Source organism: Paenibacillus sinopodophylli (assembly GCF_005930355.1).
Lineage (GTDB): Bacteria > Bacillota > Bacilli > Paenibacillales > Paenibacillaceae > Pristimantibacillus > Pristimantibacillus sinopodophylli.
Genome location: NZ_VDBO01000001.1, coordinates 465,010 through 519,311, shown reverse-complemented (window position 1 = coordinate 519,311; position 54,302 = coordinate 465,010). Strand labels below are relative to the sequence as shown.

Below are 54,302 nucleotides of genomic sequence, written 5' to 3'. Positions count from 1 at the left end.
ATGTCCAATTCAGGTAATTCCTGCATAACATTTCGCGTCCTTCCTATGTCCTTCGTTTCATCTGTGTCATACTTCTCTATGTTCAGATATATAAGCACGAAGCTCAGCTAAGTGATTGCATACAACCGTTGGCTCGCAGTCTGCCAATTCCATATAATGTGAAAGATTATCCGCTGTAGTAAGTCCAGTTAATACTAGAATCGTGCCACAGCCTGCTGCGGCTCCGAAAGCGATGTCTGTTGCCATATTGTCACCGATTACCCACGTCTCATTAGCCTGCAATCCGATCTCTCGGAGTGAATAATCCATAAGAATAGATGAAGGCTTGCCAATTAGAATCGGCTCCATCCCGCCTGCTGCACGCAGCATAGCTCCAATTGAGCCTGCTCCTGGAATTAGACCGTCAGAGGATGGAAGCAACAAGTCCGGGTTCGTCATGACGTATGTCGCACCACCATGAATATGCCTTACTGCCTTCGTCAGACGTTCATATGTGAAGGAACGATCGATCCCTTGCAGCACATAATCAGGTTCTTCCTCCGATAGCACTAAACCCGCAGCCTGAACGGCTCTCACCAGTCCAGCCTCGCCAACAACAAACACGGAGGCCCCAGGACTCCTATTCGCTATATACTCAGCTGCAGCTTGTGCAGAGGTGCAAACGTCCTCAGCAACTGCAGCGATACCCATATGAATAAGCCGTTCTGCAACCTCTTCCGGTGAAGCAGAGGAATTATTAGTTACGAAGCGGAATGGAAGCTTCGTCTCTCGCAAATAGGCAATAAGCAGATCTGCGTTGTCGATACGATGTATGCCATGGTATAAGGTACCATCTAGATCAATAAGCAAACCTCGCATCGCAGGTAGTTTGTTTGTCATTGCTGTGAATCCTCCAAATTGGTAAGTAGCATCCAAGATCCCTTTCTCGCTGCTCGCTGTCCCATTACAATTCTTATCTATGTTTCGACGCCTTACGGCGAAGCCGTGATATTCGATTACGCAGTGCTTCAAGCTCAGCTCTTTTCTTACTATCTGTCCGCACAAGTGTCGAATGATTCAAAGCATGCTCGAAAGCCGTAACCGCGTGACTGAGTGCGGCTTCGTAGTTTTTCAGCTTATGCTCATAATACATCGCAAGTTCAATGCTGGCTTCTTGTGCCGCAGGTCCGAAATAACTCGCAGAATGGATAATTGCCTTCTGCCACAATAACACAGCACGACCCCAATTTCCAGCCTTCTTGTCACGCGCTGCCAGCATAAGAAGGGATGTCGGTTTGGCTTGGTCTTGATTCATGGCCGTTTCAAATAGTCGTGCAGGCAGCAGGGTATTCCCCATACGTTCCAGCCATAGCCCGGTTCTTACCATCTCTTCCACTTCATCAGGAAGCGGAATATAGGCTTCTATATCCCCATTCAATAAATGTCCGAATCGAATCGCTAGACAAGCAAGTGACAGCATATCCATTTCATTATGGCGAAAAACCCCTTCAAGCGGCGTTGGGTTGCCATCTGCTAAGTATTGAAAATAAAGCTGTGGTGCTAACGAACCAGGAACATCATCCTCTCGGTTAATACCGAGTCGCTCCTCTTCCACATGGCTTAACTTACAGGAGACCAGTGTATTCCGCCATATTGACCGTGCAGGATGCAAGAAATCAAGATGCTTAGGCGACCATGTTTGACGTCCAAAACCATTCATTATGAATCGATTCTCTACGAGAGGCCAATCGAATGTTTTCCCATTATATGTGGATAAATAAGTGAATTGCTGAAGCTTCTCCGCCAAATAGGAAAGCATCGCCCTCTCCTCAGCAGGATGACGGATTAAAGCCTGTTCAATGACAAAATGTCCCTTTGACATATAGGCTATGCCGACCATAAAGGGAACGTTCCCTGCACCAACGCCTAAACCTGTCGTTTCCAAATCCAGAAACAAAATCTGTTCTGCAGATGCCTGCTCGGCTTCCGGATGAAAAGCCGTTAATCCGGGAGCAGCTTCCTGCAGTTCCTTCAACGCGTGCAGTCCATGGCGATGATGGAAAGGATAGTGGACCACTCGCAGCAGAAAGCTGCCTATTTCATTTGTTGCCAGCTCGACACCAATTGCAGACCACTCTAGTAACTGCTGATCTTCTTCAAAGATATCATCATCCTCATGCTGCACGCTCGAGAGCACAATCGTATCCTCAGGCACTGCTTCCAATGATGTTGTTATCCCGCGCAGCTTGTTCATTCTATCACGCATGCCGCTCATCGAATGTCCTCCGCTTCGTTAATGACATCAAACCTCCATACCTTCAAGCTAGTTTACAATCCCGCAATTAACAAAAGGGATTTTTTCTTCGCGTTCATGCCTACTATTTCCGTACCGATACATGAAGGGCAGCCAGCTTCACAAGGGCATTTTTGAATTAAATTTGTAGCAGCAGCTTTTATATCATCGAATCTCTTATATACGTCTTCCGCTAACCCGATCCCACCAGGATAATGGTCATATATAAAAATAGTGGGCAATTGTGAATGTTCTGCTCTGATTTGCGAAACGACATGAATATCGCTCCTGTCGCACATCACATGAACAGGTACAATATGCCGTATTACATTTGATAACCCGATAAGTAACTGCTCTAACGTTTTTGTTTCTAGCGAGGGGTCAACCTCATTTAACTCTATCCAGGTTGCACTGGTGTGCAGTTCTTCTTCGGGAAGTTTCACCTGGCCATAACCGATGTTTTCAAAACTTGTCAATCGAATTTTAATGAAGTGGGGTACAGAACCATGAAATAAATGTGGAACGGCTATATGCTTCGCCGTCGGATAAGTAGAATAAATCAATACGGGGGTCATACTTTAATACTTCTAAACCAGCAGCTGCGGTATACTTCGCGGCTGCTTTTGCATTATCCAGGCCGATAAATTCGGCAGCAAGTGTAAGGGCTTCGTTCACTGGGGTTCCCTCCCATACATCTCAATATTCATAGAATTACATGGCACCTAATTCTATCTTCTTTTCTTTGTAATATTTTTCAAACTCATTATCTCTAAAAATTTCAATTGATACTCCATCTGGGGAATCGTGATCGGTAGCCCATCCAGTAATCACGCCACTCATAAAAGCATCCCTCAAAATATTTTTCAGAACAGCATTTCTTATATAAGGCAACCAAACCACTCCTTATGGACAATTTTATTCACTCAGATACTTAATGCGTTATTTTGTTTTTCTTTGGCTTTTTCAAGCAAAGGAATCAGCGCACTATTATCAATTCCATGCTTATCCTGAAATTCGATCATTTGCTGCAATTCCTCGATTAACCATTGATACGGTTTCTCCACATGTACACCGCCTATTCACTGAATTACTTGTGCTTCCCATGAAGGTATCCGGCGGAACTGAAACGGAAATATCGTCTGCCAATGTGTAAATATAAAAACCAATGTCCTTCTTCACGAAAGAAACGAATCTTCACCATGTACACCGCCTATTCCTTATGGTCAATTGCTATTTACTATGTTGTATAGCAGCTAGGCAGTTTCTTGTTCAGATTCTTCTTTTGCTGACTTGCCGCAAAACGGGCAATACGAAATTGTCATATTGATGTTTGTTGACTTCTTTCTTCCAATAGGCTCATGCGTAATGGTTATTGGTGTACTTAGAGTAGATTCAATACGATTACCATTCATCAGAAATGCAGCGTTGCTAAAGTCCACGGATATGATTTTCAATTTCGCATATTGATCTTGTTTTGGTAATTCGTCTTTCAACCTTGCTTTAATTTCGCTTAAACAGTTACAGTTCATTGACTCTCCTTCTTTCTGCTCTATTTGTTGATATTCATTGAAATACTTCGTATTCCCATTCGCAGCCTTGGCAAACGGCTACGGTGCTTAATTCCGTTTCTCCTGTAATGGTATGCTTCGTCGTTACCTTGAAGCGGTCGAAGATTTCCGTTTCCCGGCAACTGCGGCAGTATCCGGTAGCGGCTACCAGGTAGACGCGGCTTACTGGTTCCTGGTTATCGGTCATTGTGCCACTTTGACGACGGTAACAACGACCCCCCCGCCTTCCGCGTCGTACATTTCTTTAACTTGCCCTACCCTCAAATATGCGGGAACTTGTCGGTCAGCGCAGTACCCTTCATACATTAAGACTGGCGGCGCATTGTCCGAATCTTTTTCATAAATGATAAGTGTCGTTCTTAGCATTGGTTCCAGGTAATTTGTCAACAAATGCCCCAACGTACCTGTAGTGTAATCGTTAGCGTGTCCCATTAAACAAATACCCCCTTTCGGCAGTAGCGGCATTTCCCGCATGTAACCGCGTCGGCTTCCTGGTCAGTAATGCTTTCCGGGTCGATAGTTCCAGCCAGGCCACAGCCAGTTGAATTTTTGCTGCCTGGTTCGTACAAGTGTACTTTCGGGTTTCCCTGATAGCGAACCGTCTGTACGGTCTTCGGAAGTGTTACGCCCAGGTTCGCGGCTACCCGATTTTCGACTGCCGCGAAATCTACAGCAATTACGGGTGTAATACTTGCCGCCTGTTCCCCCCAACCCAGCAATTCAAGCAACGCCTTCGCCCTTTGTGCTTTATCCGGGTTAGCTGCCATATACAGAGGTATCATTTCTTCCAACAGTTCACGCTGACCGAATTCAGGGCCGTTTGCTTTTGCCAGCGCGTCCATCAGCGCCCGCGTTTCCGGGACAACCTTTGTACTGTATACAACTAGGGTCTTACCTTCCACAATTCGTTTACCTCTTGCCATCCCGTATTACCGCCTTTGCGTGTGGTTTATGTATCTGTCCATATTATACAAGTAAAGATAACTTGATGTAAAGACTTTCCATGACGACCAAGTCATTTATGATATATAAATTACGAGTTTCTACAGGGGGGTATCTTTATACAAAAAGAAAAAGCCGGGGAAGTGTACTAAAAAAGTACCCCCCAGGCAATTTACAGCATCCTTATATTATAATAGCAAAAGAGAAGAACAAAGAAGTAATACTATAAGTATTAGATACTAATAATAACTATATATATATAACTATATATTATTTATTATTTATATATTTATTATATATATATATATTAGTAGTCTTTTTTACGCTGCATGAATTTAGAGCCAGGTTTGCAGCTTTTCGAAGTCCTTGCCAGTCGCCTTTACGTATAAGCGCTGTCCGTCCTCAAAAGATATTACGGCTGTACTCGCGTCTGTCTTACGCCCTCCAATTGCGGCCCCTGCAATTAGCCCTAGCCCCCCAGTAAGTACGCCGCCGATTATAGCCCCCGCTGCTGCTTTTCCAGCGCTGCGGGTCGCGGCTTCCTGCCAGTCCAGGCTTGCAACTTGTAACATCGAAGACGAAAAAAGACCTGTTTTGAATTTTAGCGCACCGGGCTTACTCCCCTTATCTATGTAAACGTCGATCCCTTTCACATGCTTACAGCCTGTTACAATTTTTAATCTTAACGACATATGTACCCAGCCCCTTCCTATTATTACCTTATTCTACATCGAATGTCCTCTACGGACAACAGAAAACGACAAAAGGCCCACTGGGGGGCCTTCTACTATTAATATATACGTTTGAAATTATCCTCATCTACGGCTGCTGTACTGCGCCAGTTCCGGGCAGTCAACTGCTTGGCCTGGGCAACATCCCCAGCCCTTATTGCCTTCTGTATTTCCCCGATTCGGTAATGGCGCTGCTTATCGTGAATGGCAGTAAGCGCCAACTGCGAAAGAATGTCCAGATGGCCTTCGGCCTTATCGGCGGTAAAAAGTCCCTTTACGTAGTTTTCTACAGCCAGCTTTATATACTTGTCGATAAATTGTTCTGTTCCGCGCTTATTCACTTTAACCGCCCCTTATATTTTGATTATCTTTTAACATGCTGCAATTCCTGTGTATTCTTCCAGGCCTATAGCTTCTTTACCTTTGGTAAACATCGTATGCCCTATTGTCTTTTCCAGGGCTACATACTTCGCGTACAGTGCAGGGTTATGTTCTGCCCCATGACGAAGGTCGTTAAGGCTCCCCATGATACAAAAAACGCAAGAAAGACGTTCATTTTTTTCATAAGCCCAAAAAGGGCGCTGCCCGGCGTCGATGATTACCTGGAATACGTCGGCGGTCGAAAGGTCGAAGATCGGCAGCCAGTCGTATACCGTACGCTGTACCCGGCCTGACACGGTTAATCGCTTGTTAAGAGTAAGCGCCTGCTTCTTCGAACGCGCGGTAGATTCTGCGGCCCGAATTCCAGTACAGTTAATAGCGATAGTAGCGCCGCGCTTTTTCAAATCGGCGCGAATGAATGTATGGATAGGGTCGCGCTTTAGATCGCTGGTGCATTGGCGGCAGCTACTGGAAGGCCACATACCGCGTTTTTCTACCATCCCTAGGAAGGTCTTCGAAGCTGCCACTACGTTTACCGGGTGCGAAACATTGGCGCGAATATGGGATTGTACCCCAGTCCATTCTACTTCGCCCAGGTCGGCATGAACTACAGCCAGTTGATCGGATGGAATGACGTCCCGCAGCAGGGCGTACATAGCCTGGCTATCTTTCCCCCCGCTGTGTGATACGTAAAAAATCGCGCCCTGGGTAATAAGCCCCTGTATTTCGTCCGTAAGTTTTAGCATTTCGATTACTCCCCCATTCAATGTATAAGAAGGGGCCTAAGCCCCCGTTTACTATTTCGTTTCTGGCACAACTGGGACGATAAGCCATTTACCCGGTACAATGCGGTAAATCGGATTTGTGTCCAGTACTTCGTAAGCTTCCGGGTCAAGTCCCAGGGCTATTAAGTCTTCGGGGCGCTTTACGAAAGTGCCGTCGTTCAATTGGTTACGCGCTTTCTGTGCCAGTTGTAGGCTACCGCTAAAAGCTTTCGGCTTTACCATTTTTCCGCAATCGGATGCCCATACTACAGCATGGCTGTAAGTCCTGTCTGTCGTACGCTTTACTTCTACCCCGTTAACCACTGCTGAATAAATCGTTTTTGCCATTTTGTCGCCCTCATTCCGTATATTTGTTAACCATAGATAACATTATATACAAATAACATTAAGAAGTAAAGATTTCTTTATAACTTTACATTTAATAAGGTTGTTTTATATGTAAGTAAAGTGTACATAGTCGTCATGGACTATTTAGTAAATGTCGTGGGTACTATCTTTATTGCTATAGTCACACTTTTGACACATGAATGTTATCCCATAAATAGCAACCTTGCCCGTTTATGTCGAATCCATTAAAGCAAAAAAAGCCCACGCTGTAAGGACTGCCAGCATAGGCTTTATTTTCACTTGTCATTTCTGTCTTCATTTGTCGTTTAATGTCGGTAAAATATGGTAGCATCATGTCGCTTGTGGAAGTATTATAAGAGAAATGTTCTCTACGGAAGCGTAGAATATCGGTCGTAGTAAACCGTAAAACGGTTTACTTTACTACCTTCTCACCAAACAACAAAAAGCCGTGTTCATACAAAGTACGTGGATCGCAGTCTAACACATTAGAAACGATGAACAAGCTTCGTAAAGACATGACGCGTTCATCAGTCGCCCAAAAGGATATTTGCCGAAAATCAAAACCCGTTTCTTCGGCTAATTTCTGCTGATTCCAGCCTTTTTCGGCTAGTCGTTTATTGAGAAGGCAGCGTCCGACTTCACCAGTCATGACGGCCCTCCGTATGATTTATTTTCGTTTTTTAACTAATCTATCATAAGGTATTTTCGCTTAACTGAAAAGGAACAGGTATTTAGCAAGTATAAAGCCGCGTGGATTCTGGCTTTTAAAAACCACACCAGGAGAGAGGAATACAGATGAAATTCGAAGTATATAGCGAAGCACTTGCTGCTGCAAAAGCCCGCTTAGATAATGCTAAACGGCTATATGATACGGGAATAACAGTTTTGAATTGCGCTAAGATAAAATACGAAAAAGGAGTACAAGCCCTGCCCCCAGGGCATAGGCAGGAAATAAAAAACCTAGAAGAAGAGGTGGCTCATTATTTTTTGGCATCTCAATAGTAGTAGCTACAGGACTTGTGGCAATAACCCCTACTTGCAAAAAAAACAAGCCCCCAAGCATTAGCCTGGGGGCTTGTTTTACTGTACAGGTTGTCCACTAGCAATTCGTAATTCATTAGCAAGACGATTAGCTTCCAGCATTCCCGCAGAGTCGCCTTTCTTTTTTGCGTCGTTCCAGGCCGGACTTAAAAACCTTGTTATGATCTTGTTTGCGTCTACTGCCTTCATTTTCGCTTTTTCCTCCTTCGCTGGCGCGACTACGGGCGCTACAGCTTTATAATAGTCCTGTAGATACTGGGTAGGTTCCACAACTCCGGCTTCCGTGGCTGTCCAGCCGTATAACGGGGCAGCCGCTTTTCGAACCTCGTAGTGTAAATGATTGCCTGTACTTGCACCCGTCGTACCCTGTTTGCCTATCATCTGGCCCTTAGTAACCTTATCGCCTACCTTTACGATAGCCGCACTAAGATGGGCGTAAATGTGCAGACAGCCCTTGTTATCCTTTATTGCTACAACTATACCCATTTCGGCCGGGATGCCAATACCGGGTACACCTAGTTTGGCATAGAGTACCGTACCAGCTACAAAAGCATGTAGTGGGCCATTACCAGGTGTGACAACTAGATCGACCCCACGATGAAACTTGTTAACGTGCAACTTGGGATGCATTCGCATCCCGAACGGGCTTGTCAGGCGGTACTTAGGATCGTACGTCCAGTTACTCATCGCTCTCCGCCCTCTCCTTTGCCTGCTTGACGATCTGATGACCAAACACAGCAAATGACCCAGCCAAAACGCCTTGAATGACCGCTTCAGGGCTCCATCCAATTAACCACACTGTAACAGACACCGCGACAGAAGTGACGATATAAACGATGCTCCAGTTAGGTACTTTCGGTGTTTGCTTCAAAACAAAGCCAATAGCCCAGCAAGCAGCAACTACAATCAACAATTTCGGATCAATTAATTGAAAAATAACATTCCAATCCATTTCAATCATCCTCTCAAATTAGTTTGCTAGACCGCCCTTAACGATAAAGGCGATAACCGATAAAACAACTGCACCGATAACCGTAGTTCCACCCCAAAAAATGATCCTGTCTATTCCGTCCAACCTGCGATGCGCCGACTTTGATTTATCGAGCGCTTCACGAGCAATGTCGTTGTTCACCTCAAATTTCTCTACTAGACGCTGCACTGTTACGGTGAGGTCATTTATATTTTTAGCGCCCACTTCTTGCAATACTTCCACCCGCCCTACTTTGACTGATATATCGTTTAGTTGCTGCTCTTGCGTCACGCTAAACACCTCCTAAAATTGAAATTCATTTTATTGAATGTAAAAACCATTTCCGGTTGCACTGTACCGTAATGTATAAATAGCCCCGGCCACCAACGCCCCGGCGCCCATTGCCATGCTAGTAGAATAAATAGCCTTTCCACCCAAACCATTGATGTTTATTGTTGGGCTTGCCGCTGGGTTAGTGGTTGGTATTTTGATTGCAACAGCCATCCCATCGACATACCCACCCGCTGGTGCAGGGTTTAAAGTTAGGAAGTATGCGTTTGATGAAAGTACAGGAACCCCGTATCCCGGCTGTCTTACATAATCTGTTTTTAAGTTAAAATCGCTGGCATGGTAGCCATCCAATAAATCGGAATTTAGTGCGTTGTTCACTGTCCCGTTGCTCACTGGTATTTGACCCGTGGCATTTCCTGCACTGTATCCTCCATGGTATTCCACGTTCAAATTCGTTACCATCGTGGACGACAACACAAGCATAGGGGCTAAAGGCCCATTCGGTATTGTGAGAGATAGCCTGTTCATCACACCCTCGCCGCTCGCCCCTCGAAGTAGTATCGAGTTAGGATCGTCGCCATATTTTGCGTGTGCATTGTCTACCATGTCGGCATTTAACTTCGTTACTAGCGCGGATGACGAAACGTTAAAAGGCGGCGAACCTTCGCTCGCGGTTGACGCAAAGAAACTGGCCGTCATTGCTTGGAAAGCCACGGCACTACCCATTCTTAAATCTTGATCGAAATGGAAGCCATCAACCATATCGGCATTAAGGTTTGTGTTGACGGCTGTTGAATCGACAATAAACGGTGCGGCGGGGAATGAAGTGGAGATAAACCTGTTCGCCGTTAAGTTTGCGGAACCGTCACGGACTGCTAATGTATTTAAAGAACTTGTCAATGCCGTTTGGAATCCGTCCACCATATCGGCATTCAAGTTGGCAACAACCGTCTGGCTGGTTACCGTCAAAGGGGCCGTTCCATTCGCCTGAGTCAACGTTGCTCGCACAAATGAAGGCGAAGCGGTGCTCCTGACATTCTGATTAAGCCAGCCAAAGATCGTTTCCAGATTAATCGAAGGAAGCGTAACCCACGATGCTTTTCCAGTAATCTCTTTGATCAAATAAGCCAACTTGCTCCATAAACGCGTAGGCGTATCGGCTCCTGATGTCGCAACCAGTGTATCGTCTATACTACGATTTCCGATTACAGTATCAGTAGCAGCGCCGTCCGCTATCTGCGCTGACCCTACAGTTTTCGATGCTATTTTTGCGGCCGTTACGTTCAGGTCAGCTAGTTTTGCAGTAGTTACTGCTAAAGCTGCTAGGGAAGACGTTCCTATAAGCGGGCCGTTACCTGCTGTACCATCGTGCTTATGCCCGGTTGATTCGTGGAAAAGGGCGTCTAGCTTTACCCAGTTGTCACGTAACATGGTATCAGTATTAAAAAAATTCTCGCCGTCCGTCGCTATGACCGGGTAATACAGCCCCAGCTTCGTAGTAGTTGCCATATAGCTAGCTTCCCCCTTAATTTAACGAAGCGAAGTTATTAAGCTTCGTTTCGTTAAGCGTCTTTATTTTTAATGCGTTCAATTCGTTTATTTTCAAATAGCGGTAGCTGAAAGATTTACCCAGATGCGCATGAATGACATTTTCTACTGCTTCTACTACATCAACAATTTTTTCAGGCACACCAAACGGGCCATTAAATTTAATAATGACTTCGCTTTTTGCCATGTCGAATGTTACGTCTACTTGGCCGTTAACGAAAGACTCGCAGACGGTCTTAACCAAGGAAGCCGAAAAGTTACCTGGGCTTCGCCACCGGGAAAGTACCCGGCCCCTCCTGGTTTCGTAGCTATCTGTAGTAATGGTCGGGATATGCAGTTGGTCTTCGTAATACTTTAGGCCCCAGGTCGCCGTCTTAATTCGCAGTTGCGCTTTAAGGTCGGCGTTTTTGTTGTCTTCGGTATCGTATTCGTTGCCCTGGGCCGCCTGGATTTCGGCGTATACCGCGCTAGTTTCGTAGTATTCAGGGGCTTGTGACAGCATACGTTCTACGCGCTCTGTCATAAGCCAGTCACCGTACCCAGCGTCGGTGCTTCTGTCTGCGTTACTGTAAGGTCTGCCGTACCACCGTTAATGGTTAAGGTCGAAAAGCTTTTAAGCCCGATGGTAAAGGCCAGCAGTCCGTAAATTTTGTTATAAATTACAGGAAGCGGAATCTTCGTTGTCGGGTCTACTTCGAATACCAGTTCTTTAAGGTAAGCCTTTACCGAAGTTTGGAAGGCCGCTTTTACATCGGCTGCAATAGCGCCAGCCGCGTACTGCGCCCCAGTTACGACAATGTTTACGGCCAGGTTATCCGCAGCGGCTACTGTGCAGGCGTTCCCCAGCGGTACTTTACCGTCGCCCAGGCCAGTAGCGCCAGGGTCTAGGTATGCCTGGGTATCATTTACTACCTGGGTCGTAGCTGGCGTTAAATCCAGCCCGGCCAGCAGTACCTTCGACGTATTAACGCCAGCCCAGCGCGGTATAACTTTTGCCTTACCGACGCCTGCGACTTCCTGCGCCCATCTTTGAAGGTCGTACTTATTGCCCCCAGTGTCCGGGTGCGTCGCTTTGAAGTCGTACCGTTCCCAGGCTTCTTCGTCGGTTTCCGGGTCGCGGGCTAGAATGGTAGTTCCCTGGTCTGCGATAATCCGTACGCCTGGGATAGAAGGCTGTAAAACGAATTGGCTGCCTGCTGCCAGGTTCCCGATAGTGCCTACCGCTTGGCATGTAATGTTAAGCGTAAGCGCGGTACTGGTCGCCCAGTTTACCGCAGCGTCGGCTGTGAATTTAAGCGGCTGCCCCTGGGCGTCCAGGACTACCGCGTACAGTTGCTGCCCTAGCGGAATGTTTACGCCAGCGTCGGCTGTTATAAGCAGCGCGCGCTTATTATGCGTAGCCCCGATTCGGGTTAGGCCTACGTCGTATAGGCAATCGTCCAGGTCGCTACCTTCCGCATATAAAGCGAATCGGCTGGCTAGAATCGTATCCTGGTTAATTTGCAGCTGCTTAATTTCTGCCGGGCTAGGGGCTACTGCGTCGTACATAAAGTCGCCAGGTTCGGCCCGCCAGCCGTCGGCTTCTACTTTAGCTATCATACGGTCGCGTATGGCTGTTTCGGTTTCTTCGAAAACGGGCTGGAAGTTATTACGTGCCATTAATCCTTGACCCCCTTCCTTATGCGGTGAATGTTAAAGTATCTGTACCGTAAACATGGTCGATAGTTGCCGTTATTACGGCTTCATCCATGCCCTGGCGCTGTATCGTTATGTCGCGTACGTCCCGTAACCAGGGGTCGTATATAACGGCTTCCCTTACGGCCCTTTCCATTTCCGAAAGCTTCGCAGCGGTCGGAAGATCCGATATTCGAATATTATCTACATCGCTGCCATAGGTATGGCCCCGGCTTTCTTCTACTTCCGGGTCGGCTGCGTAAATTAAAAAAAGCCCGCGAATAGTCTGCTGGGCTTTTATTACAATTTGTTCTACTGCTTCCGCGCCTGTGGCCGTTCGTACCTTGCCCGAAGCGTCGGTAGCGAATTCCCCAGCCTGCCAGTCGTATACCGGGGTTTTTCGGTTGTCTTTACTTGCCATGAATACCGCCCCCTTAATACTTGTTAAGAATGATATAGCTTACCTGGCTGCCGTCCCATGTCGGCGCTATCGCCACCCTATCACCATTTGCCAGCGTAAGCCCGTTAGGCTTTGTAGCGCTGTAAGTCGCCGCCATTCCGTCAGGCTTTACTTTACTACCGTCCCAGGTAGCCATAACCAGGCCCCCGTTAAGCTTCGCCAGGATAGCCCAGCGGTTACTACCACCTTCGCCCCCGGCTACTGGGAAAGCTAGCAGTTGGTCGCCTTCACGTAGCGGATAGCAGTCTACTGGAATTTCGAATATATCCAGCCCTAGGGCCAGCTTCGTACCCTGCATAACTAAAGTAATAGGGTCGGGGTCAGAAGTCTTTACTACTACAACATGCAGGCCATTTTCCCCATCGCTACTGCTCATAAATCGAAGAAGTTGTAATAGCGCTACGGTCTTGTCAGTATTTTTTGCCATCCTTACCGCCCCCTACTTCTTACCGTCTAGGCCGTACTTCGTAATAAGCCCCTTCATTTCGTCGTTATAGACTTGTGTTTCGCTTACGCCCTTACCTTTACCGTCTTTGGAAGTCGCTTTTTTCTTTCTCGGCTTCTTTATCTTTTTACCGTTTGCTGTATAGTCCTTCGTGTCGTCTTCGGCGCTATCAAATGGTACAGGCGGTAATCCTGGTGCTTCTTCGACGTCAAAAACCATCGTAATACGTCGGCTGCTTTGGAAGGTATGTTCTACACGGCGAATATAATAAGGGCCTAGCGCCTGGGTTAGATCGTCTTCTACGTAAATAACGTCGCCTACGTGGAAGACAGGCATTACCATGTCGTCGTTAACGCCTTCGATACCGATAGACGCTTTAATCTTTACGCCTTCTTCCAGCATGGCCGCTGCATCAGATTCCATAGTCTTTTCGTGATCTTTGTCTACTTCTTCGAAGCGTGTTCTGGCCCCGAAGTTCTCTATGGATTTTTCGTCAAATTGTACGACAGTCTTACCCGTTTCCCGGTTAACCAACTTAACTACGTTGTAGTGATCTTCTAGGCTTTCTTCGTACTTCGCAGCTGTCATATTTACGCCACGCTGGAAGGCCCACATTTCAGTTGGCATTTTCCTCTCGAAGATCGTAGCCCCGAAGTCTGTTACCGAAGGGTCGAAGCGCAGCCAATACTTCTTACCTCCACCCCTAGAAGTTTTTACCAGGCCGTCGATTATAACTTTATCGCCTTCGGCCTTCTTATAAAAAGACGCTGGAAGAACTACCCCTGTAGGGGCAAGTTTACCACGCACTACGCCGACGTTTTTTAAGACTTCTTCTGCTCGTTGACTTGCTGTAAGGCCCCCCGCGAAGTAGTAGTCGTCGGGATTTTTAACCAGGAAATACAGCGGGTCGTAAACCTTGTATGTTATTGTTCCTTTAGCTTCCCAGCCCCTAACTTCCAGGAATCCAAAAAATTCACGCCTTTCACCTACAAATAGTTCGACTGATTGGCCTAAATAATTTACCAGGCCTTCGGCAGCTTGCAGTTGGAAGTCCAGCGAACGGCAAGACGCTTCTATATCGTCCGTAATTCTAGGCGGTGATGAAAGCAACGGTGCTAAATCTTGCATATTAATAACCAGGCGCAGGGTCATAGCTTATATACCTGGCCTGGTTTTATTAAATTCGGGTTAGGGCCGATTACCGCTTTATTGTCTTCATAAATCGTTTTCCAGGGCTTCGGTACTTTCTTACCAATAAGCGCCAGTGTGTCGCCACTTACTACGGTGTATGTAGCCGAAGTAGCAGCCGAAGACGCGGGGGCTGGTCTGTCTTCGGCTGTTTGCCCAGTAGATACTGGCGTACCGTCGGGCTTAACCTTCTTCGGGGCCAGCTTTATATATTCAGTAAAGTTTACCGCGTAATATATGTCGCCTTCCGCGCCCCGCAGCTTCGGCTTAAACGATTGTAAAAACATAGTTTTATTAATTCCGAAGGCCGCTATTATTACCTGTAAACTTGCGCCGTTATCTTTCCAGGAAGAAAACTGGTTTCGATAAGATACTGGTGCTTTAAGCAGGCCAGGGCCGACGGCGCAGTAGCTGGGGTCGTGCCTGGCTGGGAAGAAAGATTCCCAGCTGATGTTGTCTAGTTCTACGCCTGCGGGTATGGATACCGTCCCTAGGTCTAAAATATCTACGGTTATCGGCCTTTGATCGCCGTCGTCGTAGGCTATTTCACCCCCCGTCGGCAGTACTGGGATCGTTATGCTTTTCCCGGTTTCGTTGTCTTTTATGGTTATTTCGACTTTGATACCTGGTAAGGTCATACAAGCGCCCCCTTATCTGCCGACGTAAGAATAGCAACTGCTTCCTTCGCCCTTGTGTGAAGGCGGTCGATAAATTGGTCTACCAGGTCGTCGGCATTGTCGCCTGCTTTCGCGTGTAATTCTATCTTCCCTACCAGGCTGGCTACGTTTATATCACCGTTTGCCTTCGCTGCCGGGGCGGCTACGGTGCTAACGCCCGTTGGTGCAATATTCGTACCAGCAGCACTAAACGACGCGCCAGCGGCCATTGTAGACCCGCTGGCAGTAGCCGTTACATTCATACCCATGTTAGTACCAGCGAAAGCATTGCTTACAGCGTCTTGGAGTGCGCCCTGCTGCTTGTTTACGCCAGTTGCTAGGGTAGTCATTACCGCGCCCCCGCTATACGTTAGCTGGGAAAGTGGGCCCTTTTTCGCGTCAGAGAATGGCAGGAATTCGCGCACCTTTTCCATAACGCCTTCAATTGCTTTTACCGGGGCCATAGCCATACTTTTTATCCCGTCTACCAGGGTCGTAATGATAGCCTTACCCGAATCGTAGAACAGGCTTCCCAAGCCGCCCAGGAAGTCTATAATACCGTTCCATATGCCTTCGAATACGCTTTTTATTCCTTCCCAGGCCATTTTCCAGTCACCCGTAAGTAGGCCTAACGCCGTCTGTATCAGCCCCGATATAATCGCCCAGGCGATGCTTATAATGCTGGTAATCGTATTCCATACGAATTTAACGACGGCCATAATTACCTGGAAGCCGCCGACAATGATACTGCCAATTGTACTTAACGCGGCCATAATATAAGGCCCTAAGAGCGTCCAGGTTGCCATTATGATTACGAAGGCCGCTAAAATGATTTTACTTATCGCAGGCCATATTGCCGTAACCCAGTTAAGAACTTTAGTAAAGGCCCCGACAATAGACGTCGCTATCTTTACGACTACAGGAATTAATGCTGCTGCCAACTGGGCTATGACTTTGTATACCACCATAATAGCGGGCCATAAGATCGTAGTTACCGCCCAAGCTATGATACCTACCAACATAAGAACCGTCGGCGCAATTGCTTTAAAAAAGTTATAAATGGCAGCGCCTAGTGGTATAGCTACTGCCATTATCGACTTAAAGGTATTTACGGCTACTGAAAGTAGTAACTTAACCGTCGGTATGACGTTCTTCTGTACGGCTTCCCACATATGAAGCACCGTATTTTGTATCATAGGCCATACGCGTTTAGTAACCGATTGGACAAACTTAAAACCGTTTACCAGGTCATTTATTACGCCCATTGCGATACCCGAAACAGTCGGCCAGTATTTTGCTGCTAGCTGTTGTATCCAACGGAAAGCTGTCCCTAGGGCGTTTATTACGGTTAGCGCTACGGCCTTTATGGTAGGCCAGTATTTTATGGCCTGCTGAACAACCCATCGAAAAGCCGATACTAGGGCGTTTAGCGTGGAGATGGCCGTATTTTTAATGGTCGGCCAGTATTTTATGGCCGTTGCACCTATCCAGGCGAAGGCCTTTACTAGCTGGTCAGCCATGTACCGGGCCCCAGTAACTACCTTAAATACCGCCTGAATGAATTTCAGACTAAAGCCCATATCGAACAGCTTCGTAGGATCGGATTTTGTAAAAATGTCTACAATAGCCTGGCCGAATTTTTTAGCTGTGTTCCACATTTCCAGCAACTTCGTCTTCGCGCCATCTATACCACCGTTCATTTTTATAAATAGTCCGATAAGCAACCCTACGGCTAAAATAACCCAGCCTATTGGATTCGTAAGCATGGCCGCCGATAGCAGCCGCATAGCAATAGTAGCGGCAATTGTATATGTCCGCATAGCGGTCATTGCACCGACTACCGCGCCTATGGCAATAGCCACGCCCTGTACGAACGGCTTTATGTCCTGCCAGTTTGTCTTAATGTATTGGAAGACAGGGGCGCTGGCATTCTTGGCGGCTCGAAAGGCCCCTACAATCACTTTCTGCGCGTAAGCCATTTCGTTACCTACGACGGCCCCAAGTTGGTGTACTTTACTTATGAAGCGGTCAATGGCTCCACTATCCTGCAATTTGTTTAAGAAATCCAGGTAGTTCTCCAGGTTTTTCTTTGCCTTATCAAAAAGAGGTTTACCCAGGTTTCGCCCTAGCGTCGCTACGAAGTCAGAAGCATTGGAAATCATCCCTTTATAGCTTGTCGCTTGCATAGCCATACCGCCCTTAAATCGCTTTTCCATTAGAGCGAATAACGCAGCATTGAAGGCGGTCACATCCGTTATACTGCCCTTGCTATCAATCGGTGTACTGCCTAGTAGCTTCGCCTGTTCCTCTATCATTTTCTTTGTTATACCGAATTCTTTCAGCCGTTCAAGTTCCCCGGTCTGTGCATCGGCTACAGCTTCGACGGCTTGAATGAGGTCTTTACCCATGACGCTTGCCATATCGCCGACAATCCCCAGCGTTTTCTTTGCGTTAATGCCGTATGCCGCCATTTTCGTGGTCGCTTCGACTACCTGTGGAATTTCGAAGGGGGTCTGTGCGGCGAATTTATTAGCCCAGGTGAGCGTTTTCGTCGCTTCTTCCGCGCTTCCTAGTACGACGGTTAACGTATTTTGGTATTGTTCCATATCCGCATTCGACCCTATCAGCCAGTCGAAGGCTTTTTTACCAGCTGCGATACCGCCCAGGGCTACTGCCAAGGCCCCCAGTTTTCCTATCAGCCCGTCGGCGCTAGTTGCCGCGCCCCGCATACTGTCACGGAAGCCGTTTGTATTTCGGTTCGCTTCTCTTATACCCCGTGTAAAGTCGTTATCGAAGTAATTAAGCCGTATCCCCATGGTAAACTCACGCGACAATTTAGTACCCCCCTTCGCCTATTTCTTCTTAGCTGCTTTTTGTTCTTCTTTTATTTTTAGCATTGTAGCCTGGTAGATAAATTCCCTCTCGAATGGCGGTAGGGCTAGTATTTCCGACGGAAACTTACCTTTGTCGTTCCATATGTAGCCCAGTAGTTTTGCTTCGCCATTCGATTTTAGGAGTTTTTTACGGATTCCTGCGTTTCCTTCGCGGCTTTTTGTCCGAATCCGCTATCGCCCTGGATTTTTACGGCGAAGTTAATAATTTCCCCTGGTGACAGTAGAATACTGATTGCTTCGTCGGCAGTTGTTACTGGCGGCTTACCTTCTTTAGCGTTCGCTTCTGTCAACTTTTCCAGCAGCGCCTTACTAGCAAAAGTAAAGTTGCTTCGCGTATCTTTGTGTACAGCTGCGATTACCACGCGCGCCATCATTTTATCGTCGTCTACTTCGGGTTCCATACCACCTGTGCCGTTAGGTGTCATTTTTACACAGTCCTTTTTAATCTGCTTGTACTCGACCGAATCAATAGCCGTATAGGGTACATCGCCTAGCTTGTCTACTTCGAATTCGCCCTGCTTAATTGCTGTGAGTTCCGCAGCGTCTTTACCTAGTACGTCCTCTAAAGAAAAGAATTTTTTTACGTTTGCCATGTTTGTTTACCATCCTTTCGACTGTTGGGAAATTAAAAAGGGGCTAGCATTTAGCCGCCCCTTTCATCTTTATATCTTTACTTCTTTACTAGATCGTTTGTACGTAGTTGAAAGCGTCGAAGGTGAAGTCCAGTGATACCTCTACGTTACTGTCTACTGCGAAGTGCATAAGCGGCGCGCTATCGAAGCTTACACCGCGAAGCAGTACCGCTTCCTGGCCCCGGCTTGTCGGATCTGCTAAGACGCCACGAAATACGAATTTAGCCGTAGGGTTATCAGCTATTTTCTTTTGTAGGCGGCTGTCGATTTTAAGGAAAGTCATACTACCGCTACCAGTCCCACCCATTACTTTATGAGTACTTAAAAACTGACCAGGTAACTGAATTTCTTCTTTAGCAAATTCGACGTTTGCTTCGAATTCCTGTACGGTTTGGTTTTCCTGGCCGTTTTCGTCGTACAGGTGACCATACTTACCGTTAATAATTTCATTGCCGTCAATGTTAGCCATTTATATATACGCCCCCTCTCTTAAAATTTCACGCCGAATTTTTGATAGATTTTTTCCATAGAATCGGTCGGCCAATATTCGGAGTAGAAGAAGGCTTCGTCGATTTTCGGGTTTTTGCTGGCTTTGTCGCTGTGGTAGTCAGGGTCTTCCTTGTAGGAATAGGAAGGCTGGATAATTTCGTCACGTACAAGGCCCCGGAAGAATTCGTCCTCAATTGTTGCAGCGAATGCCTGGCGGGCTGCCGTCGTATTTGACTTTGTTTTTTTGTATTCGTCGCCAAATGATTCAGTAGCGCGGTTAACATAGTCGATAGTTCGAGATACGCGCATTTTACGCATTTCCAGCTTTTCGTCGCCTGTTACTGCTGAAAGAGTATTTACGCCTTCGTCAATTACCACTTTGCCGCCCTTCGTGATAAATAGAAGTGTACCCTTTTGCTTCGCCAGGATACGGTTAGCCCTCGTAAGCTGCGTCTTCGAATTGACTGCCGTAAATGGCGTTACTTGGTCGGTTACGCTTGTGTTAAGCGGACGGCTGCAAGAGAAAGCCGCTGCGAAGATCGCCATATCTGCCGAAGTGTAGCCATCGCAACCATTACCTACGTTGACAATTCCGCGATAGTTAATTGATACACTTTTCGCGTTTGGCAGGGTTAAGTCTGTATCCCAGCCTGCTACGCCACCCCGGTAAGCTTCCAGGTATAGGCCTTCGCCACGTACCCGCTTTACCCAGGTTTCCAGTACCGTTAAAATAGATTCGTCAGTTGCACCATCAAGTGCTACCGCGTTCGCTGTACCGTCTGTTTCAACTTCCGTAAGGAAGGCGATATATTCAGTTACAGTTGGTGCTGCGCCATTGTTACCATCTGCGAATACTACGCCTGCCGTATTAGAAGGCAAGTTCGTACCCTGTACTTTAACCCGAACTACAGGGCTGGCTGCTAATTTAGCTGCTAAGCCTGCTACAGTGTCAGATTCGTCACCCCATAGAACGACGCCAGCTTCGACGATCTCTACGCGGGTAGTGCCTACTGCAACGCCTGCCTTAACGACAGCTGTAAAAGCGCGGTCAGAATGGTATAAGGTTTCCAGCGTCCATGCCGTACCTGAAGCTACTGCCAGAATAGCCGTACCTTTCGCCGCAGATGCTACCGCCAGACGATAGCCTAGCAGGGTATTCGGCTTGTAAGTCGCGTCGGCGTAAGCCAAGTCGTAGACTTTGTTCGCCGTAAAGGCCGTACCGTCTGCGTTATATGTGTCGTTAAAATCCTTCGCCGAAGCGTAAGGCAGCAGTTGGTTAATTGGCCCCCAGTTTGCTGTAAACGGGAAAGCCGCTACGCCAATTTCCGCGCTAGGCCCTTGGCTAGAAGTGGCCTTTACTAGCGAATACACGCCGCTTAATTCCTGGCTTTGGCCTTCTGTGTATGTTCCTGCCATTTTGGTTTATTCCCCTTTCGTATCGTCTTTCACTGTTTCCACTGTTTCCGTTATTTCTGTCGTTTCTGTCGTTTCTGTCGTTTCTGTCGTTACAGTCTTCGTTTTGAATTTTTCTAGTCTCGTTTCGGCTTCATCCCTGGTAATAGCTTCCGTAACACCATAGAGCGCCCCGGCCATAAGTTCGGGCGAAGCGCCGAAGTGTGCCGCTCCTGCGATAAGATCAGAAGGCATAAAAATAGCAGGCGCCCCGGCCTGCTCTCTCTTACTCTGTTTCATCCTGTAGCCCCTTTCTTACCCTGGTGGGTTGTAGTGTGGATTCGTAATTACGGTCGAAGCAGCTGGCGGGTCTACTGGTCGGTTACGGCTGTATGTTGCTTCGTATTCGACGCTGAAAGGAACGTCTAAGGCTTCGCTTGTTTCAAAGCGAACCGTAACTTCTTTCAGCTTGCCGATTACAGTGCCTGTACGGTCGAATACTTCCAGTAGGCCGTCGCGGTCTTCCAGGTCTAGCTGTAAGCGGGCCTGGTAGTCCAGCAGCTTCAGCAGATCGGCAGCGAATAGCCGCCCGTATTGCCGCACCTTATTTACGAAGACGTAGCGGCTAATATTTCTATCGCGGCTACGCTGCGGCGCTTCCCATAGGATAACGGGCCGGGCTACGGTAGGTGGGGCAGCCGATAGAAGCATACTGCTAAGTCCTGCCGTAGCCTTTACCCAGCGGGTTATAGCTTCCAGTTCGTACGTAAAGTAGTTTTCCATGCCTGCCCCCCTAACTAAATAGCTTTTGATACAGCCTGCGGAATTCGTATTCCAAAATAGCGCCCAGGTCGTTTTCCAGGTCGTCCATTGCCCTTTCGAACATATGGCGGCCCGGAATAACTTTACCCGAAAGGATAATACCCCTGTGATGCTGCGGGATATAGTGAAAAGTCCCACTGCGCCATTCCCCCGGTACATACTGCCCGCGTGTCATAGTCCATCCGTCATTAACCTGTTCCGCATATGGGACGGCTGTACCGACGAAGACGTAGCCCCGGTTCCCGGCTTGCAGCTTAAATACGTTATCCGGGCCGCCCATTGACATACTACCGCGTAAGCGTCCCGTTCTTACGGGCGTATAGTCGTCCAGGTGTTCCAGCGCCCGAAGGCCCGAAGAACGAAGGATACGGCTTTGGGTATTCTTTACTTCCGTATTTTCCAGGCTTACCAGCCATTTCTGCCATTCTTTCAAGCCACTTTGTTCCAAAACACGCCGCGCCATTTTAGCCGCCCAACCATGTTACGCCGTTGTCAGCCTGGGCTGTATTAGCCGCTTCAAAGGCTTTTTTATACGGCAGTAGCATTTTATCGACGGCAGAAAGCGGGTCACTGTTCGCTTTTTCCCGGCTAAAGGAAGAAGCCGGGGCGCTTTCGGTAATAATCCCAGTAACATTGTCAGTCTGCGAAGTCTGCCCTTCGGCCAGGATTTCGAAGGCCGTAGAAACGATAAATTTTAGGTTATCGTCTACCGTAGGCGGGTAGCCGCCGATTACACCGTAACAATAAGCATTAGCGCGTCCCAGGTACTTCGTTACGTCGCCTTCGGCCATGCTGTTAGGGTAATAGGTCGGCAGTTCCGCAGCAGTAAGAAAAGCCGTCATACGTAGCCCCCCTTACTTAATAAGCGCAGCTGCGAAGCCCTGGGCGATTACAGCCGCGATAATTACGGGCTTCGTCGCGTCGTAGGCCAGGTCTACGCCTACTTCTTTAGCTGCGGCGTACAGTTCGTCGCGCTTGTACTGCGCGTTCAAGGCTTCCGTTTGCTTTTCTTCCTCGGTCGGGTCATTGGCGCCCGCGTTCGGGTTGAAAGTCTTTACTTCTTCGCCGCCTTCTGCGTGGCCCGATTCGATAAGCGAAGCGGCGCTAATTTCGCTTAGTTCCAGTTCTGTACCGACGGCTACTTCTACGCCTGCGAAGCTTACGCCCTGGGCGATAATCAATACTTTTTTAAGCATTTCCTCTACTCCCTTTCGACTTTCCCGTATATTTACCCGGCCAGGAAAGGCCGGGCATTACTTCTTATTTCCAGATAATTATGCTAGTACCGTAGTCTGCATAATGAGGTCGGGGTTACTGATTTTCGGGAAGCTGGAAGCTACGACGTTAATAACCGAACGTGTCGGCATTTTAAGGTCGATAGTTTCGGCGAAAATACCCGGCTTCATTTCGTTTTCAATTGTCGGCCCCATAAGTTGCTGGCCGATTTCGCCGCCTTCGCGTAAGAATACGCCTTTTTTCGCGTTTAGCAGGCGGGCAGAAGTGCGCGAACCATTGTTAAGGTCGCGGTATGTTACCTGGCTGTCCCATGCCTCTACGCCAGGCATGTTACGGCCTGTAAGGAAAGCATTAAGTTCAGTAATGGTAATAAGCTTGTCCGACAGTCCAGTAATTTGCTTACGTACCAGGGTATCGTTCAGCATTTTGTTAATTACAGCGGTCGAAGTCATGTAAAGCGCAGGCCCTACACCGTTAAGTGCGATATAAGCAGCTACCCAAGCTTCGTAATCGGCAATAATTGTAGGCGAAATGTCGTCCCATTTAACGGCTGCTGTCTTTTTGTTAGACGCCTGGATACCAAAGTCTACCGTAAGTAGCACACCGTCTTTGTTGTAAGTAAGCGTACCTTCGGTAAGTGCCTGCGCGCCCATCCATTCGATACGCGCATCTACGTTTTGTCGAATCTGTACCGTTTTACCCAGCAATTGCGTTTCTGCCAGGGTACGGCGGGTAGTGTCACTAGATTTATCCATAAGCGCACCCAGTTCTTCCTTCGTTACCAGGTAGCCTTGTGCAATATCCGCGATTTCCCCGGATACTTTACGCATAGGGTCGCGGTCAGTTAAAGGCACTTCGGCCAGCGTCGATACGATATTCGCCATATCAGCCTGGCGCGTTACATAACTTTCGTGGAATTTAGTTTCGAAAGTCTCCTGGCGCGGTAAGAAGCGGCCCATAATGAAGTCGGCTTTTACCGGGATTTCTTGAATAAAACGTGTGAAAAGCGGGTTACTGAATTTGTCGCTATACTGTGCTAATCCTGCCATTGCTGTATTCCCCCTGTGGGTTTATTTTGTTTGGTGCGCTGGATACCTGGCCCCGGATACTAACAAACTACCAGCGCGCTTACCGGGTCGCATTAAAAAAGGCTGCGGGATTCGCAGCCCTTCTCATTACAGCGATACGTATCGAATCTGCGGCGTAGCCGCCTTAAAGCCTGCGGTAAAGCCGATTAGCTGGCCTTCGTATACTGCGCCTACGATAAGTGCCTGGCCGAAGATTACGTCGGGGTTACTCCCGTCGTCCTTCGCTGTAAATTTAATGGACTGGTCAAGAATTACCGGGTTATCGTGGGTAGTTGGTATATTACCCGCAGCATCTACGACGCCCCCCGCATTGTATGGTACGTATTTCTTTGTCGCTTTCTCACGTACAAGGCATTGGCCTTCTAGGATGAGCGCCCCAGCTGCGAATTTTGTACCGTCCAACGTACCGCCTACAGGCATTACCTGATAGTGCGCGCTGGCTTTAATCTCTTTACTGCCTAGTACCGAAGCTTTTCGGATTTGACCGTCATAAGTTCCTGGCATGTGTAATTCCTCTTTTCACAAGTAGTTTTAATTTCTTTACTTTCCGGCGTCCGTCTTAATGCCAACGCTAGTAAGCATAGCAGCCAGTGTAGCGTCTTCTTTAGACTTGTTAGCTGCTTTACCGCCACCAGCGCCGCCGCCTGGGGGTTTCCCCTTGAAGCCGTCGCCCTTATTGCCCTGGTCACCTTCATTCCCATGGTCGTCTTCCCCAGCGCCTTCGTCGGCTGCTTTGAATAGGTTTGGTTCAGCTTTTGCAAGCTTCCGCAATACCAGTTCTACGCTACGCTTTTCGGGTATGTCGTTTTCGTCGTACTCGATTTCGTCGGCATAGTCACGGAGGGCGCGTACTACCTGGTTAGGATTAACCGGGGTAAATTGGCCGCCTACGTTTCGAAGTACCGCGTTTTCCAGCGAGAGGTTTTTAAGCTGCTCACCTATTGTCTTCGCCTTGCCTGCATCCTTACGAAGTGTCGCTAGTTCAGCTTCGGTAATACCTTCGGGCTTCGTGCCGTCGCCTTTTACCAGGCTAACTACGTGCGCCATTAGGCCCTTATTATCTACGTCCAGTTCGATACCCGCGGCTTTTAATTCTTTACGCAGCAGGGTACGCGACTTAGTTACTACGATTCGGTCTACGTCTTCCTGGCTGTAAATGAGTTCTCCGCCTTCCGGGGCTTTAGGGTCAAATTTTAAGGCTGCGTCGTGTTCTTCCTGGTTAATTACTTCGTCTTCCAGACCTTCGGCTACCTTCGCGTCGTAAACGTCCTTCGTAATCTTTCCAGCGCGGTATCTTTCTTGCAATTTTTTCAGCCAGTCCATAACTGTATTCCTTCCAGCGCAGTAATAAGGGCTGCCCCTATATGCGCCCCATTTTTTCGATATGGGTAAACGAATTTTTTGGCCCCGGTTTCCGGGTATATAGAAAAGGCCCGCAGCTGTGGAAGCCTGGGGCCTATCTATCGTCTATTAATTTAGATAACGGCCCCAGGGGGCGCGCTACCAGGTTCGGGTACTTCCCCGGTAAATACCGCTTCGGTTAGTACCCGGTCAATAATCAGCATAGCCGATAGGGCGCTGCGTAAGTGCTTCGTTCCTGTCTGCTGCCCTACCGGGCCTACCAGTTCGCCTTCCAGATTAGCAGCTTGTATTAAAACCATACGAATAGCTAATTGGTTCCCCGAAAGAATGCCGTCTTGCCAGGCTACCCTTACTTCATTAATTCCTAATTTGCCCGCCGCTTCGAATCTCATACTGATGCAAGCACCCCCATAATAAAATTATAGTAATCCGGGTCAGTGTCAATCCTGTGGGTTCCCGTAAAGATGCTTTCAGCCCCCATAGTAAATATTTCGAAGTATGAAGTTTCCTTATTTCCGTAATCCTTACCCATATACCGCGATAAGAATTTATCAAAACGCGCGACTTCACTTTTACTATACCCAGAATTCGGTAAACCTTTTCCTATCCATTCCAAGTCTTCGCCAGCTGTCCGTCGATCGTAGAACTGCTTTTCCAGCTTCTTGATTTCGGGGCGTATATGTTCGAACCTATGGCCGAATTCATGGACGGCGACACTGGTTAAATCATCTTCTGTAGTCCCGCTTATTTTGAATTCGGAAGAATACCCTTTAGGGCCCCCAGAATAGTAGCCCCTGGTTACTACTTTAGCATCCAGGCTATTAAAACTATGAGAATCATTCAGCCATGCGGTAGGGTAAAATCGCTGCGCCTGTGCTATCGCTACTTTTGCCTTAGTATGGCTGCCTGCATCCCATTTATGGGCTTTCTTGCTACCCATTGGTCTAATTTCGGTTAGCGCTTCTACCGCAGCGTTAGCCCTAATGCCCGCCAGTTCTTTTTTCGCCTTTGCTATTACCTCGCGCTTGGCAGCCAGTTCCTTGTTCACATTGCCATACTTCTTCATATACTCGTCGTACAGTTGCAAAAATGAGGGGTCGCTCGAATCCATAGCATTCAACCGCAAGGCGAAGTCGTTGGCTCCTTTAAAAAGGGTGTCTACTTCTGCTGTTAATTCGTCTATGTTTTGCTGCATGACTGGGGCTACATCCTTTACGCGCCTTTCAACTTCCTTGCGAATAAGGTCGCCGACTTCGCGGGCCTTTTCTTCCGTCACGACGCCCCCTGCAATAAGCTGCGTTACCGGGGCGGCCCAGGTAGCGGCGGCTACCGCTTTAGCAGTTGCCGCCGAAGCCCCTTTTACCAGGGCAGGGCTTTTACCTCGTTCGTCTCGACGAAGGTAACGCCTTGGGTCGTCATTACGCAGCCTGTCGTCTAAATCTATACCGCGTTCCTTTGCGTATGCTCGATAATCCTTCGCGTTTGTGTAAATATTTTCGCCGAAGTTCGTCGGCGTATCGCCGTCGCCCCTTGCTATGCGTTCCCCTTCTCGCACACCCAATGAAGCAAGAACAGGACTCCATTTACATCGGCAATTAGGATGATTCGGGATACGTTCGCCAGGTCTTCCTGGTATTTCTGGGGTATCATAGCCCAGTTCGTATATTTTTCTGTCGTTTGCTGCGTCCTTTGGGGCTGTACGACTATCCAGGGTCGCGTTCCAGCGCTTGCCGTCCAGTACGTCGGCATTCTGCATGAATAAATGGCTTGCGCCTTGGCCTGCTGCCCTGGTCATTTCCGTACGTGCCAGCCTTACGCTATTATAGTAGCCTTCCCCGGCTATATCTTTAATGCGTCTGGCTATTCGTTGGGTATCCCAGCCTTTTTGTACCGCTTCTTCGACGCTTTCCCGCATTTTCAAGCCTAATAACGCGGTATTCGCGCGTAAGCGGTCGCTGTACGTATTGCCGTCGGGCAGCCAAGGGTTAGCCAGTACACCTATTACCTGGGCATGAGTTATAACCGGGGTGAGAATAGCCAGTTGGGCCGCTTGCTGTAAACCGAAAGCATTATAGTAATAGCTGTCAGTATACGTAAACGCCAGGTTATTCGTAAGCTTCCCGGTTTGTTCGGCTTCACGTACATACCGCTGTAGCTTGCCTAAGTGTTCCAGCGCCCGCTGCATATTCCGCATTTTAGCGGCCCGTATAGGCTGCCTGCGAATCGGTACGCCGTTCGCGTCCTGCATTTCTGCTACTATCTTCGCCATTTCTTCGCCTATAACCTTCCCGGCTCGGTTCCAAAATGGTTTTATTTCGGCGGCATACTGTGCGGCCCTCTTGTCCATTATATCGTCGTACTTGTTTACGTGGGCTTCCAGCCGGGCTTCGCGTTCCGCTATGCGCTTATCTAGTGCTTCATTTTTATGCGGCTTCGGATTCGCTGCCATAGCTTACGCCCCCCTTGTTACTAGTCTTCTGTATCTTCGCCAGTTTTCTCTGTATTCCCGAATTCGCCGCCGAATCCGATAGCTGCCGCTGCTGCTTCCGCTGCTGCCTTCGAAGCATCGTCCTTCTGCTGCTTCATTTCGTCCAGCGCTGCCTTCGGGTCGGGAATAAACCATAGCAGTTCGTATAAGTACGAGTCGGGTACAATTCCGGCCAGCTGTGCGACAATCTGTGCGACTTCCAGGTAGTTCTGCGGCATGTTTCGGTTAAGGGTGAAGTCTACCCAGTTCGAAGCGTACAGCGTAACACTTGAAGGCGGGGTCGTCATTCCTGTAAGTACGGCGTAGACGTCTTTCGGGTCTAGCTTGCCGTCGTTTACCAGGCGTCGAGCATTAATAAAGTCAGTAAGGATTGCTACCAGGCGCTTAATAGTCCCGGTAAAGTAAACTTCCTTCTTTCCTGCCTTTATGTCCATACCTGCATACTTTACTTTAATTTCGGTCGCCGTAGCCCCCGATAAATCCGATAGCTTTGGAATAAATCCCTTTTCGTGCAGCGTATCCCGCAGCCGATCCAGGTAATTTTCTACGGCTGTATCATCCTGGGGCGGCGCTATGAATTTGGCGTCGCTTTGGCCGTTTTTAAGGGCGATAGCCCGCGCCCGGCGCATAGCCATTACTTCGCCTTCGGCTGCCGTCTTCGTATTGCCTAGGGTCGCCCCGATAAATACCAGGAAGGCGTCCTGCAAACGGTCTACCAGGTTCGCTTTATCGCTTATAGCGTTCGCATATTCATCTACCAGGTCAAGAATTCCCCCGGACAGGTCGGATACGCCCGATTTTTTCTTTCTTTCGCTGTAAGTAGCTGGGGTTCCGTTCAAAAAGACGGAAACAGGGATACGTGCCGCCATATGTTCGAATACAGCCGCTACGTTATCAGCAGGCGCTTCGTTTGCATCCAGCGTATAGTCTGTGCCGTCGCTACTTATTAGCCAAGTTACGAAGCGATTGTCGTATACTTCGACTTTCGTTACTGTCTTCGGCTGCGCTTCCCCAGGTTCGTATATCGTCGCTTCATAAGCCCGAATTACCAGGCGTAGCCTGTTACGTGTATCGTAGACTGGGATTACTTCCTGTATCGGGAATTCCTCATAGTCGATATTACCGTCTTCGTCTACCCAGCCCATGCTAGCCGATTGCCCGCTGACGCTTCCCTGGGTAAGCATTTCGCGCAGTACCCGCTGGCCTTCCTCATTTACGATAAGTTCCAGTAGGTCGCGTCGATATTCGTCCAGCAGCTTCTTTTTAGTTGCGTCGGGCTTGCCGCCGTCTTCCTTGTCTTCAAAGGCCCATACGATAGGCTTACCCAGCATGTAATCTACTACGAAGTCTATTACTAGCCCGGCCATAGTCGCCTGTATTTTATGGTTAATATCGTCGCCCCTGGCTTTATCCCTGTTTTTGATCGTTTCCAGGTATCCGTCGTACGCTGCCTGGTACTTTTCGACGTCGTTTTCTTTCAGCATTGTTTCATGGCTGGTTATTACGCCTTTAAGCCAGTCGTTATTATCATTTATCCAGGTCGGCGCAGCTGCGCGCGCAGCGTCCAGGCTGTCGTATTCCGAAAGTAGCTTCGGTATATTCCCTACTACTGCCATTTTAGGCCCCCCTTTCTGTCGTTTTGAAGTTACCCGCCTATATCGTCCCGATTGTAGGCCGACGCTTTGCGGCCTTCCGGGTCTTTTATCATGTACGCGGCCCTTATCAGCAGAAATAGCCCTATAGCTACGTCGTCATGTGGTACATGGCCTTCGCGCCGGGGCTTTGCTGTATGGGGTACATGAAAATTTATCTTTTGTTCCTTTTTCGCTACCCTTACCAGGTTTTCCAGCTGCCAGCGGGCTTCGTCGTACAGGTCTGCCTGCTGTGGGTTATTTGTAGGGCGCTTCGGCATACGGAAAAGGCCGCCTTTGACATAAGAGTAAGCCAGGTATCCCAGCTTACTCTTATTTTCGTCGCCTGCGGCCTTGAATTTGTATGCTTCTATCTCCATTTCGGGCAGTTGTTCAATTAGCCAATATATCAGCGCTTCGCCCAGCCCGGTAGCGTCGCCGCTACCGCCTATACAACTCCAATGTTTTAGAATTGTCTTAATCTGTACCCGCTGCTGTGTATGTCCTTTGCCTACCCATTGATACCAGGCTACCGGGACTATAACGCCATCCGGGAATAGTTCACCTATGGTGAGTATCGTAGCGTCGCGCTTATGGTTCCCGGCTTCTACTTCGTCGGCGAGTTCCGTAGGTTGTTCTTCCTGCCCAGCTACATCTATCGAAAAGATGTAATTGCTACCTGGCTTTGGCCCTTGCCTGGTTTCGTACAAGCTGGCGAAGATCCTGGCTATTTCTTCATCGTTAAAATATTTGCCTATCGTGTCTACGAATACCAGGCGGTATTGCGTCTGTACAGCAATATGATTTTCGCCAAGGCGCTCTACTAGGTTGTCATAGAATATTTTGTAGTTAGCATTCCCAGCTGCTATAACCCGGTCAGCGTCTATCTTAAAAACCAACTTCGGCCTATAGCCTATTTTCGTTTCCAGACGGGCTTCCATATCGTACGCCTGCTGCATCCCCTGATATATAAAGCTGCCTTTCGTCCAGGCTACCCCATAAAGTACAGTGGTCGCATTGTTGAAGCTACCCATAGGCTGCGCATCCCTGTTCCATTTGGCTTCGTCTATGTCCTGGGCTTCGTCGCCTTCCAGCAGCGTAAAGGCTGTCTGTGAAGCGACATTTGCCGTAGGGTTGATAGAGAGAAAAGCCCACTTATTCGAATCGCGGGGCTTGCCTATATGGAATTTGTAGCCGTCGCTTTTTGTGAACGTGCGTTTCGTTAGTATGCTGCCCGCCATACCGCCCGCGTCTGGGGCGTCTGCGCCTTCTAACCTGTCCATGCTTGCCTGTACCTGGGGTTTATGAACGGGCGCGAATTTAACGCCGCTTATCCGTTCGCCATGATACCAGCCGTAAAGTAAAAGGTAGTGTTGTACGAAGGCACTAATTTCGTTTTTTCCTGCCTGACGGCTAATCATGACTACGATAAACCAGCCCAGGCCCTGCAATGATGAATATATAATCGCTTCGGCGACTTCCAGCTGATAGTCATAAGGGTCGTTTTTACGAAGCATCCGCCACGCCGTTCGTAAGTTTTCTCGCAAAAAGAGTTCTTCTAGGCTGTTTATCGTATTATAGGGCAGGGATTCGCTGGCTTCCTTAACGGTCTTAGGTACGGTTACGATAGAAGGGGCGCCACTTATCGGGTCTACGTCTGCCAGGTAGTCATATTCTATTAGCTTATAAGCGCTGCTGCCGTCTATCACGGCTTTAGCCCTGCAAGCTTTATAATAGCTTCGGGCTTTAAGTGTTTATACTGCTGTGGGCTTACGCCCTGTGCTTTAAGAATTTCGATTGCCTGGGAAACTGTACCCTGCGCCATAAGATCGCCCCTTCCTACAATGTAAAAAGCCGCCCCTGGGCGGCCTTATATATGTGTCCAGCTTTTTCGTGTGATAACTTCCGATATGGCCGATTGTGATACCCCATACTTTTCCGCTAACTTGTCCATACTTACTTTTTTTGGTACATATTCTGCCCTTATTGCCCGTACAGCGTCTTCGGTTAACTTTCTTGTTGCGTCTGTAGCCTTCGCAACGTTCCGACTCTTTCTATCTTTCTTGATTGCTACCAGCTTTTCGTTACTAATAGCTACTTCACCATTAGCCCAGGTGACCCCATTAATAATATTTTCTATACTACTGCTGGAAACACCGTACTCCTGTCCTAAAATGCAGCAGTCCTTTTCCCCCGCGTAGTAGCTGCGGCGTATTTCCGCTACTTGTACTTCGGTTAGCTTGGCATTTGCATGTTTCTCGCCCCTAGGTATGCGCTCTAGGCGGCCTTTCCTGTGGTACACCATGTAGGCTTCCAGTGATTCGAATTGTCCAGTCATGCCTGCAATATGGCGGCGTGGGGGGGCTTGTTCATCCATAATAAATGTACCCCCTATACGTCTTTCCATATTTTAAAGTCTAGAACATCACAAATCGTCTTATTATGAACGCCGTATTCTTTCGCCAAATGATACTTCTTAGCACCTTCAGCGAAGCGCTGCCGTATAGCCTTAACTTTGTCCTTATCCAGCTTAGCATTATAGCGAGTGATTGGTAACTTACCCTTTTCAGCCTGCTTTTCTGCTACGTATTCGTCTAAATTCGTATATGCACCAAATGGAATATGTGTCCAGGATTTCCCGGAAATGATAGCAGAAATATTCCGCTCGGAAACTCCGTATTCTTTCGCTAACTTCCTTGCCCCGTATATGCCTGGTATCCATTTATTGCGTATCTCTACTACCTGGCCTTCGGTCAGTACAGCCGTCCTACTTTTTTCGCCTTGCTTGGCTTCCGATTGCTTCTTACGTGTCCGTGCCTTATGTGCTGCTACGTACTCTTCCAGGCTCCCGTATTGGTTAGGTTGCATCGCAGTTCCCGCCTTCCACAAGTGTTATCTACAGGTATTATTGTACACTAATCGTTCTCTGTAGTAAACACTATATTTATGGGGAAGCCGCAATAAACCGAACTAATTGCGGTAGTTTATTCTAATGAACCTATTTTCAATTATTTCCCGGCTTATTTCTGCTGTAATTTAGCCGCTTCTTCTGGGGTTAAACGCTGCTGCGCTGGGCCACTCCATGATATAGCCACTTTGCCTTTCGAAGCTGCGCGAAGTTCCTCGTTAACTAGGCCTAGCAGATCGTCGCCTTTATCCGGGTTCAATCGTGCGTGTTTTTCTATTAAACGACTTAACGTATTTAAGGCCCGATCTAGCGTTCTGTCTTCCAGGCTTCCAGCATGGTAGAAGCTGCGTGCGCCTTCGCCTTCGGAATACCATACCCGCGTTTCGGCGTCTGCATACTTTTCGGCTTCTTCGTGCGTCCGATTCGCCACCCAGCTTTCGATAGGTTCCAGGCGCTTATCGTGGCAAAAGCCATTAAGGCAGTAGCCCGGTTTCCCTTCCATGGCGCCCTTTACCATCGTTCGCCCACAATCAGGGTTAAGGCATTTATATTTTACGTATTTTTCGGCCAGCTTACGATTATAAAAGCTTTCCCACTTCTTGCGCCAACGTACCAAGTAAACGCGTATCTTAGCTTTAAGCATGTAGATTTCATGCTGCAAGCCCATTGATTCGGTTACCAGTTCTTCTTCGTAGGCGGCCTGTTCTTCGGGGCTTAATGCTTCACTGTAAAAGCCATGCTTTCGCGGGTTGTTTGCTACGATGGCCTTACCTTGTTCAGTCTTCGGCCCTGTACTGCTACCCCCACAAAACTTACAGCGTCCGTATCCTGGGTGCTGCGTTCCCATGCCTGCGTACTGGCGGCAGAAGCCGGGGCCTTTTTTCTTCCTGGCCCCGCATGTTAAGACTTCCCGGCGCCGGATAATTTCAACCCGGTTCTTTTGGTCAGCCCTCGCGTTTAACAGAGTTTTCTTCGCCATATCGTAAGCGGGGTCAGCAGCGACGGCAGGCTTTTTATTTTTTTCGTCGGCCACTATCGCGCCCCCTTATTTTAGTAGTAAAGACAACTTTACTACTTTACTTCTTGAAGTTTGTTTCGTAAAACGAAAGGGGCGCGCCTATGAAAGGCCCGCCCCCGCTATTTTGCTATCCTTATGTCCTAGGACATAAGTTTAACGTCTTAACATAAATGTACCTTAAAAACTCGTAAATTGTCAAGCTTCAACTTTTACCGCCTGTATACGCGCCAACAATAGCCCAGGCGCAGCTTGCAGTCCTTCCAGCCGCGCCTTTTCTTCCGCTGCTTTTCCGTTTATCTCTCTGTATATAAATTCTTCGCCCTGCACTAGCCCCCGGATAAACACCGGGCGGCGTATATTTAGGATACGCAGCGCTTCCTTCTGTAGGATCGGCCTTATATAGTGGAATCGAATGCAGTAGAAAGAGAATGACATTTCCTTTTTCAGCTGCCCCAGCGCCTGGTCTAACATAATCTTATTCATACGGCTACCGCTTACGCCGTCTGCATTCTTCGGGCCGCTGTTCACTATCGTTACTTTCCCGTCGTCGATTTGGTCACCTGCTTCCAGGCTCCCGTAGTTCTCTAACCAGCGGATTACATTCTTCTTTGAAACGTACCCCTCAATATGCGCCATTCCTCAGCCCCCATAAATTGCCAGTAACCCAGCAAGTGAATAAAGACTATATATAATATAAATATATAAATAATAAATAATAATAGTTATATATATATAGTTATTTAGTAGTTAATAAGTATAGTAATACTTACTGTCCTTTTCTTTTAATATTTTGATATAAGACCGCTGTAAATCCTAGGGGGGGTCATTTCGCAGGCCGTCCTTCGTTTGCTTCATAACCTACTAAGAGTACCCCCCCTAAGAAACGCGACATTTATATATCATTTTCCGCAGCCTGCGTTACCAGCTATCGCCCGTAGCCGGGTCTTCGCCATGTCGGCATTCGTTACGCGGTTTCCCATCCTGTTCGGCGGGTTCCTTACCACTACCCTTGCAGTATCCGCAGCTTACTACTTCTTTCGGGTCGTTCCCGCATACCCCGCAGTCCTGGGCTTCGGATTCCGGGCGTTTCGTGCAGGCCCCCGTAAGGCAGTCGCCTATATTGTCGGGAAGCGGTCGGCTACAATCGGGGCAATTCCCGGTAGTCGGTCGCTACCTTATGGCCCAGGCCGTATACGGCAGCCGTAAATCTTACTACCAGCAGACGGGCGTCGGCTTCGGTCGGCGCAGCCCCTATATGCCATTCCAGACCCGGCCCGATAAGCCAGGCGACGAAGCCCCAGTCTTCCTTCTTAATTCGTATGCCTATCGTATTCATTCTTCCGCTTCCCCTCTTATCCAGTCGTAAGCTTCCTTCCAGGTACGGAAGTCGGGGGCATTATCCCCGGCCTGTCCTGGGCCGTACGCCTTAATCGGCCAACTGCCCCAGCGGTCGTATTTCCGAAAGCGTACGCCTTCTTTCTTACCGATAGCGCGGGCCGCTATTTCGTTACTTCGGTCATGTAATTCCCGCATGGCGGCCCCCTTTAAGTAGTAAAGTATACTTTACAGATTACTATCTTTATGTCTTTATATGCCTATACCAGGCCTTAACTACCGCGCCGTTACTGGTTTCTACATGGTAAACCTTCGCCGGACGACTCTTTACATACTTTGATGATATTTTGATTACGCGCCCTTCCCATGGCTGGGGCGGCAGAGTTCCGCCTTCTTCTACAATGGCTTCGGTTACGGTAACGCGCTCCCCGATTGCGTAACTCCGGGGGCTATTATTTTGGTATACCCTCATAGCTTCGCTCTCCCTTCGTCGGTTATCGCTAGGTAGGGCAGCTGGCAGTCTCCTACTGTTCGCTGTTCGTCCTGCAAGTACCCGGATTTGTGAAGCTTTCCTAGCCATTTATCAATTTGCCCCGGCCCTAGTCCCCCGCATTCCTGGGCTACGAATAATAGCGCCTTTAATATTCGGGCTTCGTTCATTCGAAAGGTGGCGTAGCCTTAACGATTTCCAAAGCCTGGGCTTCGGTAAAGCCTTCCGCTACCAGCGCTAGGTACTTCGCCCGGCGAATTTTCGCATGGCTGGCGGCAATTTGTATTTGATAAGGAAGGGCGTCCAGCATCATATCGACGGCCAGGGCCATTTCTACGGGCGTAACGCGCCCGGTCGGCCGGTCTTGTTTACTCATTTATACGATTCCCCCTAGGACTAACATAAAAGTTTTTTAATTTCCCGCCGTTTCGTAGCGTTAAATATCTCAATACATCCGTGGTCTACGTTCTTGTTCAGTCGTACCCAGGTATCCATATGAAGCTGATTTTGCTCCTTATAATGCTTTAGTGTGTTTTCTTTCCCTTCAAATGTAAGATGTGAAACCCGGTTAAAATCCAGCTTGTTACTAAACATTGTTTGTTCGAGAAGGTGCATATAATCCAGTAAATCGGATCGCAACATTTTAACAATATCGCTCATACAACGTCCTCCCGTGGGGCGACTAGCACCCCTTCTTTTATAAGTAGCGCCAGCTGTACGCTGGTATATTCTTCGAACATAATTTCAAGCATAGCTTCTGCGCGTAACGGGCTGGTTATGGTGCGTTCCCGCAGTTCCTGGGCCAGCAGTTGCATATCGCGCCCAGTACGCTGGGAAAGTTCCAGCAGTCTTACGGTTATCGCTTCCTGGCGTCGCAGTTCCCCAGCCAGCGGGAAGTATGTGACTGCCTTTGCTAAACGTTCCATATCCATTGCGACGGCCCCCTACTGTCCTATAATGCGGTCGATATTTTCCTGGGTAAACGCGAAGTTTAAGTCCAACTGTAAATGGGCAATAAGTTCGGCCCTCTTACCGAAGTCGGCCTGCGCCCAACTGGTCGCTACGTTACCGTCGTCGGTAGCAGCTGCCAGTACGAAGCTGGTTACTTCACCAGCCTTCGCCCTCTCTAAGAGGAATTCCAGCGCGTCTATTACGGCTTCCTGCGGGTGTCTATTAAGGTGTACAATTTTAGCCATAAGCGCCCCTACTCCATTACAACACCCGCAGCGCGGGCCGTTACTTCGCCCAGCACTACCGGGTCGGGTTCTTTTTGTACTGCGAAGTCTACAAGGTATGCAGCAGATTCAGTACCCAGCAATGTGAAAGGTGGAATCACAGCTTCGCAGCGCGTCCCTGTCCCTGCTAGATACGCACCGAATGACGCATTCAGCATACCTACCCCCATAGCTTCCAGGACTGGGGTATCGCCCTTCCCGTCCCTACCATTCACAGTAAGCGGCATATAGAACGTCGTGCCGTTCCTTTCAAAAGCCAAGCCTTTTATAGTCGTCATACGATCTAATATACTTACGCCTGCTGTGAAATCCCATGGGTTAGGGTCGTCCATTTCATAAGCAGGGTGCGGCTGCCCAATTAGCAGCAATGGTTTATCCTGTTCACGCCATAACTTAATATATTGATAGTTTTCTTCGCAGTTAATTTCTAGAAATTCTTCGGTTATGTTGTTACTAAAGATACCGTCGTTGTGCAGGGTTATAACTACGAAATCGTGCGCTTCCGCTAAGTCCTTAAAGCCCAGGTCGTCGCCTAGGGTTATTTCGTGCTTTGCGCCAAGGTTCGTTAATATTTCGGCCTTAATCATTTGTCTTTCTTCCCCCATTCGATTACATATACTTCCTTCTTCTGCCTGCCCCAGTCTTTCGCTTCCCCCAGATCGGCTATGTAAAGGTCGATATGCTGCCCCTTCACACCGCCGCCTTTGTCTTCTACCGTTCGTTCTCCTACGTCTTCGATATAAACGCGCGTACCGACTGGAAGTACGGAAAGGTCGGCTGCAATAGTGCGGCCTTCCTTTACCGTCGTCCCGCTATACGTGATCCCGTAGCCCTTTTGGCCTGGCTTCTTTTGTGTGGATTCGTACCCAGCAGTATAAGCCGTTATAGTAAATTCGCCCCTAGATACAGCCCCAACAGGAATAGTATTATTGCTAGTGCCGATACTTTTAGCGTTTCCAGGCGCTGCGCTTGCAGCTTTTGCTTTGCCGTTTCCCACCCCGCTAGATTCGCCTGACTTATTATCTTTTCCGCTTCCCAGGCTGCTCTGTACTGTTTGGCCTGCTGCACCTGGTAGCGCGTTTCCGCTACCGCTTCCTGTAAATCCGCGCCATCGTGTGACATAGGTCGTTTGCCCTCCTTCCTGCCATGGTAAGCCCTCATTGTTTCTTTCTGCTGGGCTTCCTGTTGTCTGCGTTCGTAACCTTTCCCCCAGCCTGTCTTCTTCTTTGCCATGCGCCCCAGCCCCTAGCGATAAGGTTATGAGCAGCACCGCCAAAGCGGTTACTACCCTTCGTTTATTCAAAAAGGTAACCCTGTCATTTCTTCTAATAGAAGGTCGCGCAGTTGCGCTTCGTTGGGGCCTATCAGACCTTCGATTTTTTCAAGGTAATACAGCCAGTCGTCGGCTCTTATATGGGTAGCATGTAGGGCGAAGCTGAATTTATCTAAGTAATCCCGCGGGTCACGGCGGCCCACTTGTAGCGCTGTTAAATGTCTAAACATGTGGTACTGTACTGTATAGTTAAAAAGGTCTACGACGCTATCGCGTACTCCTTCGCCCTTTACAGTAAGTTCGCCCCGCTTAATCCATGTGCGGCAGCGGTCTAGCTTCTTTTCAACTTCCCAAGCCCAAATGGTACGGGCTGCTTCATAGCCCCGTATGCTGTTGTAATGAACTAAGGCCCTCATAAAGCGGCTATCGTAGTCGGTGTTCTTCGTTATGAAGACTGCGATAGCTTCATCTAAAAATGCTGACCAAGTTCGAACAGGTGGGACTGGTTCGTAAATAGTTAGGCCTAATATTTTAGCTATGTGCCTTTCTAGCTTAGCGCCCTTGGAATTTTCCCAACCGGGCAACAGGGCAATACTATCGGCTTGCAAAAGCTGAAAAAGTCCGGCTCTTATAAAATCGGCGTACGTTTGGTTCCCGCTGTTGTCGTCGTTATCAACTGGGTTTAACGTGTAATAGCCTTTAGCTTCCCACTCGGCCGCAGCTTTGTTGAACGCGGGGTAGTTACTATCAGTAATCCCTGTCATAGGCCCCGCAATGTACACTTTGCTCGTAATTGAATTATTCATCATCTAAAAAGGCCCCTTTCTTATTTGAATCTGCTGCCCGGCGCATAGCCCGGTTTAACTTCACTTTGTACATATTGTTCATTTCATGTGCTTTTACAGCGTCCGGGCTATGGTTAAAATCTAATTCCTGCAAAATGAGCAGCTTTTCCTTGATACGGGCTACTCGTTTGTCGCCTAAACCATAGACCAGGGCTACGGCTTCTAACGCATGTTCAACGCCCAGACCGTAACTCGCGTTATTCATCGCTACGACTTCCGAAGGGGCAAAGGCTTTTCGTGAGTCGAAAGCCATGCCCTTACGTTCGAATTCCTTACGTTTTTGTCGGTTCAAGTTGCAGCCCCTTTCGTATGCTTAGTTCGGTCATAATTCGCCGGGCAACAGGCCCCAAGCCTGAAAGATTACGTGTGCCTGGAAGTGGATGGACTACCCCTGTACGCTTGTCCTTCCGATGGGGGCTTACAACCCAGGCCACACCCCCGCATTGATTGGAAATAATACCCACTATCTGGCCGGGGTCGTTATATTCCTGTCTCTTTGAGATTTCCGGGGCATACTTTGCAGCATAAGTTCCGTTTTGTCCGAAACTGCTTTCATATTCATGCGCCATTTATTAAGCCCCTTTCTGCGCTGCGCGCTTTTCTTCCAGCCATTTTTCGACGCTCATTTTCTTGCCCCACGCGTAACCTACCGAAGCTTCTGCTTCAATAGGTACTGGGAATCCCTCTATAGGCGGCTTCGTCATGGTCGCCTGTACCCAATGCCAAGCAGCTTCTACTACGTCCGGGTCGTCGTCCATTTCGAAAATCATTTCATCGTGTATTTGTGCTTCCATGTCCGTTTTTCCGTGTACCAAGATCGGTGGTGCTTCCCCGAACTCGCGGGCTAAGTCAACCGGGTTCATTCCTTTTTCAGTAGCGTCGAAGACCAGGTTAGTACCGCGCCCGGTTTCTTCGTAGACCTCGTTCTGTGCCTTCTTCATGACGTCGGCTGCGGTTCCCTGGATTGGCGTATTTGCAGCCTGCCGCCCTGCCGATTGCCTGTAATAGGTGTTCGTGCTGTTAATGTCGGGAAGCAATCGAATATAGCCGTAGATCGTGCTTACGAATCCGTCTTCACGGGCTTGCATCGCTATTTCATGCTGGAATACCGGGACGCCTGGGTAAGCTTTCTTTGTGCCGTCAACCATTACCGCACATTCAGCCAGGGTCTTTCGTTGACCGTAATCCGTCTTAATGGTCTTTTGTAGTGCGTGTTCCGTACCGCCGTAGGCCATTCCGAAGTTCGCAGGCTTGGCGTCGGTACGCTCTTGCTTCGTAACTTCGCTTTCAGGTTTGTTGGTAATGGCCGCGCCTGTCTTTCTGTGCATATCGCCGCCCGTACAGAAAATTTCGATCATAACTTTGTCGCCTGACTTCCAGGCCAGTATCCGAAGTTCGAAGCCGCTAAAGTCGATAAAGAACAAGATTTTGCCCGGCCCGGCTACATAGAAGTTTCTTACGCCCAGTTCATCGTTTTCCAGACGCGGTACGTTTTGGCCGTTCGGCTTCATACTGTTTAGGCGGCTGGTATCTGTCCATGGTGTATAACTCGCATGAATTTTCCCGGTTACTGGGTTCTGCCATTTCTCCCTACCATCAACATGAGAAGAAAGCAGCGTATTCATTTTTTGATACCGTCCCATTAGTTCAAGCATCCGTAAGCCTACGTCTTTAAATGGATGCGGGGGCCTATTTCTTAATTCAACCGCTGCACGTTGGTCTTTACCCAATTCGTACCATTCGGGGCTGTCTTTCAAATAAGATTCCCAGCCTTCTGGTAGTTTGACAGACAGTAACTTTTCTTCTGTCAGGTCTTCCAGGTTGTTTTCCAACATGAATTTAATATCTATTAGGGCTTCTTCGTCTAAAGATATGCCGCCCTTATCGGTCGGTTTTCCTTTTGGTAAGTTCATCATGTTAAAGAGCACATACTTAACGCTGTTCGTTTTCCCTGTCTTTCCTAAAGAAATTTCCATGCCTACGGCTTCTTTCGAAAGTTGGTTAATTTCGTTAGCGGCTTCTGTTTGAATAGACCAAGCTTCTTCACGCTTCATCTGTGCCAGGTGATTATCCCAGCCCATGCCGTTATACTCCATAAGTCCGATAACCCTAGAAAACGGCATTTCGATTTCATGCAACCAAGTATCATAATTCGTTCCCTGGCGGTCGTCCTTAATCTGTATGGCTATTTGTTTCCAGTAAAGGTAATGCTGTAGGCCGTAGTCGGCGTCTTCTGCGGAATATACCAGGCCGTCGCCGCTATCGGCTGCGATTTCATCGAAGAAGTCTACGCCGTATTTCGCAAGCAATTCCTTAAATTCGCCCATGTTAACACCGAACACGGCTTTAGTTGCGGGTTTCAATCCCCAGCCAGTCGCGGGCTTCTTTAGATCGTTTAGGCGCTTCGGGTCGGCGACTTGTAGGCAACGTACCCACATTACAAGCGGGTCGGCTACGGGCAATAGAATATACTTACCGTACTTCGCCGCGAACTTAGTTTCGAAAGAAAGGTTTACGGCTATCTTTACTACTTTACGATTTCGGAATATACGACGGTCTAGCGTATCCATAACCAGCTTCCGCGCTGCTTCACGGCTTAACGTTGGTTCGAATATCCGGCCCGCCTTATGGTCAATCGGTACAACGCGCGATTCGTGCGGCGCAGCTGCCAGGGATACGGTACAAACTTCCGATTGATGCGGGTCTAATGGTGTCATTAGGTATGCTTCGCGCGTCGTCGTTAGCTGCGCTTCGTACTCTTTCTTTAGCGCGGCTCTTTCTTTTGCGTCTTTTTCATCCATTGGGAAGCCGTCCAGGTTTGCTATTTTCGTTTCCATTTCTGCCTTATAAGCAGCGAACGCTTCGCGGGCCGCCTTGCTTGCTGCGGTTTCCCAGTCAAAGCTGCATAAGCCAAGGGCTTCGCAACGGTCGGCGTAGGCTTCAAGCTCTGCCTGCGTCAGTATCGCTTTATAATCCTTCACTTGCTGCTGTGGGATGGTCGGCCAAACTACCCCGAAGTCGCCAGGGCGTTTCTTCGGCGCTATCGCTCTAGCCAGAGCCGCCCCCGGTAGGGGAAGCAGCTGGCTAGAATCGGCAGGCTTTGCAGGCAATGCTTTCGCCAGGGTCTTCTGTGGCATGTTTCCAAATAGGCCGCCTAATTTCATACAGATAACACCTACTTTCGTCGTTCATTATTTACAGATAACAGCAGGGGTAAAATTTTTTAGATAGTCAGTTATCGCAATAGCCTGGGCTTCTGCCAGGCCTACTGTTACGGCGTTGCCGAATTGCTTGTATGCCTGGCTGTCACTTACTACCTGGTTCCAGGTATCCATTGGAAAGCCTTGTAGTCTGCCGTATTCGGTAGGTGTAAGCCTGCGAACACGATAACGGCTATAGTCGAAAATCTTTATGTGATGTGTGCCGCCGCTTACAGCGGTTAACGTCGGGCTAATGCCTTCGGGGTCATGTACGCGGTTATTGTGTTCTTGCGTCGTACCTTGATTATCCAAAATACCTACGACGCTAATCCCTGGCTGCTGCTCAATAACTGATTTAGGTTCCTTGTAGTCCGTAGAAAGAAGGGCCGGCACTGTGGTTTCAGAGTAAACGCCCCTGCCGTTCCTTGTATTACGGGTATCTACGATTACCCCATGCAAGTCTTGTGCGGTTAGCGTAAACATAGGATCGTTATCGGCTTTAGCCCGCGGCCCGTTTTGCCGCCTTTCCATACGATCGGGCGTTATAGCCGCGTGGGTGCTACCTAGCGTTTCCAGTCGTTTAAGGGCGTCGTCTATGACTTTCCGGGCTTTTTCATCCGATACGTAATACTTTTCGGGTGCGTCCGTATCCAGGAAGTCGGCTAGTTTAGGAATGGGCCGCTGTGTGTCTTCTACCGGGTAAGCGAAGCCTTCCTGCGGCAAGTCTTTACGAATCCCAGCTACGTAGTACCTTTCGCGGCTTTGGGCTACGCCCCAGTATTTCGAATTGTATAAGTTAGGTTCTTGCATAACATAGCCCTGTATAGCGAAGGCGTTACCTAAAACGGGAATTAAAGGTCGCAGCTTTTTAACATTTTCGGCCAGGATAACTTCAGGCAGTTTATCCGGGTCATTCTCCCGTATTTCTTCCAGCAGGCGCATAATTTCAAAAAGCATACCGCTTCGATTCGCCGCTCTAAATTTACCGTTATTACATTCTGGGCAGCTTTCCGTTTCAGCCGACATAATAAATTCATGGGCGCAAGAAGTGCATTTAACTTTAATCCCTTCGCCATGCCCAGCTACGCTTAAATCTTGGCAAGGGAATCCAAACGTCCATACATGTGCTTTAGGAACGTCCTTCCAGGTAAGATGTGTAATATCAGCCTGTTCTGCGCTATGGTCTACGTTTTCCCGATAGGACTTTACAGCATGTGTATCGAAGTCCCAGGCTTTTGCTACCGTATAACCGGCCCGGATAAATCCCAGGCCCATACCCCCAGTACCACAAAAAAAGTCATTTACTAATAAAGGCATTAGCGTCTACCCCTCCACTGTTATTTACAGATAACGATATAAGTAAAATTTTTTAGATAAAGTCGTCTTCCATATTATCGAACAGACCTTCCTCGAAAAGCTTGGCTATGAAGGCATTGAACCGGGCTGTTTTGCGGTAGCCACCGCTAGTCTGCTGAATCATTCGCATATTAGCCAGCAGGGCGATAATGGCCTTCCCTTCTTCCTTTTCTATCGCCAGCATGGCTTCAACGTCATTCTGCCGAAGATACTGCTGCTGGGCGAATAGCTTAACGAATTTGTAGTAGGCCAGGTCGTGTTTAAGCGTCGATAACTCCCGCAGCTTTTCCGTGATTCTACCGTACTTTTCCGCGTCCAGTTCTTCTTCCTTAATTGCCAGTTTCGCGTAGTAGTTAAGACCGCAGCCCGGCGCGTTATACAAGCTTTTAAGGTATTCCCTTATAAAATCTACATGCCCCGGCCATACGACAATTCTTTCACCCGATTCGTCTACGCTGTGGGTCAATGCTGCCAGAGCAACCGAAAGGCGGGCTATCTTGTTACGCTGATCGGAAGGCGATACCAGCGGGACGTCGCTAGCGTTTCCGTAGATTTTAGAAAGTTCGGTAGCAACTTCCAGAATGCGGTCTACGGTGTCGGCATTAAAAATTACGTGTTCGGGCTTTCTTGACCAGGCGAAAAGAATGTTATTTTTAAGCGTTTCAGAATTTATGAAGCTGGGATACGTCGGCAGCTGTCGGGTATATTCTTCGGCGCTTACGTCGTTCATTCGCATAAATACCGCGAAGTCAAAACGGCGAATATCTTCATTATTGAAAATGTCCCGCAGCACTTCTACGCCCTGGCCGTAGCTTGCCAGCCTGCGACCCTTCGGCGGGTTCCCGGAAAGAATAGCACGTACCCTGCATGGCGTTTCAGCGGTAACAGCCTTCTTAACTTCCAGCCGTCCGTCGCTGCGCGCTAGGGTCATTTCGCCGTAGTTCTCTTTTTCTATCCCCGTGTCTTCGTCAATCCATATTAGTTCTTTGTCCGAAAGCGGCCACACGCCCCATACGATGTACCAGGCCCCAGCACTTCCGCTTTGCTCCATTTTGTACGTAAGCCCGGTACGGCTGGTACTTTCCGCGTTTACGCGGTTACCAAGCCCTGTAAACTTCCGTATGCCTTCGATAAGCTCGCTTTTCCCTGTTCCCGTATCCCCTACTACTTTTAATTCCAGCCAGCCCCGAATTGGTAGGCTAGTCCACGGCACATTGAAACGCAGGACGCTATGGTAAGTAAGTAAAACGCCTAGCAGCGTTTCGTCACGTTCTACAATTTTCGTTACGTTATAGGTAAGATCCGCACAAATAGCCGCTAGCTTTTCTTCGATTGCTTCCGCTGTGTAGCTGGCGGGACGCAGGGCTTCTAGCTGCTCCTTAACCGCGTCGTCTAACTTGAAGCTGTCTACGACGTCCTGCAACGGTTTTGCTTCCTTAACCAATATCGTAGCTTCCTGATTCTTCGGGTGCGGAAATACGTGTCCTGTAATTTCATAGTATTTATTCTCGGTTACGTCCGACTTGCCGATAGCATACGCCTTCCGCATGACGTACCGCCCCTTACCTTCTTCGGATTCTGTACTACCCGATTCGGCCATGGGAATGACCAGCAGTTCTTCTACGTTCGTCGTTTCCGAAATTTCGGTATTGTACTTATTGCAGGCTGGGATACCCGAAATAGTCCGAAGGATTCCCGTAATGTTATCCTTCGCGGTCGCCGTCATTTCAAGCAGTTCAGGATCGCCTACGCCTAAGTCCTTGAAAAGTGTATGGCTGGGAATATCGTAAAGCGGGCAATGCGTTTTCTTACAATCCTTACGGCCCCAGCAATAATATTCAATCTTGGAAGGCACGATATAGGGCGTATGTTTCTTTCCGGCCACCATTACTTGGGTTTTAACCAATTTGCCGTGCAGTTCTGCGTCGCCAGTATGGGCCAGGTGAAGGCTCACAGATTTGCTATCATCGTTAGTGGCTTTTTTTAGGCAATGGCATAAGGCCCCAGCGCAGGCTACCCGGTCGTAGTCCTGGCTTCCTGGTATCTTTTCACCATGCAGTGCCCGGATAAAGGCACAGCCAAACTTATAGCCATTGTCCTTATCGTAGACGGCTTCTACGACGCTACGCGTATTGGCTACCCGCTGTTCAGCGTCGTATTTGCTGCCCGCGCTGGTATGCTTACGTACCCATTCTTCCAGCAATTTTAAGGCTTCTTCCTTCGGGTGGCCTGCTTCTTTATAGTAGGCGGCCAGCTGTACAGTCGCCTGGTTTCGGTCACCGTCCTTCTTCCAGCCGCTTGTCATAATATCCGTTACGCAGACAGGTGGCCTATCCTTGCGGAAGTTGAATTCTTCGGCAAACTTTTTCACAGAAGTAGCAGCAGCTTCGCGCCATTCCTTTTCTTTATCCTCATAAAATAGGACGGCCTTCGGTCGCATATCCCGCGCTGCTTTACGCTGGGCAGGGTCTAAAACAGGATAAAGGCGGGGGCCGTTAGCCATGCCTTTAATTTCTTCTAGGGTCTTCGTTCGAAGTTCGTCTATGCTTAATTCAATTTTAAAAAGCTTCGTCCCGCTGTGAATGCTGTTTGGCAGCCGCAGCATACGCGAAGACGTATATACTACGAGGTCTAAAGCACGAAGGCTTAACCTGTGTACCAGGTAGCCCGCGATATGCTTATAAACCTTGTGCAATTCTGTGCCGGGCTTAATGTCCAGGGCCTGAAAGTCTATTAAAATATGAAAACCTTTGCTTCCTGAAAAATATAAATGAATATCGGTTTCCTGTATTTCCAGTTCGTTCATAAAAAATTCGATAAGCTTAACTGCGTCTGCCTGGCTTACTGCGGGGTCTGTCTTATAATCCAAGTCAAAATACAAAGGGGCGATAAAGCTTTCGCCCCGCGCCCCCCTGCTTTTGCTGGTATAGCGCTGTACAGTACAGAAACAGTTGAAGTTATTCGCTTCCTCCTGCTGGTACTTCTTGACGCCTTCTGGGTATTCTACCCGCGTCCAAGGTACAGGCTGCCCGCTGTCATTTGTATGCCAGGCGTCTACGAATTTAAAATCAGCTATCTGTGGTTCCCTTGCCATGTAGACGCCCTACCTTCTAGTAAATTTTTAAGCTTTAGCTTTTTCGTCTTCCGCTACTTCTACCTCTCCGGCTTCGAATTCAGTAGCAGAAGGGTCGATACCGTAATCTGCTGGATTGAACAACCCTAGGCAGTTAAAGTTAATTCCCAGCCAGGAAGTCGTATCTTTCGTGCGTTCTTCGGTCGTAAGGCGCGTTACTACGTGCTTCGCGCTGCTGTTCGCTGGTACACCGATAGACTTAAATTTACCGTCGAAGATCGCCATACCGTACTGCCCCCAGCCGAACGTATCACCAGGCGCGAAGTTCATAAGGTAAATCTTCGGGCTTTCGTCCGGGGAAAGGAATTTTACAGGGACGATATACGCCAGATATCGCAGCTGTAGGTCTTCCTGGCTGTAGCGGTCAAGTACGGAAGGGTCGGTTTGTGCCGTTGTAGCCAGCCAGTTATCTAGTGTAGCCCGCGCCGATTGTTCGGCTTTCATTACCATACGTTTACCGATTTGCACTTTAGTAAGGCCTGTCATTTCTTCGGGCAGAAGTTCTTCTTTCGCAGGCAGGGAAACGATAAGACTACCTTTTTCCGGGGTTTCGTCACCGCCCCATAGTACCCAGCGCGTTTCGCCTTGTGCGATTACGACGTCGAGTGTGTCGCCATAGGATACTTCCAGGTCGCGCGCTTCTACGAAGTTACCCTTTTTGTTGATTTTCAAGTATTGACCCATGCGGACGTAATCGAAGTCCAGCCCTTCGTTAACTTCCAAGAACGCCGCTTGCTTCGCCTGAATGACTTCCGCGATATAGTTAGCCCCTACGTTTGCCAGCGCTAGCGCGCCCTTTGCCTGTACTGCTGGTACATTTCCGTTTGCTGTTGTCATTTGAAAATTCCTCTTTTCGTTTGTTTTTATGGTCAAGGCTTTCGCCGTTGCCAATCGTTATCTACAGATAATGATCTGGGTAAAAAAATTTTGCCTTGCTTGGGTGTTACGGGCTGCCTGCCGTAACCTTACCCCCACATAGATTTCATGGGGTATTTATCCAGAATGCTAAGCAGCAGCGCAGGGTCTTCCTTCATAAGCTTTCCGTAGGCCGCTGCCCAGGTGCGGAAGTCCGGGCCGTAATAGCTGTAAAAGGTGTCCCACAGTTCTGGGTCTTGTGCGTGTACCATACGGTACATTTCTTGAACTACCTGGTACGTATCCAGCTGCGCGCCTGGCGTCCATATCCTTTGAGGGAATAGGGCTTCTGCCAGCGTGGCGAAATTGAATTCGATAATGAAATGAAGCTTCACGGACATAGGGGCAACGGCGCGGGCTGCTTGCAGCCTTGCTTTTTCCTTCGGTTCACTGGTTGCCGGGTCAATTCCGTTGATATGCCATTGGTAGGCTTCCAGGGCTGCTTCGCCATCTTTTCGCAAGCTGTCTTCGTACCCCGTTCCTATTGCTTCGGGGGGCATTACGAATTCGCTGGCTGGGTTCGCCCGCAGACCGCCGCAGGCCCGCATATTCGCCGTCGTGTAGGTTACCAGGTGGTCGTAGACAACTTTACTAGCCTTGAATTCGAAGCGCGCGCTTTCTCCACGGAAGATATTAAGGGCGTCACGTTTCTTAATTAGGCTAAGCGGTCGGCGCACGTTGTTGGTATCGGGTTTCCCCAGGTATACCGCCGCCGCATGGGCTAGGTGCTTACGGTCGGGGTCGCTGTATCGCAGCAGCTTTACTTGAAAACTCATTTTTTCTCCTTCCTTTCAGCCCTTCGCTGCTTTCTATTTTTTGGCGGTGGCGTGTAACGCGTCGAGTACTTCGGCTGCGGGGCTTGTTCGGCCTGCCGGGGCTCTTGCGCTACTTCCAGGGCTAGTTGTGCTGATTCTAATGCTAGGGCTACTGATTGGGCTTCCTGCGCAGCCTGACGCTGTTTTTCGATTACTTCCTCTGTAAGCGGCTGCGCACCTTTCGGCTTGTCGTACAATACCTGCGCAGCTGTCGGCTGTCCCAACTCACTCATGTGTATAGCCAGCCAAAGCCTGCGGGTAAACAAAAGCTTAACGGCCTTGAAAAACGGCACTTTCTGCGGATAACAATTTATCATTTGAATTAATCCCCCTACGTCGTTTATAGCGGAAGGTCGAATCCTGGCATATTTACAAGGAAGTCCTTAATAGCGTCCTTCTTTGTCCGGGGCTTCTTCGCTAGCGTGATACCCAGCCTGGTATAAACCTTTCGCCTGCTTAAATATTGGTCGTAAAATGTACCGTCGCTACCGTCTACGTAGTCGTACCAAGTCGCTACCTTATCCGGGTTATTCGGATCGGGCCGCATAATTCGACCTATTGCCTGTTCAATTCCCGAACCATTTGCCGCGTTCCTACCATCGCCGCGCTGCGGGGTAGCTAGGTGTCCGTCGTAAAGGTTCGGAATGTCCAGCCCCTCCTTAACCAACTGCGACGTAGCGAAAAGTATGTCTAGTTTCTTACCTTTCGCGCTTTCCATAATGGCTTTACGCTGCGAAGGCGTTACTTGCCAGTCTGCGAATTCGGCTTCGGTGTATTGTACTTCCTGCCGTTCCCATCTTTTAAGGCGTTCGTTACGCCTAGCGCCTGGGTCGGTCTTCTTACATTTACGCCAGGTTAACTTCGTAAGCCCGCCATGAACGACGGCCATACGTGGTACGACGCCTAGCTTAGACCGGGCGAAAGTTTCTACCAGGTCACGCAGCTTGAAAAGGTAGCGTACGCTATCGGCCAGTACAATTACGGCCCCTCCTTTCGGGCTTACCTTAAAGCAGCTTTCCAGTACGTTTTCGGCTACCAGCTTCGCGCGTTTCGGGTCTTCGGTAAGTTCCTTTAGAAGCGCCCCATAGTCCAAGTCTTCGCCGCCAGCGTCTACGCTGTTTTCGACGAATTCGCCAGCGCTGTCGTCTACCTCCAGCGCCCCGGCAAATCCTTTTTCCCTGCCGTATTCGGTGTATACGAATTTAACTTCGGGCAGAACCAGCGCCCCAGCTTCGTACATACCGTCACGCTTTACTGCGTAAGCCGTAGGCCCTAACCCAGCGTACATAAAGCTTTCCAAGCCGTCTTTACGCTGTGGCGTCGCGGTAAGCCCTAGTAAATGCTTTGCGGGAAATTTCCCAGCGACCTCTACAAATTGCTGCGAAGGGAAATGGTGCGCTTCATCTACGACAACTACGCCTACAAGGCCTGCCAGGGTCGCTACCAGCGTCGGGTTAGCCCCTAGGGTCTGTACAGTAGCTACGAAAAGCTTACCGCTGCCCCAGGTTACTTTCCCTTCGCCGATTATCCCGACTTCGCCAACGTCACCTAGGAAAGATTTCGCGGCCTTCGCGCTTTGGTCTAATAAGTCCAATGTATGGGTTAGCCATAAGGTCGGCTGGCCCCAGGCCTGTACGATTCGAAAGCCCATTAACGTCTTACCGCTTCCTGCGGGGCTTTCAAGTACTCCGCCGCCCTGTTTTAGTACGGCGTCTACTGCGGGCTGCTGATAATCCCGCAGTTCGTGGCCGATCCAAGGGCCGAAGTTTACGCTGGCGGGTTCAATAAGGTTATACCGTATAACATCTACCGGGTTAATTCCCTGTGTTTTTAGTAAACCGCGCAATGTTGATTCGAAGCCCCTGGGTACTACCAGGTCGCCCATTTCATACAGGAAAATTTCAAGCTTTTGATTAATGCCCCAGGTTGGCTTTCTCATACCCTTCATTTTCGCATATGCCGGGTTCACTACTGTTAGCGCCTGGGTAATGGCCGCCCTAAGGGGTAAACTAGCCCCGCGTAAGCGTATGTTATTGCTTATAGTGATTTGCAGCACTTTACCAGCCCCTTTAAGTCGTAAGTATTATCTGCCGCTATCCGCGGAAGCTTCACGCAGCGTATAGCATTCTGCGTGAATTCTTCCAAGGTAACGTATTGTCGTTCTTTGCTTTGCATGTAATGCAAGGCTCTAGCTAGTCGGAAAGCGTACGCTTCGTCACGACCCTTGTCCAAGTTGTTAAAACTTATGAATACCAGGCCGTAGTTCCGGGCAATGCAGCGGTCGAAAAGCAGAAGCCCCTTTACCTGATCGGGCCGAAGGTAACTTAATTCGAAACGGTCGCTTTCCGTTCGTTTTAATTCGACCAGAATGTTTACGTCTTCCAGCAGTACAATTTCGTCAGCTGGTCGGGTTCCCCCGCCGCCGTCTTTGATCCTCATACGCCAGCAGTTAGATACATTCGTCCAACTGCTTCTTATTTCAGCTTGGAAGTCTTCGCCGCGCTCCTGCCGTTCCCGCTGTAATTCGCGCGAATCTTTATTTGTCACAATTCGCCGCCAGGATGAAAGTTACCACCCTGCCTAATTACTAAACTGCTGCCCGCGTTATGGAGATTAATCGGACTACCACCAAAACCTCCGGTATCAATGAAGTAGCAAACAGTTTCTGCCCTGCTTCCTAAGTATTCAGCCAACTTGTTAAATGCCTGCTGCACAGTTATTTCAGGCGCCGCTTGCTGTGCGGCTTTTTTCCGCTTCTTTTTAAGCAGTCGCTGATTCATTTAGTTAGCCCCCGCTAGGTATTGCAGCAGTCTTGCCTGTACAAAGGCTTTAGCCCTTACCGAATCGCTAGCTTGTACTGCTTTTTCCCATCCGTCGCGGGCAATCGAAGCCGTAACTTCCAGTGCTGCCAATTCGCCTTCGACTTCTGCCAGTCGCTTACGGCTTTCGCTGCTTACTGTCCTACGGAAAGCGTCGCGGGCCATATCGTTAGAAAAGGGATACGTAACGCTGTTCCATTCGACGCTTTTACCATCGGGCTTTAATCCCTCCATAATAGCGGTAGATTCTTCAAGCTTAATTTGATTTTCTAGCGTATAACGTTCTTTCAGCAGATCCGCTTTATTGCCATAAGCTGCTTCGCGCTGGTCGCCCTTGTTTAGTATGTCGTCTACACTGGCGTCCAACTGCGCTACGGTATCGGCCAGGATTTGTGCTCCAATTACGCGGAAGTGCTCAGCGGGAATTTGACGGGCAGCGGCCCCTAAAAGGGCGCTTGCTGCGGCTTTCACCTGTTCGGCCCCGTATATTACCGTTAGGTCTTGTACTGCTTGTTTTGCATCGGTCATTTCGTTCTATCTCCCTTCGAATGTAAAGAAGTCTTTACTACTAACATTTCGCCGCCTATCGGTAAACCGTAGGCGTTAACGGCCCAAGTTCGCATAATTACGTAACTGCCGCAGGCCTGGCAGCTGGTCTTCGTCGTCCAGGTATCCAGCCATTTGAAGCTTACTTCGGCCAGTTCCTTCGTCATGGGTTCCGCGTGGCCGCAGTTCCCGCAGCCTACCATTTCCTGGCCGTTACTCAATTGGTTCTGCCCATTCTTGCCGTTCGGCTTTAGCCAGTTCTTGCCGCTTTTCTTCCAGCGCTTGCTTTAGTAATTTATGGGGCAACGTACCTTCTTCTATCTCGCCCAGCGCCTGGTCTATTTCCTGGTATTCTACGTCCAGCTTCTTAATACGCTGGTAGATTTCTTTGCCTGTAAAAGTCGATTGTTTCAAAGCTTCTTATCTCCCTTCGGCCATGCGGGCCGCTTCGATTTTTTCCAGGGCAAGCCGTACGACTTCCGGGGCTACCCCTTCTTTTTCCGCTACCGCTTCTATGATTTGGTTAATGTCCAGCCGTACCCGTTCGCCGCCTGCGGTTTGAATTAAGGCTGCAAAGTTTTCCATAGCGTACTGGCGCTGCTGGTCTTTCTCGATTCGACTACGGTCTAAAACTTCTTCGCCGGGCTTCGCACTTTGCAGCGGCAACAGTTCAATATTTCCCTGACCGCCTTCAATAGTAATTAGGGCTGCCTGAATCGTACGGCTTATTTCGCCTTGACTCGCAGACAATCGGGTAAGGCTGCCGGGGTTACAGAATATAACACCATCACCCCTGCGGTAGATTCCGTACCCCGTATGGTCATGCCCGGTAAATACCATTTGCGCGGTTGTCTTTACTTCTTGCACAAGGGTAAATCGGTCGAAAGGCGGCGTATGATCTATTAACATGCCATGCGCGATATGCAAGCGGTAAGCGTCGCCTACTGGTTCGTTTTCCGGGCTGTATCCGTAGCCGTCGCGGTCAATATTCCCGCTGTACGGCGTAAAGGTTAAGGCGACTTCGGGTATGGCCCCTGGGCCGAATAATACGGCTTTCGCTGGGTCATTCACTACGCGCAACTGCGGTACGATCCTTTCCAGCAGTCGAAGGCTGGTATTTCCGAAGGCTGCGACGTTGTAGCCTGGTATATCATGATTCCCCGCAGTCGTGTAAATCGGGGCCGGGGCTTCGCTAAAGACGTCGGCAGCGTCATTAAGGACGCTGTTCGCTACGTCGGGAAGGTCAAATGTATCGCCCGGCTGTAAGAAGGCGTCTACCTGGTGAAGCTTCCCTAGCGCCCATATTTCCCGCAGCTTCGCCTTCCAGGCTTCCGGGTAACTGTCCGTACGGTTCCGGGGGTTCGTTCCCCGTATATGCGGATCGCCAAAATATAGGAATTTAGTCATGTGGCGGGCCTTCTTCCTGGCGTGCTAATTCTTCAAGTGCAATAAACGCTTCATTGTTTTCCAACGGCCCGGCTTGGCATTGATAGCCGCAGGATTTTAACTGGGCAACAATTTCCGAAATGCTATTAAACATTTGGAGTATCCCCTTCGTCGCTCCGACGTCTGCGGGTTGTTACTTCCCCAGTTTCGGCGTCGATAGAGTAATTACGTGCGTGGTCTAGTTCGGGAAGTTCTTCGTGTACACGATTCCATAGGGCCGTATGATCGGTTTCGAATTTCGCTTTGTTGGCTTCGGTCTGATTGTCAATAGCTTCCTGCTTCTCTGCCAGTTCTTCTTCGGTAGCGCCCAGGATGGAAGAACGACGGCCATTAAGTACTAGCTGCTGAATGTCCAGGTCGGCCAGCGCTTCGGCTTTCTTGTGCGCCAGGAAGTCTTCGCGCAACTGCGGGCTTACTAAACCTACGCTAATTTCGTTCGGGCCTTGGCTTTCGCCGATAACTTCGCCCAACGCTCTAACAACACATTTAATACACATATTTTTCATTCTCCCTTATTGGTTGATTTAAATTGCTTTTACTTCGGATTCTTCCCGGCTGTTAAGCGTTACCCGTAGGCCCTTGTCTGCTACGGCAGCCAGCGCTTCATTGTGCGTGATAAGAATGATTTGACGTCCCAGCTGTTCGCTGTACTGCTTCAAGAAGTAGGCGACGTTCGGCGAATATTCGGCGCTTACGTGCTTGCCTACTTCGTCCATTAGCAGCGGCCCCTGTATTTCTTCCAGTTCCGCTATCCCCAGGCGAAGGCCCAGGGTTATTACATCTACATACCCGCCGCCATTATCGTAATCAGGCGGCTTTAACTGGGTTTTTACGCCGTTTCGAGTAAGCCAGTACTCAGCAACTGGCTGCGATCCCTTGACGTCCAGTACAATTTCAAAAACGAAGTCGTTACCAGGGAAGACTACCAGTAGCAGTTGCGTAACTATGTCTTCAATGCGGCCCTTAGCTTGCTGCCGGGCATAGTCACTTGTCTTTTGCAGAAGGATTTGTACCAGGTCATACTGTCCTAGCTTATTGACGGCTTCCAGGCTCCGCAGCTGCGCCTGGTCGCGGTCAATTGTGATTAGGTCGCGCTGGCCGATTTTAGCCGCCAGTTTATCGCGCTGGGTCTTAATGCTGGTCTTGGCAGCTTGTAGCCTATACATTCGGTATTAGGCCTTCGACTTTCGTTAATTCGGCGTCAATTTGACTTTCCAGGGCTGCAATTTCGGCCTGGGCCGTTTCCGGGGTTACGTTCAGTTCAGCCATTTTTTCCGTTACTTCGCCCTGCTGGCGTTCCGCTGCGGCTTTTTCGGTTTTAGCGATTGTTTCGGCTGTTTTAGCCTTTTGAATTCTTACTTTTGCAAGGTCAATACGTTGTTTAGCGTCCATTTATATACGTCCCTTCGATTCTGTTTTAGTGGGTATGGGCTACGGCCTGTTCGCATAGCGGGCAAATGCCGCCAGTCGCCGCCCAGGCTTCGGCCAGTTCTTTATCAGCTGCCGCCAGTTCATTCGCTGCGCGCGTTTCTGCTGCCGCTGCGCTGTCTAGTGTCTGCGTTTTTATTTTATAAAGGTTATAAAGTTCTCGAAGCTTCGCCAGGCGTACCAGGTTCGCTTCTGTACTACTTACC

Annotated in this window: 73 protein-coding genes and 1 pseudogene (2 of these 74 only partly in view); 1 reads left to right on the top strand and 73 read right to left on the bottom strand. The window is 48.8% G+C overall.

Annotated elements, in window-relative coordinates:
* The 15 genes and pseudogenes from FGT79_RS02215 to FGT79_RS02150 all read right to left on the bottom strand — a co-directional run.
* Window positions 1–26, bottom strand: the beginning of a protein-coding gene (locus FGT79_RS02215) for an Fpg/Nei family DNA glycosylase (RefSeq protein ID WP_138751150.1). It extends 790 nt beyond the left edge of the window; the window shows 26 of its 816 coding nt (coding positions 1–26); it begins with the start codon at window positions 24–26; the stop codon falls past the left edge of the window.
* Window positions 27–66: 40 nt separating this feature from the next.
* Window positions 67–879, bottom strand: a complete 813-nt coding sequence (locus FGT79_RS02210; RefSeq protein ID WP_138751149.1) for a TIGR01457 family HAD-type hydrolase — start codon at window positions 877–879, stop codon at window positions 67–69.
* Window positions 880–952: 73 nt separating this feature from the next.
* The gene (locus FGT79_RS02205; protein WP_138751148.1) at window positions 953–2,254 is read right to left on the bottom strand and encodes a ribonuclease H-like domain-containing protein; all 1,302 of its coding nucleotides are present in this window, start codon (window positions 2,252–2,254) and stop codon (window positions 953–955) included.
* Window positions 2,255–2,307: 53 nt separating this feature from the next.
* Window positions 2,308–2,763: pseudogene (locus FGT79_RS02200) on the bottom strand (Zn-binding domain-containing protein); the annotation flags it as partial.
* 220 nt (window positions 2,764–2,983) lie between these two features.
* Window positions 2,984–3,163, bottom strand: coding sequence for a hypothetical protein (locus tag FGT79_RS02195; protein WP_138751146.1), 180 nt, complete (start codon window positions 3,161–3,163; stop codon window positions 2,984–2,986).
* A gap of 32 nt (window positions 3,164–3,195) precedes the next feature.
* Window positions 3,196–3,336 carry a hypothetical protein gene (locus tag FGT79_RS30915; RefSeq protein WP_171056043.1) on the bottom strand — a complete coding sequence of 47 codons (141 nt, stop codon included), beginning with the start codon at window positions 3,334–3,336 and terminating at the stop codon, window positions 3,196–3,198.
* Window positions 3,337–3,525: 189 nt separating this feature from the next.
* Window positions 3,526–3,801 carry a hypothetical protein gene (locus tag FGT79_RS02190; RefSeq protein ID WP_138751145.1) on the bottom strand — a complete coding sequence of 92 codons (276 nt, stop codon included), beginning with the start codon at window positions 3,799–3,801 and terminating at the stop codon, window positions 3,526–3,528.
* A gap of 34 nt (window positions 3,802–3,835) precedes the next feature.
* Window positions 3,836–4,027, bottom strand: a complete 192-nt coding sequence (locus FGT79_RS02185; protein WP_138751144.1) for a hypothetical protein — start codon at window positions 4,025–4,027, stop codon at window positions 3,836–3,838.
* Entirely contained in the window at window positions 4,024–4,272 is a 249-nt protein-coding gene (locus FGT79_RS02180; protein WP_138751143.1) for a hypothetical protein, read from the bottom strand. Before FGT79_RS02180 ends, FGT79_RS02185 begins: the two co-directional genes overlap by 4 nt.
* Entirely contained in the window at window positions 4,272–4,763 is a 492-nt protein-coding gene (locus FGT79_RS02175) for a hypothetical protein (RefSeq protein ID WP_138751142.1), read from the bottom strand. Before FGT79_RS02175 ends, FGT79_RS02180 begins: the two co-directional genes overlap by 1 nt.
* Before the next feature lie 354 nt (window positions 4,764–5,117).
* A complete protein-coding gene (locus FGT79_RS02170) occupies window positions 5,118–5,474 on the bottom strand; it encodes a hypothetical protein (protein ID WP_138751141.1) in 357 nt (118 codons plus the stop codon).
* A gap of 98 nt (window positions 5,475–5,572) precedes the next feature.
* Window positions 5,573–5,854, bottom strand: a complete 282-nt coding sequence (locus tag FGT79_RS02165) for a hypothetical protein (RefSeq protein WP_138751140.1) — start codon at window positions 5,852–5,854, stop codon at window positions 5,573–5,575.
* Window positions 5,855–5,884: 30 nt separating this feature from the next.
* On the bottom strand, window positions 5,885–6,640 hold the full coding sequence (locus FGT79_RS02160; protein WP_138751139.1) for a phosphoadenosine phosphosulfate reductase domain-containing protein: 756 nt from the start codon (window positions 6,638–6,640) through the stop codon (window positions 5,885–5,887).
* 51 nt (window positions 6,641–6,691) lie between these two features.
* Window positions 6,692–7,006: a hypothetical protein gene (locus FGT79_RS02155; protein WP_138751138.1), complete on the bottom strand. Its 315-nt coding sequence runs from the start codon at window positions 7,004–7,006 to the stop codon at window positions 6,692–6,694.
* Window positions 7,007–7,439: 433 nt separating this feature from the next.
* Window positions 7,440–7,676 carry a helix-turn-helix domain-containing protein gene (locus FGT79_RS02150; protein WP_138751137.1) on the bottom strand — a complete coding sequence of 79 codons (237 nt, stop codon included), beginning with the start codon at window positions 7,674–7,676 and terminating at the stop codon, window positions 7,440–7,442.
* Between the two features lie 146 nt (window positions 7,677–7,822).
* Between FGT79_RS02150 and FGT79_RS02145 the strand changes: the two genes are divergently transcribed.
* The gene (locus FGT79_RS02145; RefSeq protein WP_138751136.1) at window positions 7,823–8,029 is read left to right on the top strand and encodes a hypothetical protein; all 207 of its coding nucleotides are present in this window, start codon (window positions 7,823–7,825) and stop codon (window positions 8,027–8,029) included.
* Window positions 8,030–8,107: 78 nt separating this feature from the next.
* On the opposite strand, the gene FGT79_RS02140 is transcribed toward FGT79_RS02145, so the two are convergent.
* From FGT79_RS02140 to FGT79_RS01860, 58 genes are all read right to left on the bottom strand, one after another.
* Window positions 8,108–8,755 carry a M23 family metallopeptidase gene (locus FGT79_RS02140; protein WP_138751135.1) on the bottom strand — a complete coding sequence of 216 codons (648 nt, stop codon included), beginning with the start codon at window positions 8,753–8,755 and terminating at the stop codon, window positions 8,108–8,110.
* Window positions 8,748–9,020, bottom strand: coding sequence for a phage holin family protein (locus FGT79_RS02135; RefSeq protein WP_138751134.1), 273 nt, complete (start codon window positions 9,018–9,020; stop codon window positions 8,748–8,750). The genes FGT79_RS02140 and FGT79_RS02135 overlap by 8 nt, the downstream gene beginning before the upstream one ends.
* An 18-nt stretch (window positions 9,021–9,038) precedes the next feature.
* Window positions 9,039–9,329, bottom strand: a complete 291-nt coding sequence (locus tag FGT79_RS02130) for a hypothetical protein (RefSeq protein ID WP_138751133.1) — start codon at window positions 9,327–9,329, stop codon at window positions 9,039–9,041.
* Window positions 9,330–9,359: 30 nt separating this feature from the next.
* Entirely contained in the window at window positions 9,360–10,838 is a 1,479-nt protein-coding gene (locus FGT79_RS02125) for a hypothetical protein (RefSeq protein ID WP_138751132.1), read from the bottom strand.
* Window positions 10,839–10,854: 16 nt separating this feature from the next.
* The gene (locus tag FGT79_RS02120; protein WP_138751131.1) at window positions 10,855–11,400 is read right to left on the bottom strand and encodes a putative phage tail protein; all 546 of its coding nucleotides are present in this window, start codon (window positions 11,398–11,400) and stop codon (window positions 10,855–10,857) included.
* Window positions 11,397–12,536, bottom strand: a complete 1,140-nt coding sequence (locus FGT79_RS02115; protein ID WP_138751130.1) for a baseplate J/gp47 family protein — start codon at window positions 12,534–12,536, stop codon at window positions 11,397–11,399. The genes FGT79_RS02120 and FGT79_RS02115 overlap by 4 nt, the downstream gene beginning before the upstream one ends.
* Before the next feature lie 19 nt (window positions 12,537–12,555).
* Window positions 12,556–12,972 carry a DUF2634 domain-containing protein gene (locus tag FGT79_RS02110; RefSeq protein WP_138751129.1) on the bottom strand — a complete coding sequence of 139 codons (417 nt, stop codon included), beginning with the start codon at window positions 12,970–12,972 and terminating at the stop codon, window positions 12,556–12,558.
* A gap of 13 nt (window positions 12,973–12,985) precedes the next feature.
* Window positions 12,986–13,438, bottom strand: a complete 453-nt coding sequence (locus tag FGT79_RS02105; protein ID WP_138751128.1) for a hypothetical protein — start codon at window positions 13,436–13,438, stop codon at window positions 12,986–12,988.
* 12 nt (window positions 13,439–13,450) lie between these two features.
* Window positions 13,451–14,608, bottom strand: coding sequence for an XkdQ/YqbQ family protein (locus tag FGT79_RS02100; protein ID WP_138751127.1), 1,158 nt, complete (start codon window positions 14,606–14,608; stop codon window positions 13,451–13,453).
* Entirely contained in the window at window positions 14,605–15,282 is a 678-nt protein-coding gene (locus tag FGT79_RS02095; protein WP_138751126.1) for a LysM peptidoglycan-binding domain-containing protein, read from the bottom strand. The genes FGT79_RS02100 and FGT79_RS02095 overlap by 4 nt, the downstream gene beginning before the upstream one ends.
* Complete coding sequence (locus FGT79_RS02090) at window positions 15,279–18,134, bottom strand: tape measure protein (protein ID WP_138751125.1); 2,856 nt, start codon at window positions 18,132–18,134, stop codon at window positions 15,279–15,281. The genes FGT79_RS02095 and FGT79_RS02090 overlap by 4 nt, the downstream gene beginning before the upstream one ends.
* Before the next feature lie 176 nt (window positions 18,135–18,310).
* Window positions 18,311–18,787 (bottom strand): phage tail assembly chaperone, encoded by a 477-nt coding sequence (locus tag FGT79_RS02085; RefSeq protein ID WP_138751124.1) that lies wholly within the window; start codon window positions 18,785–18,787, stop codon window positions 18,311–18,313.
* A gap of 88 nt (window positions 18,788–18,875) precedes the next feature.
* Entirely contained in the window at window positions 18,876–19,295 is a 420-nt protein-coding gene (locus tag FGT79_RS02080) for a phage tail tube protein (RefSeq protein WP_138751123.1), read from the bottom strand.
* 20 nt (window positions 19,296–19,315) lie between these two features.
* The gene (locus FGT79_RS02075) at window positions 19,316–20,731 is read right to left on the bottom strand and encodes a phage tail sheath C-terminal domain-containing protein (protein ID WP_138751122.1); all 1,416 of its coding nucleotides are present in this window, start codon (window positions 20,729–20,731) and stop codon (window positions 19,316–19,318) included.
* A gap of 6 nt (window positions 20,732–20,737) precedes the next feature.
* Window positions 20,738–21,007, bottom strand: coding sequence for a YqzN/YkzM domain-containing protein (locus FGT79_RS02070; RefSeq protein ID WP_138751121.1), 270 nt, complete (start codon window positions 21,005–21,007; stop codon window positions 20,738–20,740).
* Window positions 21,008–21,022: 15 nt separating this feature from the next.
* Window positions 21,023–21,490 (bottom strand): hypothetical protein, encoded by a 468-nt coding sequence (locus tag FGT79_RS02065; RefSeq protein WP_138751120.1) that lies wholly within the window; start codon window positions 21,488–21,490, stop codon window positions 21,023–21,025.
* A 10-nt stretch (window positions 21,491–21,500) separates the two neighbouring features.
* On the bottom strand, window positions 21,501–21,992 hold the full coding sequence (locus FGT79_RS02060) for an HK97 gp10 family phage protein (protein ID WP_138751119.1): 492 nt from the start codon (window positions 21,990–21,992) through the stop codon (window positions 21,501–21,503).
* Window position 21,993: 1 nt separating this feature from the next.
* Entirely contained in the window at window positions 21,994–22,371 is a 378-nt protein-coding gene (locus FGT79_RS02055) for a hypothetical protein (protein WP_138751118.1), read from the bottom strand.
* Window positions 22,372–22,383: 12 nt separating this feature from the next.
* The gene (locus tag FGT79_RS02050) at window positions 22,384–22,710 is read right to left on the bottom strand and encodes a hypothetical protein (protein ID WP_138751117.1); all 327 of its coding nucleotides are present in this window, start codon (window positions 22,708–22,710) and stop codon (window positions 22,384–22,386) included.
* 93 nt (window positions 22,711–22,803) lie between these two features.
* The gene (locus FGT79_RS02045; protein ID WP_138751116.1) at window positions 22,804–23,814 is read right to left on the bottom strand and encodes a major capsid protein; all 1,011 of its coding nucleotides are present in this window, start codon (window positions 23,812–23,814) and stop codon (window positions 22,804–22,806) included.
* 126 nt (window positions 23,815–23,940) lie between these two features.
* Window positions 23,941–24,357, bottom strand: coding sequence for a hypothetical protein (locus FGT79_RS02040; RefSeq protein WP_138751115.1), 417 nt, complete (start codon window positions 24,355–24,357; stop codon window positions 23,941–23,943).
* Between the two features lie 36 nt (window positions 24,358–24,393).
* Entirely contained in the window at window positions 24,394–25,176 is a 783-nt protein-coding gene (locus tag FGT79_RS02035) for a hypothetical protein (protein WP_138751114.1), read from the bottom strand.
* A gap of 152 nt (window positions 25,177–25,328) precedes the next feature.
* Window positions 25,329–25,607: a hypothetical protein gene (locus FGT79_RS02030; protein WP_138751113.1), complete on the bottom strand. Its 279-nt coding sequence runs from the start codon at window positions 25,605–25,607 to the stop codon at window positions 25,329–25,331.
* Window positions 25,604–27,664, bottom strand: a complete 2,061-nt coding sequence (locus tag FGT79_RS02025) for a phage minor head protein (protein ID WP_212758495.1) — start codon at window positions 27,662–27,664, stop codon at window positions 25,604–25,606. The genes FGT79_RS02030 and FGT79_RS02025 overlap by 4 nt, the downstream gene beginning before the upstream one ends.
* Window positions 27,665–27,684: 20 nt before the next feature.
* Window positions 27,685–29,319 carry a phage portal protein gene (locus FGT79_RS02020; protein ID WP_138751112.1) on the bottom strand — a complete coding sequence of 545 codons (1,635 nt, stop codon included), beginning with the start codon at window positions 29,317–29,319 and terminating at the stop codon, window positions 27,685–27,687.
* 29 nt (window positions 29,320–29,348) lie between these two features.
* Window positions 29,349–31,043, bottom strand: coding sequence for a terminase (locus FGT79_RS02015; protein ID WP_246096099.1), 1,695 nt, complete (start codon window positions 31,041–31,043; stop codon window positions 29,349–29,351).
* A 161-nt stretch (window positions 31,044–31,204) separates the two neighbouring features.
* Window positions 31,205–31,711: a helix-turn-helix domain-containing protein gene (locus FGT79_RS02010; RefSeq protein ID WP_171056042.1), complete on the bottom strand. Its 507-nt coding sequence runs from the start codon at window positions 31,709–31,711 to the stop codon at window positions 31,205–31,207.
* Between the two features lie 14 nt (window positions 31,712–31,725).
* Window positions 31,726–32,202, bottom strand: a complete 477-nt coding sequence (locus tag FGT79_RS02005) for a helix-turn-helix domain-containing protein (protein ID WP_138751110.1) — start codon at window positions 32,200–32,202, stop codon at window positions 31,726–31,728.
* Window positions 32,203–32,354: 152 nt separating this feature from the next.
* Entirely contained in the window at window positions 32,355–33,275 is a 921-nt protein-coding gene (locus FGT79_RS02000; RefSeq protein WP_138751109.1) for a hypothetical protein, read from the bottom strand.
* A gap of 180 nt (window positions 33,276–33,455) precedes the next feature.
* Window positions 33,456–33,896 (bottom strand): hypothetical protein, encoded by a 441-nt coding sequence (locus FGT79_RS01995; protein WP_138751108.1) that lies wholly within the window; start codon window positions 33,894–33,896, stop codon window positions 33,456–33,458.
* 502 nt (window positions 33,897–34,398) lie between these two features.
* Complete coding sequence (locus FGT79_RS01990; RefSeq protein WP_138751107.1) at window positions 34,399–34,596, bottom strand: hypothetical protein; 198 nt, start codon at window positions 34,594–34,596, stop codon at window positions 34,399–34,401.
* A complete protein-coding gene (locus FGT79_RS01985) occupies window positions 34,593–34,793 on the bottom strand; it encodes a hypothetical protein (RefSeq protein ID WP_138751106.1) in 201 nt (66 codons plus the stop codon). Before FGT79_RS01985 ends, FGT79_RS01990 begins: the two co-directional genes overlap by 4 nt.
* A gap of 458 nt (window positions 34,794–35,251) precedes the next feature.
* On the bottom strand, window positions 35,252–35,461 hold the full coding sequence (locus tag FGT79_RS01980) for a hypothetical protein (protein WP_138751105.1): 210 nt from the start codon (window positions 35,459–35,461) through the stop codon (window positions 35,252–35,254).
* Window positions 35,462–35,481: 20 nt separating this feature from the next.
* Window positions 35,482–35,745 (bottom strand): hypothetical protein, encoded by a 264-nt coding sequence (locus FGT79_RS01975; RefSeq protein ID WP_138751104.1) that lies wholly within the window; start codon window positions 35,743–35,745, stop codon window positions 35,482–35,484.
* The gene (locus tag FGT79_RS01970; RefSeq protein ID WP_138751103.1) at window positions 35,742–36,017 is read right to left on the bottom strand and encodes a hypothetical protein; all 276 of its coding nucleotides are present in this window, start codon (window positions 36,015–36,017) and stop codon (window positions 35,742–35,744) included. Before FGT79_RS01970 ends, FGT79_RS01975 begins: the two co-directional genes overlap by 4 nt.
* A 12-nt stretch (window positions 36,018–36,029) precedes the next feature.
* Window positions 36,030–36,281: a hypothetical protein gene (locus FGT79_RS01965; protein ID WP_138751102.1), complete on the bottom strand. Its 252-nt coding sequence runs from the start codon at window positions 36,279–36,281 to the stop codon at window positions 36,030–36,032.
* An 8-nt stretch (window positions 36,282–36,289) separates the two neighbouring features.
* Window positions 36,290–36,925: a hypothetical protein gene (locus FGT79_RS01960; protein ID WP_138751101.1), complete on the bottom strand. Its 636-nt coding sequence runs from the start codon at window positions 36,923–36,925 to the stop codon at window positions 36,290–36,292.
* Window positions 36,904–37,623, bottom strand: coding sequence for a 3D domain-containing protein (locus tag FGT79_RS31575; protein ID WP_212758493.1), 720 nt, complete (start codon window positions 37,621–37,623; stop codon window positions 36,904–36,906). The genes FGT79_RS01960 and FGT79_RS31575 overlap by 22 nt, the downstream gene beginning before the upstream one ends.
* Complete coding sequence (locus FGT79_RS01950) at window positions 37,620–38,402, bottom strand: DUF4406 domain-containing protein (RefSeq protein ID WP_138751100.1); 783 nt, start codon at window positions 38,400–38,402, stop codon at window positions 37,620–37,622. The genes FGT79_RS31575 and FGT79_RS01950 overlap by 4 nt, the downstream gene beginning before the upstream one ends.
* Complete coding sequence (locus tag FGT79_RS01945; protein WP_138751099.1) at window positions 38,392–38,730, bottom strand: hypothetical protein; 339 nt, start codon at window positions 38,728–38,730, stop codon at window positions 38,392–38,394. Before FGT79_RS01945 ends, FGT79_RS01950 begins: the two co-directional genes overlap by 11 nt.
* A gap of 280 nt (window positions 38,731–39,010) precedes the next feature.
* Window positions 39,011–41,602, bottom strand: a complete 2,592-nt coding sequence (locus tag FGT79_RS01940) for a DNA polymerase (protein ID WP_138751098.1) — start codon at window positions 41,600–41,602, stop codon at window positions 39,011–39,013.
* Window positions 41,603–41,629: 27 nt separating this feature from the next.
* Window positions 41,630–42,955, bottom strand: a complete 1,326-nt coding sequence (locus FGT79_RS01935) for a DNA cytosine methyltransferase (RefSeq protein WP_138751097.1) — start codon at window positions 42,953–42,955, stop codon at window positions 41,630–41,632.
* Between the two features lie 52 nt (window positions 42,956–43,007).
* Window positions 43,008–46,088, bottom strand: coding sequence for a DNA primase small subunit domain-containing protein (locus FGT79_RS01930; protein ID WP_138751096.1), 3,081 nt, complete (start codon window positions 46,086–46,088; stop codon window positions 43,008–43,010).
* A gap of 27 nt (window positions 46,089–46,115) precedes the next feature.
* Complete coding sequence (locus FGT79_RS01925) at window positions 46,116–47,000, bottom strand: hypothetical protein (RefSeq protein WP_138751095.1); 885 nt, start codon at window positions 46,998–47,000, stop codon at window positions 46,116–46,118.
* A gap of 92 nt (window positions 47,001–47,092) precedes the next feature.
* Entirely contained in the window at window positions 47,093–47,818 is a 726-nt protein-coding gene (locus FGT79_RS01920) for an FAD-dependent thymidylate synthase (RefSeq protein ID WP_138751094.1), read from the bottom strand.
* A complete protein-coding gene (locus FGT79_RS01915) occupies window positions 47,815–48,174 on the bottom strand; it encodes a hypothetical protein (RefSeq protein ID WP_138751093.1) in 360 nt (119 codons plus the stop codon). The genes FGT79_RS01920 and FGT79_RS01915 overlap by 4 nt, the downstream gene beginning before the upstream one ends.
* 23 nt (window positions 48,175–48,197) lie before the next feature.
* On the bottom strand, window positions 48,198–49,913 hold the full coding sequence (locus FGT79_RS01910; protein ID WP_138751092.1) for a DEAD/DEAH box helicase: 1,716 nt from the start codon (window positions 49,911–49,913) through the stop codon (window positions 48,198–48,200).
* The gene (locus FGT79_RS01905) at window positions 49,895–50,404 is read right to left on the bottom strand and encodes a hypothetical protein (protein ID WP_246096097.1); all 510 of its coding nucleotides are present in this window, start codon (window positions 50,402–50,404) and stop codon (window positions 49,895–49,897) included. The genes FGT79_RS01910 and FGT79_RS01905 overlap by 19 nt, the downstream gene beginning before the upstream one ends.
* Window positions 50,401–50,637 (bottom strand): hypothetical protein, encoded by a 237-nt coding sequence (locus tag FGT79_RS01900; RefSeq protein ID WP_138751090.1) that lies wholly within the window; start codon window positions 50,635–50,637, stop codon window positions 50,401–50,403. The genes FGT79_RS01905 and FGT79_RS01900 overlap by 4 nt, the downstream gene beginning before the upstream one ends.
* Window positions 50,638–51,204 carry a hypothetical protein gene (locus FGT79_RS01895; RefSeq protein WP_138751089.1) on the bottom strand — a complete coding sequence of 189 codons (567 nt, stop codon included), beginning with the start codon at window positions 51,202–51,204 and terminating at the stop codon, window positions 50,638–50,640. It abuts the gene before it with no gap.
* Window positions 51,201–51,443 (bottom strand): hypothetical protein, encoded by a 243-nt coding sequence (locus FGT79_RS01890; protein WP_138751088.1) that lies wholly within the window; start codon window positions 51,441–51,443, stop codon window positions 51,201–51,203. Before FGT79_RS01890 ends, FGT79_RS01895 begins: the two co-directional genes overlap by 4 nt.
* Complete coding sequence (locus FGT79_RS01885) at window positions 51,436–51,636, bottom strand: hypothetical protein (protein ID WP_138751087.1); 201 nt, start codon at window positions 51,634–51,636, stop codon at window positions 51,436–51,438. Before FGT79_RS01885 ends, FGT79_RS01890 begins: the two co-directional genes overlap by 8 nt.
* Before the next feature lie 6 nt (window positions 51,637–51,642).
* On the bottom strand, window positions 51,643–52,629 hold the full coding sequence (locus tag FGT79_RS01880) for a metallophosphoesterase (RefSeq protein WP_138751086.1): 987 nt from the start codon (window positions 52,627–52,629) through the stop codon (window positions 51,643–51,645).
* Entirely contained in the window at window positions 52,622–52,762 is a 141-nt protein-coding gene (locus tag FGT79_RS30910) for a hypothetical protein (protein ID WP_171056041.1), read from the bottom strand. Before FGT79_RS30910 ends, FGT79_RS01880 begins: the two co-directional genes overlap by 8 nt.
* Complete coding sequence (locus tag FGT79_RS01875; RefSeq protein ID WP_138751085.1) at window positions 52,755–53,165, bottom strand: hypothetical protein; 411 nt, start codon at window positions 53,163–53,165, stop codon at window positions 52,755–52,757. The genes FGT79_RS30910 and FGT79_RS01875 overlap by 8 nt, the downstream gene beginning before the upstream one ends.
* A gap of 27 nt (window positions 53,166–53,192) precedes the next feature.
* Window positions 53,193–53,834, bottom strand: coding sequence for a P-loop NTPase family protein (locus tag FGT79_RS01870; protein WP_138751084.1), 642 nt, complete (start codon window positions 53,832–53,834; stop codon window positions 53,193–53,195).
* Window positions 53,827–54,060 (bottom strand): hypothetical protein, encoded by a 234-nt coding sequence (locus FGT79_RS01865; protein ID WP_138751083.1) that lies wholly within the window; start codon window positions 54,058–54,060, stop codon window positions 53,827–53,829. The genes FGT79_RS01870 and FGT79_RS01865 overlap by 8 nt, the downstream gene beginning before the upstream one ends.
* A gap of 25 nt (window positions 54,061–54,085) precedes the next feature.
* Window positions 54,086–54,302: the 3' end of an ATP-binding protein gene (locus tag FGT79_RS01860; RefSeq protein ID WP_138751082.1), read on the bottom strand. The gene runs 1,223 nt beyond the window's last position; 217 of the gene's 1,440 nt are visible here — the last part of the coding sequence; its start codon lies beyond the right edge, outside the window — the gene reads right to left on this strand; its stop codon occupies window positions 54,086–54,088.

Excerpts from the sequence above, each read along its gene's own strand:
- FGT79_RS01975 (WP_138751104.1), bottom strand. The coding sequence starts at position 35,745 with ATGAGCGATATTGTTAAAATGTTGCGATCCGATTTACTGGATTATATG.
- FGT79_RS02095 (WP_138751126.1), bottom strand. The coding sequence starts at position 15,282 with ATGACCTTACCAGGTATCAAAGTCGAAATAACCATAAAAGACAACGAA.
- FGT79_RS02210 (WP_138751149.1), bottom strand. The coding sequence starts at position 879 with ATGACAAACAAACTACCTGCGATGCGAGGTTTGCTTATTGATCTAGAT.
- FGT79_RS02160 (WP_138751139.1), bottom strand. The coding sequence starts at position 6,640 with ATGCTAAAACTTACGGACGAAATACAGGGGCTTATTACCCAGGGCGCG.
- FGT79_RS02085 (WP_138751124.1), bottom strand. The coding sequence starts at position 18,787 with ATGGCAAACGTAAAAAAATTCTTTTCTTTAGAGGACGTACTAGGTAAA.
- FGT79_RS01995 (WP_138751108.1), bottom strand. The coding sequence starts at position 33,896 with ATGGCGCATATTGAGGGGTACGTTTCAAAGAAGAATGTAATCCGCTGG.
- FGT79_RS01895 (WP_138751089.1), bottom strand. The coding sequence starts at position 51,204 with ATGACCGATGCAAAACAAGCAGTACAAGACCTAACGGTAATATACGGG.
- FGT79_RS02110 (WP_138751129.1), bottom strand. The coding sequence starts at position 12,972 with ATGGCAAGTAAAGACAACCGAAAAACCCCGGTATACGACTGGCAGGCT.
- FGT79_RS01985 (WP_138751106.1), bottom strand. The coding sequence starts at position 34,793 with ATGCGGGAATTACATGACCGAAGTAACGAAATAGCGGCCCGCGCTATC.
- FGT79_RS01875 (WP_138751085.1), bottom strand. The coding sequence starts at position 53,165 with ATGTGTATTAAATGTGTTGTTAGAGCGTTGGGCGAAGTTATCGGCGAA.
- FGT79_RS01915 (WP_138751093.1), bottom strand. The coding sequence starts at position 48,174 with ATGATAAATTGTTATCCGCAGAAAGTGCCGTTTTTCAAGGCCGTTAAG.
- FGT79_RS02010 (WP_171056042.1), bottom strand. The coding sequence starts at position 31,711 with ATGGATGAACAAGCCCCCCCACGCCGCCATATTGCAGGCATGACTGGA.
- FGT79_RS02035 (WP_138751114.1), bottom strand. The coding sequence starts at position 25,176 with ATGGACTGGCTGAAAAAATTGCAAGAAAGATACCGCGCTGGAAAGATT.
- FGT79_RS02025 (WP_212758495.1), bottom strand. The coding sequence starts at position 27,664 with ATGGCAGCGAATCCGAAGCCGCATAAAAATGAAGCACTAGATAAGCGC.
- FGT79_RS01970 (WP_138751103.1), bottom strand. The coding sequence starts at position 36,017 with ATGGATATGGAACGTTTAGCAAAGGCAGTCACATACTTCCCGCTGGCT.
- FGT79_RS01900 (WP_138751090.1), bottom strand. The coding sequence starts at position 50,637 with ATGAATCAGCGACTGCTTAAAAAGAAGCGGAAAAAAGCCGCACAGCAA.
- FGT79_RS02045 (WP_138751116.1), bottom strand. The coding sequence starts at position 23,814 with ATGGCAGGATTAGCACAGTATAGCGACAAATTCAGTAACCCGCTTTTC.
- FGT79_RS01935 (WP_138751097.1), bottom strand. The coding sequence starts at position 42,955 with ATGCCTTTATTAGTAAATGACTTTTTTTGTGGTACTGGGGGTATGGGC.
- FGT79_RS02135 (WP_138751134.1), bottom strand. The coding sequence starts at position 9,020 with ATGGATTGGAATGTTATTTTTCAATTAATTGATCCGAAATTGTTGATT.
- FGT79_RS01990 (WP_138751107.1), bottom strand. The coding sequence starts at position 34,596 with ATGAATACGATAGGCATACGAATTAAGAAGGAAGACTGGGGCTTCGTC.
- FGT79_RS02155 (WP_138751138.1), bottom strand. The coding sequence starts at position 7,006 with ATGGCAAAAACGATTTATTCAGCAGTGGTTAACGGGGTAGAAGTAAAG.
- FGT79_RS02030 (WP_138751113.1), bottom strand. The coding sequence starts at position 25,607 with ATGAGATTCGAAGCGGCGGGCAAATTAGGAATTAATGAAGTAAGGGTA.
- FGT79_RS02020 (WP_138751112.1), bottom strand. The coding sequence starts at position 29,319 with ATGGCAGTAGTAGGGAATATACCGAAGCTACTTTCGGAATACGACAGC.
- FGT79_RS02185 (WP_138751144.1), bottom strand. The coding sequence starts at position 4,027 with ATGACCGATAACCAGGAACCAGTAAGCCGCGTCTACCTGGTAGCCGCT.
- FGT79_RS02125 (WP_138751132.1), bottom strand. The coding sequence starts at position 10,838 with ATGGCAACTACTACGAAGCTGGGGCTGTATTACCCGGTCATAGCGACG.
- FGT79_RS02065 (WP_138751120.1), bottom strand. The coding sequence starts at position 21,490 with ATGGAAAACTACTTTACGTACGAACTGGAAGCTATAACCCGCTGGGTA.
- FGT79_RS01930 (WP_138751096.1), bottom strand. The coding sequence starts at position 46,088 with ATGGCAAGGGAACCACAGATAGCTGATTTTAAATTCGTAGACGCCTGG.
- FGT79_RS02060 (WP_138751119.1), bottom strand. The coding sequence starts at position 21,992 with ATGGCGCGGCGTGTTTTGGAACAAAGTGGCTTGAAAGAATGGCAGAAA.
- FGT79_RS02055 (WP_138751118.1), bottom strand. The coding sequence starts at position 22,371 with ATGACGGCTTTTCTTACTGCTGCGGAACTGCCGACCTATTACCCTAAC.
- FGT79_RS02145 (WP_138751136.1), top strand. The coding sequence starts at position 7,823 with ATGAAATTCGAAGTATATAGCGAAGCACTTGCTGCTGCAAAAGCCCGC.
- FGT79_RS01980 (WP_138751105.1), bottom strand. The coding sequence starts at position 35,461 with ATGAGTAAACAAGACCGGCCGACCGGGCGCGTTACGCCCGTAGAAATG.
- FGT79_RS02150 (WP_138751137.1), bottom strand. The coding sequence starts at position 7,676 with ATGACTGGTGAAGTCGGACGCTGCCTTCTCAATAAACGACTAGCCGAA.
- FGT79_RS01870 (WP_138751084.1), bottom strand. The coding sequence starts at position 53,834 with ATGTATAGGCTACAAGCTGCCAAGACCAGCATTAAGACCCAGCGCGAT.
- FGT79_RS01940 (WP_138751098.1), bottom strand. The coding sequence starts at position 41,602 with ATGAAATTAGGCGGCCTATTTGGAAACATGCCACAGAAGACCCTGGCG.
- FGT79_RS01965 (WP_138751102.1), bottom strand. The coding sequence starts at position 36,281 with ATGGCTAAAATTGTACACCTTAATAGACACCCGCAGGAAGCCGTAATA.
- FGT79_RS02070 (WP_138751121.1), bottom strand. The coding sequence starts at position 21,007 with ATGAAACAGAGTAAGAGAGAGCAGGCCGGGGCGCCTGCTATTTTTATG.
- FGT79_RS02100 (WP_138751127.1), bottom strand. The coding sequence starts at position 14,608 with ATGACCCTGCGCCTGGTTATTAATATGCAAGATTTAGCACCGTTGCTT.
- FGT79_RS02080 (WP_138751123.1), bottom strand. The coding sequence starts at position 19,295 with ATGGCTAACATTGACGGCAATGAAATTATTAACGGTAAGTATGGTCAC.
- FGT79_RS02120 (WP_138751131.1), bottom strand. The coding sequence starts at position 11,400 with ATGACAGAGCGCGTAGAACGTATGCTGTCACAAGCCCCTGAATACTAC.
- FGT79_RS02105 (WP_138751128.1), bottom strand. The coding sequence starts at position 13,438 with ATGGCAAAAAATACTGACAAGACCGTAGCGCTATTACAACTTCTTCGA.
- FGT79_RS01960 (WP_138751101.1), bottom strand. The coding sequence starts at position 36,925 with ATGGGGGAAGAAAGACAAATGATTAAGGCCGAAATATTAACGAACCTT.
- FGT79_RS02180 (WP_138751143.1), bottom strand. The coding sequence starts at position 4,272 with ATGGGACACGCTAACGATTACACTACAGGTACGTTGGGGCATTTGTTG.
- FGT79_RS30910 (WP_171056041.1), bottom strand. The coding sequence starts at position 52,762 with ATGTTTAATAGCATTTCGGAAATTGTTGCCCAGTTAAAATCCTGCGGC.
- FGT79_RS01920 (WP_138751094.1), bottom strand. The coding sequence starts at position 47,818 with ATGAGTTTTCAAGTAAAGCTGCTGCGATACAGCGACCCCGACCGTAAG.
- FGT79_RS02040 (WP_138751115.1), bottom strand. The coding sequence starts at position 24,357 with ATGCCAGGAACTTATGACGGTCAAATCCGAAAAGCTTCGGTACTAGGC.
- FGT79_RS02140 (WP_138751135.1), bottom strand. The coding sequence starts at position 8,755 with ATGAGTAACTGGACGTACGATCCTAAGTACCGCCTGACAAGCCCGTTC.
- FGT79_RS01865 (WP_138751083.1), bottom strand. The coding sequence starts at position 54,060 with ATGGACGCTAAACAACGTATTGACCTTGCAAAAGTAAGAATTCAAAAG.
- FGT79_RS02075 (WP_138751122.1), bottom strand. The coding sequence starts at position 20,731 with ATGGCAGGAACATACACAGAAGGCCAAAGCCAGGAATTAAGCGGCGTG.
- FGT79_RS01950 (WP_138751100.1), bottom strand. The coding sequence starts at position 38,402 with ATGATGAATAATTCAATTACGAGCAAAGTGTACATTGCGGGGCCTATG.
- FGT79_RS02175 (WP_138751142.1), bottom strand. The coding sequence starts at position 4,763 with ATGGCAAGAGGTAAACGAATTGTGGAAGGTAAGACCCTAGTTGTATAC.
- FGT79_RS02170 (WP_138751141.1), bottom strand. The coding sequence starts at position 5,474 with ATGTCGTTAAGATTAAAAATTGTAACAGGCTGTAAGCATGTGAAAGGG.
- FGT79_RS02190 (WP_138751145.1), bottom strand. The coding sequence starts at position 3,801 with ATGAACTGTAACTGTTTAAGCGAAATTAAAGCAAGGTTGAAAGACGAA.
- FGT79_RS01880 (WP_138751086.1), bottom strand. The coding sequence starts at position 52,629 with ATGACTAAATTCCTATATTTTGGCGATCCGCATATACGGGGAACGAAC.
- FGT79_RS02115 (WP_138751130.1), bottom strand. The coding sequence starts at position 12,536 with ATGGCACGTAATAACTTCCAGCCCGTTTTCGAAGAAACCGAAACAGCC.
- FGT79_RS02205 (WP_138751148.1), bottom strand. The coding sequence starts at position 2,254 with ATGAGCGGCATGCGTGATAGAATGAACAAGCTGCGCGGGATAACAACA.
- FGT79_RS02005 (WP_138751110.1), bottom strand. The coding sequence starts at position 32,202 with ATGCAACCTAACCAATACGGGAGCCTGGAAGAGTACGTAGCAGCACAT.